Annotated in this window: 42 protein-coding genes; 38 read left to right on the forward strand and 4 right to left on the reverse strand. The window is 50.8% G+C overall.

Going from position 1 to position 40,628, the window contains the following annotated elements; translation table 11 throughout:
• From ACQY8X_RS11080 to ACQY8X_RS11185, 22 genes are all read left to right on the forward strand, one after another.
• The coding region (locus ACQY8X_RS11080; RefSeq protein ID WP_428035203.1) for a flagellar hook-length control protein FliK at nt 1–1,357 on the forward strand (1,357 nt) is incomplete at its 5' end.
• A gap of 137 nt (nt 1,358–1,494) precedes the next feature.
• Nucleotides 1,495–2,025 (forward strand): flagellar basal body-associated FliL family protein, encoded by a 531-nt coding sequence (locus ACQY8X_RS11085; protein ID WP_428035204.1) that lies wholly within the window; start codon nt 1,495–1,497, stop codon nt 2,023–2,025.
• Between the two features lie 13 nt (nt 2,026–2,038).
• Nucleotides 2,039–3,013 carry a flagellar motor switch protein FliM gene (fliM, locus tag ACQY8X_RS11090; RefSeq protein ID WP_428035205.1) on the forward strand — a complete coding sequence of 325 codons (975 nt, stop codon included), beginning with the start codon at nt 2,039–2,041 and terminating at the stop codon, nt 3,011–3,013.
• A gap of 24 nt (nt 3,014–3,037) precedes the next feature.
• On the forward strand, nt 3,038–3,445 hold the full coding sequence (fliN, locus tag ACQY8X_RS11095) for a flagellar motor switch protein FliN (RefSeq protein ID WP_428035206.1): 408 nt from the start codon (nt 3,038–3,040) through the stop codon (nt 3,443–3,445).
• 56 nt (nt 3,446–3,501) lie between these two features.
• Complete coding sequence (fliO, locus tag ACQY8X_RS11100; RefSeq protein WP_428035207.1) at nt 3,502–3,921, forward strand: flagellar biosynthetic protein FliO; 420 nt, start codon at nt 3,502–3,504, stop codon at nt 3,919–3,921.
• Complete coding sequence (gene fliP, locus ACQY8X_RS11105) at nt 3,918–4,661, forward strand: flagellar type III secretion system pore protein FliP (RefSeq protein WP_428035208.1); 744 nt, start codon at nt 3,918–3,920, stop codon at nt 4,659–4,661. Before fliO ends, fliP begins: the two co-directional genes overlap by 4 nt.
• Before the next feature lie 72 nt (nt 4,662–4,733).
• Nucleotides 4,734–5,003: a flagellar biosynthesis protein FliQ gene (gene fliQ, locus ACQY8X_RS11110; protein ID WP_428035209.1), complete on the forward strand. Its 270-nt coding sequence runs from the start codon at nt 4,734–4,736 to the stop codon at nt 5,001–5,003.
• A 3-nt stretch (nt 5,004–5,006) separates the two neighbouring features.
• Nucleotides 5,007–5,792 carry a flagellar biosynthetic protein FliR gene (gene fliR, locus ACQY8X_RS11115; protein ID WP_428035210.1) on the forward strand — a complete coding sequence of 262 codons (786 nt, stop codon included), beginning with the start codon at nt 5,007–5,009 and terminating at the stop codon, nt 5,790–5,792.
• A 2-nt stretch (nt 5,793–5,794) separates the two neighbouring features.
• Entirely contained in the window at nt 5,795–6,931 is a 1,137-nt protein-coding gene (gene flhB / locus ACQY8X_RS11120) for a flagellar biosynthesis protein FlhB (protein ID WP_428035211.1), read from the forward strand.
• 196 nt (nt 6,932–7,127) lie between these two features.
• Nucleotides 7,128–9,242 carry a flagellar biosynthesis protein FlhA gene (flhA, locus tag ACQY8X_RS11125; protein WP_428035212.1) on the forward strand — a complete coding sequence of 705 codons (2,115 nt, stop codon included), beginning with the start codon at nt 7,128–7,130 and terminating at the stop codon, nt 9,240–9,242.
• A gap of 23 nt (nt 9,243–9,265) precedes the next feature.
• Complete coding sequence (gene flhF / locus ACQY8X_RS11130; protein WP_428035213.1) at nt 9,266–10,786, forward strand: flagellar biosynthesis protein FlhF; 1,521 nt, start codon at nt 9,266–9,268, stop codon at nt 10,784–10,786.
• Nucleotides 10,787–10,812: 26 nt separating this feature from the next.
• A complete protein-coding gene (locus ACQY8X_RS11135) occupies nt 10,813–11,628 on the forward strand; it encodes a MinD/ParA family protein (protein WP_428035214.1) in 816 nt (271 codons plus the stop codon).
• 29 nt (nt 11,629–11,657) lie between these two features.
• Nucleotides 11,658–12,368 carry an RNA polymerase sigma factor FliA gene (locus ACQY8X_RS11140; protein WP_428035215.1) on the forward strand — a complete coding sequence of 237 codons (711 nt, stop codon included), beginning with the start codon at nt 11,658–11,660 and terminating at the stop codon, nt 12,366–12,368.
• Between the two features lie 75 nt (nt 12,369–12,443).
• Nucleotides 12,444–12,818, forward strand: coding sequence for a chemotaxis response regulator CheY (locus ACQY8X_RS11145; protein WP_428035243.1), 375 nt, complete (start codon nt 12,444–12,446; stop codon nt 12,816–12,818).
• Between the two features lie 9 nt (nt 12,819–12,827).
• The gene (locus ACQY8X_RS11150; RefSeq protein WP_428035216.1) at nt 12,828–13,646 is read left to right on the forward strand and encodes a protein phosphatase CheZ; all 819 of its coding nucleotides are present in this window, start codon (nt 12,828–12,830) and stop codon (nt 13,644–13,646) included.
• A gap of 11 nt (nt 13,647–13,657) precedes the next feature.
• Nucleotides 13,658–15,820, forward strand: a complete 2,163-nt coding sequence (locus ACQY8X_RS11155) for a chemotaxis protein CheW (protein ID WP_428035217.1) — start codon at nt 13,658–13,660, stop codon at nt 15,818–15,820.
• Nucleotides 15,821–15,859: 39 nt separating this feature from the next.
• Nucleotides 15,860–17,005 carry a protein-glutamate methylesterase/protein-glutamine glutaminase gene (locus ACQY8X_RS11160; RefSeq protein ID WP_428035218.1) on the forward strand — a complete coding sequence of 382 codons (1,146 nt, stop codon included), beginning with the start codon at nt 15,860–15,862 and terminating at the stop codon, nt 17,003–17,005.
• Nucleotides 17,005–17,754, forward strand: coding sequence for a flagellar motor protein (locus ACQY8X_RS11165; RefSeq protein WP_428035219.1), 750 nt, complete (start codon nt 17,005–17,007; stop codon nt 17,752–17,754). Before ACQY8X_RS11160 ends, ACQY8X_RS11165 begins: the two co-directional genes overlap by 1 nt.
• Nucleotide 17,755: 1 nt before the next feature.
• A complete protein-coding gene (locus ACQY8X_RS11170; protein ID WP_428035220.1) occupies nt 17,756–18,736 on the forward strand; it encodes a flagellar motor protein MotB in 981 nt (326 codons plus the stop codon).
• The gene (locus tag ACQY8X_RS11175; RefSeq protein WP_428035221.1) at nt 18,736–19,512 is read left to right on the forward strand and encodes a ParA family protein; all 777 of its coding nucleotides are present in this window, start codon (nt 18,736–18,738) and stop codon (nt 19,510–19,512) included. The genes ACQY8X_RS11170 and ACQY8X_RS11175 overlap by 1 nt, the downstream gene beginning before the upstream one ends.
• Nucleotides 19,509–20,744 carry a chemotaxis protein CheW gene (locus ACQY8X_RS11180; RefSeq protein ID WP_428035222.1) on the forward strand — a complete coding sequence of 412 codons (1,236 nt, stop codon included), beginning with the start codon at nt 19,509–19,511 and terminating at the stop codon, nt 20,742–20,744. The genes ACQY8X_RS11175 and ACQY8X_RS11180 overlap by 4 nt, the downstream gene beginning before the upstream one ends.
• Before the next feature lie 12 nt (nt 20,745–20,756).
• Entirely contained in the window at nt 20,757–21,149 is a 393-nt protein-coding gene (locus tag ACQY8X_RS11185) for a DUF2802 domain-containing protein (RefSeq protein ID WP_428035223.1), read from the forward strand.
• Between the two features lie 53 nt (nt 21,150–21,202).
• On the opposite strand, the gene ACQY8X_RS11190 is transcribed toward ACQY8X_RS11185, so the two are convergent.
• On the reverse strand, nt 21,203–21,466 hold the full coding sequence (locus ACQY8X_RS11190; protein WP_428035224.1) for an EscU/YscU/HrcU family type III secretion system export apparatus switch protein: 264 nt from the start codon (nt 21,464–21,466) through the stop codon (nt 21,203–21,205).
• Nucleotides 21,467–21,486: 20 nt separating this feature from the next.
• Nucleotides 21,487–23,061 (reverse strand): flagellar hook-length control protein FliK, encoded by a 1,575-nt coding sequence (locus ACQY8X_RS11195; protein WP_428035225.1) that lies wholly within the window; start codon nt 23,059–23,061, stop codon nt 21,487–21,489.
• Nucleotides 23,062–23,215: 154 nt separating this feature from the next.
• On the opposite strand from ACQY8X_RS11195, the gene ccmA reads away from it, so the two are divergent.
• The 14 genes from ccmA to ACQY8X_RS11265 all read left to right on the forward strand — a co-directional run bounded on the left by ccmA (nt 23,216) and on the right by ACQY8X_RS11265 (nt 35,615).
• Nucleotides 23,216–23,854 (forward strand): cytochrome c biogenesis heme-transporting ATPase CcmA, encoded by a 639-nt coding sequence (gene ccmA / locus ACQY8X_RS11200; RefSeq protein ID WP_428035226.1) that lies wholly within the window; start codon nt 23,216–23,218, stop codon nt 23,852–23,854.
• Nucleotides 23,851–24,579 carry a heme exporter protein CcmB gene (gene ccmB, locus ACQY8X_RS11205; RefSeq protein WP_428035227.1) on the forward strand — a complete coding sequence of 243 codons (729 nt, stop codon included), beginning with the start codon at nt 23,851–23,853 and terminating at the stop codon, nt 24,577–24,579. Before ccmA ends, ccmB begins: the two co-directional genes overlap by 4 nt.
• A 20-nt stretch (nt 24,580–24,599) precedes the next feature.
• Nucleotides 24,600–25,352 (forward strand): heme ABC transporter permease, encoded by a 753-nt coding sequence (locus tag ACQY8X_RS11210; protein ID WP_428035228.1) that lies wholly within the window; start codon nt 24,600–24,602, stop codon nt 25,350–25,352.
• A gap of 10 nt (nt 25,353–25,362) precedes the next feature.
• The gene (ccmD, locus tag ACQY8X_RS11215; protein WP_428035229.1) at nt 25,363–25,539 is read left to right on the forward strand and encodes a heme exporter protein CcmD; all 177 of its coding nucleotides are present in this window, start codon (nt 25,363–25,365) and stop codon (nt 25,537–25,539) included.
• Entirely contained in the window at nt 25,539–26,006 is a 468-nt protein-coding gene (gene ccmE / locus ACQY8X_RS11220; protein ID WP_428035230.1) for a cytochrome c maturation protein CcmE, read from the forward strand. Before ccmD ends, ccmE begins: the two co-directional genes overlap by 1 nt.
• Nucleotides 26,003–27,964 (forward strand): heme lyase CcmF/NrfE family subunit, encoded by a 1,962-nt coding sequence (locus tag ACQY8X_RS11225; protein ID WP_428035231.1) that lies wholly within the window; start codon nt 26,003–26,005, stop codon nt 27,962–27,964. The genes ccmE and ACQY8X_RS11225 overlap by 4 nt, the downstream gene beginning before the upstream one ends.
• 24 nt (nt 27,965–27,988) lie before the next feature.
• Nucleotides 27,989–28,519, forward strand: coding sequence for a DsbE family thiol:disulfide interchange protein (locus ACQY8X_RS11230; protein WP_428035232.1), 531 nt, complete (start codon nt 27,989–27,991; stop codon nt 28,517–28,519).
• Nucleotides 28,519–28,992 (forward strand): cytochrome c-type biogenesis protein, encoded by a 474-nt coding sequence (locus ACQY8X_RS11235; protein WP_428035233.1) that lies wholly within the window; start codon nt 28,519–28,521, stop codon nt 28,990–28,992. The genes ACQY8X_RS11230 and ACQY8X_RS11235 overlap by 1 nt, the downstream gene beginning before the upstream one ends.
• Nucleotides 28,989–30,242: a c-type cytochrome biogenesis protein CcmI gene (gene ccmI / locus ACQY8X_RS11240; protein ID WP_428035234.1), complete on the forward strand. Its 1,254-nt coding sequence runs from the start codon at nt 28,989–28,991 to the stop codon at nt 30,240–30,242. The genes ACQY8X_RS11235 and ccmI overlap by 4 nt, the downstream gene beginning before the upstream one ends.
• Nucleotides 30,243–30,311: 69 nt before the next feature.
• Entirely contained in the window at nt 30,312–32,057 is a 1,746-nt protein-coding gene (gene zipA, locus ACQY8X_RS11245) for a cell division protein ZipA (RefSeq protein ID WP_428035235.1), read from the forward strand.
• A 19-nt stretch (nt 32,058–32,076) separates the two neighbouring features.
• Nucleotides 32,077–34,107 (forward strand): NAD-dependent DNA ligase LigA, encoded by a 2,031-nt coding sequence (gene ligA / locus ACQY8X_RS11250; RefSeq protein WP_428035236.1) that lies wholly within the window; start codon nt 32,077–32,079, stop codon nt 34,105–34,107.
• Between the two features lie 46 nt (nt 34,108–34,153).
• Nucleotides 34,154–34,708: a hypothetical protein gene (locus ACQY8X_RS11255; protein ID WP_428035237.1), complete on the forward strand. Its 555-nt coding sequence runs from the start codon at nt 34,154–34,156 to the stop codon at nt 34,706–34,708.
• 2 nt (nt 34,709–34,710) lie between these two features.
• A complete protein-coding gene (locus ACQY8X_RS11260; protein WP_428035238.1) occupies nt 34,711–34,923 on the forward strand; it encodes a YheU family protein in 213 nt (70 codons plus the stop codon).
• 17 nt (nt 34,924–34,940) lie between these two features.
• Nucleotides 34,941–35,615 carry a DUF4126 domain-containing protein gene (locus ACQY8X_RS11265; protein WP_428035239.1) on the forward strand — a complete coding sequence of 225 codons (675 nt, stop codon included), beginning with the start codon at nt 34,941–34,943 and terminating at the stop codon, nt 35,613–35,615.
• Nucleotides 35,616–35,667: 52 nt separating this feature from the next.
• On the opposite strand, the gene ACQY8X_RS11270 is transcribed toward ACQY8X_RS11265, so the two are convergent.
• Together ACQY8X_RS11270 and mnmC are read right to left on the reverse strand one after the other, a co-directional pair.
• A complete protein-coding gene (locus ACQY8X_RS11270; protein ID WP_428035240.1) occupies nt 35,668–36,333 on the reverse strand; it encodes a CBS domain-containing protein in 666 nt (221 codons plus the stop codon).
• A 35-nt stretch (nt 36,334–36,368) separates the two neighbouring features.
• Nucleotides 36,369–38,357 (reverse strand): bifunctional tRNA (5-methylaminomethyl-2-thiouridine)(34)-methyltransferase MnmD/FAD-dependent 5-carboxymethylaminomethyl-2-thiouridine(34) oxidoreductase MnmC, encoded by a 1,989-nt coding sequence (mnmC, locus tag ACQY8X_RS11275; RefSeq protein WP_428035241.1) that lies wholly within the window; start codon nt 38,355–38,357, stop codon nt 36,369–36,371.
• 402 nt (nt 38,358–38,759) lie between these two features.
• Between mnmC and ACQY8X_RS11280 the strand changes: the two genes are divergently transcribed.
• Together ACQY8X_RS11280 and ACQY8X_RS11285 are read left to right on the forward strand one after the other, a co-directional pair.
• A complete protein-coding gene (locus tag ACQY8X_RS11280) occupies nt 38,760–38,882 on the forward strand; it encodes a DapH/DapD/GlmU-related protein (protein WP_428035244.1) in 123 nt (40 codons plus the stop codon).
• Nucleotides 38,883–39,983: 1,101 nt separating this feature from the next.
• Nucleotides 39,984–40,628: hypothetical protein (locus ACQY8X_RS11285; RefSeq protein WP_428035242.1), on the forward strand; the 645-nt coding region annotated here is incomplete at its 3' end.

A 40,628-nucleotide genomic window follows, 5' to 3' on the forward strand; every position in this document is an offset into this window, starting at 1 on the left:
GGCCGAGCAGAATTTTACAGTTCCCCAGAATGAGATGGTTCTAGGCTCGGTGATAGCCACCCAGTCACCGTCACCTCAGGCCGAGCAGAACTTTACAGTTCCCCTGAATGAGATGACCCCGGGTTCAGTGATAGCTGGTCAGTCACCGTCTCCTCAGGCCGAGCAGAATTTCGTGCCTCCCCAGAATAAGATGATCCCGGGTGCAGCGATAGCTGATCAGTTGCAGCCGTCTCAGACAGATAGCAATGCTGCAGCGAGGCGGGATAAAAAGGTCTCTGATGCGGCCGCTGATGGTGTTGTGGCAATGGTTGCTGAGTCTGTCGGGGCTGAAACGCTGGCGGATGATTTCGCAGTGTATGCGCCTGGCTTTATTGCCGGTCAATCCGGTAATGCCGGCTCGACGGTCAGTCAGTCACCGGTCAATCCGAACCCGGCTACCATCCCGGCAGATGCGGGCCAGGTGGTGGCGAATAATGTAGAGAACGCCTCTGACGAAGTGATAGCCTGGCAAGGTAATCCTGTTTCGCCGCCTCTGAATCAGGTTACCGCCGAGGTTGTCGCTCCGGTAGCGCCGATAACCCAGCCCACACCGAAGATCATGAATCGGGATGGTGACTCCGAAAAATCGGGACGTGCGGATAAAGCGCGGAGTGCTGCAGGTGAAGGCATGCTTCAGCCTCCTCTGCAGGGGGTGAATAATCCACCGCCGGTGCGGTCGCAACATGATGCGCTACTTACCCAGGCTTTACCTCAGTCTCAGCTGGATGGGCAGCTGGGTGCCGACAGTATTCGTGAGGCGTTGAAAGGAGCTGTTGATCTGGATAAATCGTCCACGACTGTTGATTCAGCGTCACGCTCAGAAAGCCTGCTGACCAGTTTTGCTGACTCTCTGGCGGCTGCCAGAAGTGTTCGAGCTGAGAAGGAGGTGCCACAGCTAGTGATGCCTCATGGTTTGCGTCCAGGTGAGCCCGCCTGGGGTCAGGCCGTTAATGATCGGGTGATGATGATGGCGTCAAAAAATGGTCAGTTTGCCGAGATTCAGCTTGATCCGCCGGAACTGGGGTCGCTTCAGGTGCGGTTGCATCTGAAGAATGACCAGGTCAGTGTGGTCTTTAACACCCCTCATGGTAGTGTGCGGGAGGCTCTGGAGCAGAATATGCCAAGGCTGAGGGAGATGTTTGCGGATCAGGGGTTGAATCTGTCTGATTCAACGGTGGAAGATCATAGCCGTAGGCAGCAACGGGATGAGTCGGGGTCGGGCTCTTCATGGACGGGTTATCAGGACGATGTTGTGGATGATAACCGGGTCGAGGTTGTTCGTGGAGAGAGTCTCTCACTGGTGGATTATTACGCCTGATACATTTCTGATAAGAGAACTTGCCAGTAAAGTACGGTCGGTTGCTTCCGCCACTGAATCAGTATGTTATATTACGCTCTGGGTTATGATTTAATGCGTCTGCCGGTTTCTCCGGTGGGCTGACTTTGGGGCAAATGATGGCTGAAGAAACGACTGAAACTGGCGCAGTTGAAGGTGAAGGTGCTAAGAAGTCAGGAAAGTTAAAGCTCATCCTGATCATTGTTGCCGGGGTGGTTCTGGCCGCTCTGATTGGTGGGGGTGTCGCGATGTTTCTGATGGGCGGTTCTGACACCGAGGTTGCTACAGAGAGTGTGGTGCCCGCTAAGCCTGCTCAGGCTGTTTATACCAAGATTCGCACCCTTGAAGGAAGTCCTTACTTTACGGTTGTTGTCCCTAGTAGTGATGGCCGTACCCACTATATGCAGCTTTATGTTGAAGCGAAAAGTCGTGATGATGCGGTTGATGCGGCGCTGGTTAAGCATATGCCGAAGATTGTTTCCAACCTGAATCAGCTGTTTTCCCGTCAGTCGTTTGATACGTTGCGTACCCCTTCAGGAAAGGTGATGCTGCAGCAGGAGGCTCTGGCGGCTATTCAATCAGTTCTGCAGGAAAAAATTGGCAAGCCTGGGGTCGAAAAAGTGCTGTTTACCGGATTTATAATGCAGTGATGGATATGCTTATATGACAGTCAAAGACCTGCTTTCTCAGGATGAAATCGACGCGCTGCTGCATGGTGTTGACGATGGTGATATTGAGACTGAAGAGGGTGTTGTCGCCGAAGAGGGTGCAGTAAAGGCCTATGATCTTGCCAGCCATGAGCGGATTGTTCGTGGACGGATGCCTACCCTTGAGATGATTAACGAGCGTTTTGCCCGTCATACCCGTATCTCCCTGTTTAGCCTGTTGCGCAACAATGCGGATGTCTCCGTGGGTGGCGTGCAGATTATGAAATACTCCGACTATATTCATACACTCTATGTGCCTACCAGTATTAACCTGTTGCGGGTCTCTCCGCTGCGCGGTACGGCGTTGCTGGTGATGGACGCAAAACTGGTTTTTAGGCTGGTGGATAGTTTCTTCGGTGGTGATGGCCGGCATGCCAAAATAGAGGGGCGGGAGTTTACTCCAACAGAGATTCGCCTGATTAATAAGGTGATTGCGCAGTTTTTCGTTGACCTGGAAGGCTCCTGGGAGCCGGTAATGCCGCTGAAATTTGAAGTGCTTGGGCATGAAGTCAATCCGGCGATGGCAAATGTCATCAATCCCTCAGAAGTAGTTGTCGTGAGCCGTTTTGAGGTGGATATGGAAGGGGGCACGGGTGAGTTTCATGTGACGATGCCTTACTCTATGCTTGAACCCATCCGCGATATACTTATCTCTGGCTACAAGCCTGTTGAAGAGGCGCTGGATGAGCAGTGGCTAACCTCGCTGAAGCATGACATGTTGGGTGCGCCAGTTAATCTGGATCTCATTATTGCCGAACGTAAGATGAAGTTGCGGGATGTTATGCAGCTGGAGGCCGGGGATATTATTCCTATCGATATTTCTGATACGCTGCAGTTAAAAGCTGCCAGGGTGCCTATTTTTAATTGTAAGCTGGGTACATCCCGGGGGAATCTGGCGGTAAAAATTATCAGCCGGACTAAAAATGACTAAACCGTTGGACAGAGCAGATTACTCATGAGTAATGACGATATTGAAAATCAGGATCAGGACGATGGCCTGGATGACTGGGGTGCCGCGATGGCTGAGCAGGCTCAGTCAGAAGCTGCTCAGGGGCAGGCGATTGATCTGGATGAGCTGAGAGATGAGAGTTCAGTATTAAGCAATCCCAGCCTGGATGTCATTCTCGATATCCCGGTTAAGTTGTCGATGGAGGTTGGCCGGTCTGATATTTCGATCCGTAACCTGCTGCAGCTGAATCAGGGATCTGTTGTGGAGCTGGACAGGGTGGCGGGTGAACCGTTGGATGTGCTGGTTAACGGTACGCTGGTTGCGCATGGCGAAGTTGTGGTGGTGAATGATCGCTATGGTATCCGACTGACCGACGTGATTAGTCCGCAGGAACGTATAGATAAACTACGATGATCTGGCTGCGCCCCCACTCAGATGGAACCCCTCTTGTTGCCATCTCCCGGTGTCTCATGGCAGCGCTATTTACCGGCGTCAGTCGTGTAGCTATGGCTGCAGAGGCTGATACTAAAGGTGGGGTTGTTGTGCCCAGGACGGTAGTTGATCCGATCAATGCTGGCTCTGTTATGCAGTTGCTGGCGGGGTTGATTCTGGTTGTTGCACTGATTTTGCTGCTGGGTTGGCTGGTCAAACGTTATTCCGGTTTGCCAGGACAGAATAGGGCGCTACGGGTTGTTGCTTCGTTGCCTTTAACAACCCGGGAAAAGCTCGTGTTGGTGCAGGCGGGCGAGCGGCAGTTATTGCTGGGGGTCGCGCCGGGACGGGTGAGTTTGTTGTGCAGCTATGATGAGCCTTTAATTGAGCCGGGTGCTGCGATGGGGGAGTTTGCTTCCAGGCTGCAACAGGCGATAAGTCGGAAGGAGTCTGAGTGAAAAGAGTCTTCATTCTGTTCCTGACACTCATCCTGCTCCCGGCTGTGGCGCAGGCCGCTGATCCTGGAATTCCGGCGGTCACGCTGACGACCAATCCTGATGGCAGTGCTGATTATAGCGTTACGCTCCAGATTCTGGGGTTGATGACGCTGCTGACTTTCCTGCCAGCTATTCTGATGATGATGACCTCCTTCGCCCGGATCATTATTGTTTTTGCTATTCTGCGGCAGGCTCTTGGATTACAGCAGACTCCGTCAAATCAGATTCTGGTAGGTTTGTCACTGTTTCTGACCCTGTTTATTATGTCTCCGGTACTGGATAAAGTGAATGAACAGGCGGTGCAGCCCTATCTGAACGAAGAGATCACATCGATAGAAGCGCTCACGGCTGCCAGTAAGCCGTTTCGTGGCTTTATGCTGGCTCAGACCCGCGAAACCGATCTCAATCTGTTTATGAATATCTCCAGAACCCCAGCGGTTGAAACGCCTGAAGATATTCCGTTTACCGTGCTGGTGCCGTCATTTGTCACCAGTGAGCTGAAAACCGCATTCCAGATCGGCTTTATGCTGTTTATACCCTTTCTGGTTATCGACCTGGTGGTCGCCAGTGTACTGATGGCTATGGGGATGATGATGCTCTCGCCGGTAATCATCTCGCTACCCTTCAAGATAATGTTGTTTGTACTGGTGGATGGCTGGGCTATGGTTATAGGGACGTTGGCGGGTAGCTTTGTGGTGTAATGGTTGAGTGTAACGGTTCTTTTTAGCGGTACTTTTTAACCGTTCTTTGTGGCTTAGTGTGGAGGACAGGGTATGACGCCGGAAATGGTTCTGGATCTGTTTGGTGAGGCGCTGTTTCTGGTGGTTGTTCTGGTGGCCGTGATTGTGGTGCCTTCGCTGATGGTGGGGCTGTTGGTGTCCACTTTTCAGGCGGCAACCCAGATTAATGAGCAAACACTTAGCTTTTTACCACGTTTGCTGATTACTCTGCTGACTATTATGTGGGCGGGTCCCTGGCTTCTCGGGCAACTGATGGATGAGTTTAATAACATCTTTACCAATATTCCGCTGTTTCTGGGATAGGCCGTGCTGCAGCTGACCTCGCTTCAGTTAGAGCAGTGGGTTGCTCAGTTCCTGCTGCCTTTCTTTCGTATCGCCTCTTTCTTTATGGTAGTGCCGATGATCGGTACGCAACTGGTGCCTGCCCGTATCCGTCTTGGTCTGGCATTAGCAATGACCGTGGTGTTGTTGCCAGCTCTGCCGGAGATGCCGATATTACGTGGCATGTCACTGCAAACCTATATTCTGGTGGCGCAACAGATCATCATCGGCACCGCTATGGCGTTTGTTATTCAGGTCTTATTTCAGATCTTTGCGCTGGGTGGACAGCTGATATCTTCACAGATGGGACTTGGTTTTGCCTCTGTCAGTGACCCCGCAAACGGGGTGTCTGTTGTGGTGTTGTCGCAGATGTATCTGATGATGGTGATGCTGCTGTTTCTGGCTTTTAATGGTCATCTGGTGATGTTTGAGGCCCTGGCGCGCAGCTTTTTTGTGTTGCCTGTATCGCAGGGAGCAATGCCTGTTTCCGGCTATCTGGCGCTGGCTAAATCGGGTAGCTGGATGATCGCCAGTGCACTGTTGATGGCGTTACCAGCGGTAACCGCGCTGCTGGTGATTAACTTTGCGTTCGGCGTGATGGCAAAGGCAGCGCCTCAATTGAATATCTTCGCAATCGGTTTTCCCTTTACCATGATGGTTGGTTTGGTGATTGCGTGGGTCAGTCTGGATGGGTTTCTGGGGCAGTATCAGCGCTTTGCCGCAGTGGCGTTTAATTACCTTGATCAGGTTGTCGGTGTAGGAGTGCTATAGCGATGGCTGAAGACAGTGGCCAGGAAAAAACCGAACAGCCCACATCGAAGCGTCTGCGGGACGCTAAAGAGAAGGGCGATATTGCCCGTTCTAAGGAGTTGGCCACCACTATCCTGCTGCTGGCTGCAGCGGTTGCCGCGATGATGTTTGGTGCTCAGGTAGCTGACAAAATGGCTGGAATGATGAAGTTTAATTTCAGTCTGGACCGGGAAGCCGTTATGGATCCGGCGCTGATGTTTACCCATTTGGGGTATTCCCTGTATGAGGCTTTGCGCTCGTTGTTTGGCTTCTTTCTGGTGTTGCTGGTGGCTGCTGTTGTCGGGCCTATCGCACTGGGTGGCTGGAATGTCAGTATGAAAGCGATGGCACCTAAGCTGAGTCGTATCGATCCGTTGGCGGGCATCAAGCGGATGTTTTCGCTTAAAGCACTGCTTGAACTGTTTAAGGCGCTGGCTAAGTTTCTGGTAGTCGGATCGCTCTCCTTTCTGGTGCTGTACTCCTCCCGACAGGCGTTGTTTTCCCTTGGCACTCAGGATGTGTTTCCGGCAATGTCTCATGCAACGGAGCTGGTTATCTGGGCATTTCTGGTGATGAGTTCCACGATGATTCTGATCTCCCTGATCGATGTGCCGTTTCAGATCTATGACTACACGGAAAAGCTCAAAATGACCCTCCAGGAGGTCAAGGATGAGATGAAAAACAGTGAGGGTAAGCCTGAAGTTAAAGGGCGGATCCGGCAGCTGCAGCGGGAGATATCGCAGCGACGAATGATGTCAGCGGTGCCTGAAGCGGATGTTGTGATAACCAACCCGACCCATTATGCGGTGGCGTTGAAGTATGATCAGTCCGGGGGTGGAGCTCCCTATCTGGTGGCTAAAGGGGGGGATTTTGTTGCGCTGAAAATACGTGAGATTGCCGAGAAACATGATATCCCTATTCTGTCGGCACCGCCGCTGGCGCGCGCAATCTATCACTCAACGGAAGTGGATGAGGAGATCCCGGCAGGTCTGTTTAAAGCAGTTGCTGAAGTGCTGGCCTATGTGTTCCAGTTGCAGCGGCATAAACAGCGTCAGGGGCCCGCACCCAAGGCGGTCTCGGATGAGCTGGATATTCCTGATGAGCTGCGTCGGGATGAATGATTGCCTGGTATGCTGGACATGATTGTACAATAATCTGGCTGGAATCTTGCAAGTCTATCGCTCAGGTGAGTAAAGCGTCAAAAAATTGGTGTTTTTAGCCTCTCTTTAATGTTATTTTTCATTCTGAAAATAATTATATTTCAAGTGATGTTTTTTTGACGCTTTGTCGGGCGGCGAGATCTCAACTGGGGCGTAAGTGGATAGAGCAGAGATCTACAATAATGTTCGTGGAATAGGGAAAGGGAATCTGGGTATCCCTTTTCTGCTGCTGCTCGTGCTCGGTATGGTTACCCTGCCGATGCCCCCGTTTCTGCTCGACACCCTGTTTACCTTCAATATTGCCCTCTCTATTGTAGTGCTGCTGGTCTGTGTCTATGCGATGCGGCCATTAGACTTTGCGGTCTTTCCTACCATTCTTCTGATTACCACACTGATGCGACTGGCGCTCAATGTGGCTTCTACCCGCGTTGTGCTTCTGTATGGTCATGAGGGGGGGGATGCTGCCGGAAAGGTGATTGAAGCCTTTGGTGAAGTGGTGATCGGCGGCAACTATGTGGTCGGTCTGGTGGTGTTTATGATTCTGGTTATTATCAACTTTGTGGTGGTAACCAAAGGTGCGGGACGGATATCCGAAGTCAGTGCCCGTTTTACCCTGGATGCGATGCCGGGTAAGCAGATGGCTATCGATGCCGACCTGAATGCGGGACTGATCAGTCAGGATGATGCTAAAAAACGGCGTCAGGAAGTAACCCAGGAAGCGGATTTTTACGGGTCGATGGATGGTGCCAGTAAGTTTGTCCGGGGGGATGCGGTTGCTGGTATCCTGATTCTGGTGATCAATATTCTTGGCGGTCTGGGTATCGGCATGCTGCAGCATGGTCTGACATTTGAAATGGCAGCCCGTAACTACTCCCTGCTGACCATTGGTGATGGTCTGGTTGCCCAGATTCCTTCGCTGCTGCTGTCAACGGCTGCCGCAATTATGGTCACCCGGGTAAACTCTTCGCAGGATATGGGTAAGCAGGTGCTGGGGCAGCTGTTCGGCTCTCCTAAAGCGCTGGCAGTGGCTGCAGGAATACTGTTTATTATGGGGTCTATTCCTGGTATGCCGCATGTGGCGTTTTTATCGCTGGCCATTGTTGCAGGTGTTGGCGCATATTTTATTCAACAGCGCAATCTTGCACTGACGGTTCAGGCTGAAGCCGAGGCAGAAACTCAGGTTAAAGTGCCGGTGCCTGAGCAGGATATCAAAGATCTCGATTGGGATGATGTAATGCCCGTGGATATGATCGGTCTGGAGGTTGGCTATCGTCTGATCCCTATGGTGGATAAGTTGCAGGGTGGGCAGCTGCTGAGTCGGATTAAAGGGGTGCGAAAGAAGCTTTCGCAGGATCTGGGTTTTCTCGTTCCCTCTGTGCATATTCGGGATAATCTGGATCTGATGCCTGGGGCATATCGAATTACCCTGATGGGCGTTTCCGTGGGTGAGTCAGAAGTTTATCCTGACCGGGAGCTGGCTATTAATCCGGGGCAGGTGTTTGGCACTCTGAAAGGGATCGATGTGAAAGACCCCGCGTTCGGGCTGGATGCTGTGTGGATTGAACAGAGTCAGAAAGAGCAGGCGCAAACTCTGGGGTATACGGTGGTGGATGCAGGGACTGTTGTGGCAACCCACCTGAATCAGATTCTTCAGGCGCACTCTCATGAGTTGATGGGACATGATGAAGTGCAGAAATTGTTGGATCTGTTGGCAAAAACGTCCCCAAAACTGGTAGAAGAGTTAGTACCTGGCAAGCTTTCTGTGAGTACACTGCTAAAAGTGCTGCAAAACTTGTTAATGGAGCAGGTGCCGGTCAAAGATTTCCGCACTATCACCGAAGCACTCGCAGAGGCTGTTGCGCGGACTCAGGATCCACAGGGGTTGACTGCTGCGGTGCGCATATCTTTGTCGCGGATGATTGTGCAGAATATTGTGGGTAATGATGCGGATCTGCCGGTGATCACCCTTGATCCACAATTGGAGCAACTGCTGCTCGGATCGGTACAGCGGGGTGATGGCGGTGACGGGCTGGTGATAGAGCCAATGATGGCGGAGCGGTTGCAGAACTCTCTCGCCGAGGTTGCGCAGCAGCAGGAGATTGCCGGGCGGGCTTCGATTCTGCTGGTGGCGGCGCCGATCAGGCCGTTGTTAGCGAAGTTTGTGCGTTATGGTGAGCATTCGATCAGTGTGCTCTCATATCAGGAGATTCCTGAGAATAAACGGGTGACGATTATTGCAACAGTGGGTGGCCAGAGTCAGGCCGGTGGCTGACCAGGTAATGAATAGAGACGGTTATGAAAGTTAAGCGCTTTTTTGCTCCGGATATGCGGCAGGCCATGCAGCGGGTCAGGGATGAGATCGGCCCGGACGCAGTGATTGTCTCTAATCACCGTGTGGCAGGTGGCGTGGAAGTTGTGGCTGCCCATGAACATGAGTATGAAGCTGCGCAGCAAGCGTTTAAACGTAAACGTGCGGTTGAAAACAGCCGTCATGAAAGCCTGCAGAAGCAGCCGCTGAAAAGTAATCTGGCGGAGGAGCTGCGCAAAGCTCAGGTACGGATTGCAACGGCCCAGGAGGGGATGTCAGAGCCCCGGCAAAAAAATCGTCAACTGGATGGTGATGACGATGAACTGAGTGAAATTTTGGATGCACTGAAGCGGCGCCAGCGTGGGCGCGTGCATCAGCCACCTAACATTCAGGAAACCGCCACCCGGATAGAACAGCCCCGGCTTGATCCGGGTCGTCTGGAGCATGAATTCAGGCCGGCAGTTGATGAGATCAGCCTTGGTGCAGAGGATGAGCGCAAGATGATTGACTCGCTGCAGGAAGAGATCGAGTCATTAAAAAGCCTTCTGAGTCGTCCCCGGGAACCGGAAGATGATGGTTTGCTGGATTACTCGGCACCTGCGCCTAAGCGTGTGCCGCCGGCCCCAGTCCCCAAGCGGCAGGAGCGTCCGCGCCATGAGCAGGCTGATTCTGCTATTGTGAAAGTGGAACGTCGTCTGGAGCGTATCGGTCTGGGACCACAGATAAGTCGACAGTTGTCGGCGACGGTCGCCGATGATGATGAACTTGACGATGCCTGGCGTTCAGCGCTGACCCGCTTCAGTGACCGGATTCCGGTTATGGGGGAAGATTTTGTCGAACGGGGCGGCATGATCGCTTTTGTCGGGCCTACCGGGGTGGGTAAAACCACGACGATAGGTAAGCTGGCTGCTCGCTATGTGCTCAAGCATGGTAGTTCCAGTGTGGCGCTGGTAACCACTGACTCTTACCGAATAGCGGCTCATGAGCAGCTGTTAACGTTTGGTCGCATACTGGATGTACCGGTGCGGGTCGTGGATGAAAATAACTCGCTGGATGAGGTGCTGCTTTCGCTTCGCAGTAAACGTCTGGTGTTGATTGATACGGCGGGGATGAATGCCCATGAGCCGCATACTCAGGCGCAGCTGAATATGCTTGAAGATGTTTCTGTGCGGTTGAAAAAACTTCTGGTGCTATCCTGTTCGAGCCAGCGCCACGTGATTGAAAGCGCCTATGAAACCTATGCTCCATTGGGGTTGAGTGGCTGTGTCCTGAGTAAGCTGGATGAGTCTGGTAATCTGGGGGAGGCGCTGGATCTGATTATGGAAAACGGTTTATCGGTAAGTTATGTGACAGATGGTCAGCGGGTGCCGGACGATATTGATGTTGCCCAGAAGAAAGATCTGGTCAGTCGGGCTGTTATTACGGCGCAGAAAGCCACCCGTAGCCGTCGGGTGTTTAATGAGCACCAGCGGGAAAGGCTGGCCAGAGACGAGCATTGGGAGAGCTGATGTGTTAACAGATGCAGGAAACCGCAATGGGTAATCCGCGGCCGGTTAAGGTGATCGCAGTTACCGGTGGTAAAGGTGGCGTAGGTAAAACCAACGTCTCAGTTAACATGAGTCTTGCGCTTGGTGAAATGGGGCATCGGGTGGTGCTGATGGATGCCGATCTGGGGCTTGCGAATGTTGATGTATTGCTGGGGGTTAAGGCGAAACGCAACATTGCTGATGTATTATCCGGCGAGTGTGGCCTGAAAGATCTGTTGATTGATGTCGATACCAATGTGCGTATTGTCCCGGCAGCATCCGGGACGCAGTCGATGACCTCGCTTAGTGTTCATGAGCACTCTGAACTGATCCATGCTTTCAGTGAAATTGCCGATGATCTTGATATTCTGGTGATCGATACTGCTGCCGGTATCTCTGAGGCGGTGGTCAGTTTTGTTAAAGCAGCGCAGGATGTTGTGGTTGTGGTGTGTGATGAACCTACCTCGATCACTGATGCCTATGCTTTAATGAAACTGCTTAACCGGGATCACAAAATGACCCGTTTCCGCGTGTTGGCTAACATGGTTCGCTCAGAACAGGAAGGGCGGAATATGTATAACAAGCTGCTGACAGTCACGGACCGGTTTCTTGATGTAACCCTTCAATACCTGGGGGCAATCCCTTATGATGAGGCGGTGAGAAAGGGGGTGAAGCAGCAACGTGCTGTTTTAAAAGCCTTTCCTCAGAGTAAAGCTGCATTGGCATATAAGCAGCTAGCGACCAAGGTTGATGCGTGGCCGGTGTCATCGAGTCCTCGTGGACATCTAGAGTTTTTTGTTGAGCGTCTGGTTACCGGCGCCTGAACGAGTTAGCAGAGTAGCGAATCGTCTCTATGTATAATCAGCTTCAGTTTCAGTCAAGTCAGGAGATTATCGAACAGCATAGTACGCTGGTTAAGCGTATTGCTCATCACCTGTTGGCACGGCTGCCGAGTAATGTAGTGCTTGAAGATCTGATACAGGCGGGGATGGTCGGCTTGCTGGAGGCTGCCAGGAAATATGATGCGAGCAAAGGCGCCAGTTTTGAAACCTATGCGGGTATCCGTATTCGCGGTTCAATTATTGATGAGGTTCGCCGGGGCGACTGGACACCCCGTTCGGTACATCGGAATGGTCGTCGGGTATCCGAGGCAATTCAGATAATTGAGTCCCGTACCGGTAGAGATGCCCAAGATGGGGAGGTTGCTGCGGAACTTAATATCAGTGTGAGCGAATATCATGCATTATTAAAAGACTCAGCCGAAAGTCGCTTGTTTAGCTTTGATAAGCTGACGGGACCTCAGGATGAGGGGCCGGGAGAGGCGATTGCCAGTAATGAACCCGACCCTTCAGAAGCATATGAACAGAAAGATTTTATTAAGGCGATTGCCCGTGAAATACAGGGGCTGCCCGAACGAGAAAAGCTGGTGTTGTCACTGTATTACGATGAAGAGCTGAATCTTAAAGAGATTGGTAAGGTTCTTGGTGTCAGTGAGTCACGGGTGAGTCAGATACATAGTCAGGCGGCATTACGGTTACGTAGTCGTTTAAAAGAGTGGCGCTGAGCATTGGCTGGAAATAGCTGAAGCCATTGCTGATCGTCAGAAAGAGAGTTAGGAGGGATTGTCTTGAATAAAGACATGAAAATTCTGGTAGTAGATGATTTCTCAACAATGCGCCGGATTATTAAGAATCTGATGCGGGATCTGGGGTTTACCAATATTGTTGAAGCGGATGATGGTGCTACGGCGTTACCTATCTTGAAATCCGGCGGTATCGATTTTCTGGTAACCGACTGGAATATGCCGAAGATGACCGGTATCGATCTTTTGAAGCATGTACGTAACGACCCCGAGCTGCGTCATATTCCGATTCTGATGGTCACCGCTGAAGCAAAGCGGGAGCAGATTATTGCGGCGGCACAGGCGGGTGTGAATGGCTATATTATTAAGCCTTTTACGGCGGCCGTGCTGAAAGAAAAAATCGACAAGATTTTTGAACGCCTTCAGGGCTAGGAGGCGTTGATGTCCGATTTAGAGATTTACCAGGATCAGCATCGATTCGAGGCAGAACTGCACTTGCGTGCCGAGCAGTTGGTTGAACTCTTGAATCAGGGGCAAATGGCGCAAGCGATGGAACTGGTTCAGCAGCTTAACGAGATGCGCCATCAGGCACTGTATCATGAGGTCGGTACACTGACGCGCGCCGTTCATAATGCCATTGTTGGTTTTACCGATGATGTCACTTCAACTGAACTATTGCAGGACTCCAAACAGCATATAGCCTCAATCGCGGATGCAAGTGATCGCTTGTCTTACGTTATTGAGCTGACCGAAAGTAATGCCCATAAAACCATCGATGAGGTGGATGAGGCACTGCATCAGGTGAGTATTATTGAACAGGGTTTTTTACGTCGTAAGGAGCTGATCGATGATCTTTGCGCGTTAAAAGATAGTCACCCTCAGCTTGAAGCCCTGTATGAAAAAGCCTGCCGTTACGCGGATGATCACTCAGCATCGCTGGCTGATCTCAAGCAACGTCTGACCGGCATACTATTAGCCCAGGAGTATCAGGATATTACCGGGCAGTTGATCAAACGGGTTATCCAGCTGGTTGCTGATATAGAGGATAAACTGGTTGGTTTAATGGCAGTTGCCGCAAGGGTTAATAACCTGGGTGCGCTTTCAGCAGCACAGAATGATGAATCAGAGTCTGATGCTAATCAGGCGAAGCGCACAGCAGATGTGCAGGCAGAGGGCCCTCAAATGAAGGGCCGTAATCAGGGGGAGGTCGCATCCACGCAGGATGATGTTGATGATCTCCTTTCCAGCCTCGGCTTTTGAAGGGTAAAACGATGTCCTTGAATGTTGATCAGGAAATACTGGAAGATTTTTTAATTGAAGCTGGAGAGATTCTCGAACTGCTGTCCGAGCAGTTGGTCGATCTTGAACAGCATCCGGAAGATCGGGAGTTGCTGAATGCGATCTTCCGCGGTTTTCATACCGTCAAAGGGGGGGCTGGATTTCTACAGCTGGACCCGATGGTCGATTGTTGCCACAGTGCAGAGAATCTGTTTGACCAGCTGCGTAATGATGCCCTTCAGGTTTCACAGGAGCTGATGGATCTGGTGCTTCAGGCGCTGGATGCGATCAATTCCATGTTTGATTCGGTGAAGCAGGGAGAATATCCAGAGCCGGTTGATCCCCAGTTATTGGCAGGTCTGAATGCCATGGCGTCGGGCCAGTCTGCACCCGCTGCTGTGACCACAAGCAGCCCGGCTCCGGTGCAGGCAAAAGCTGTGGCAGGGCAGACTGACGCCTCTGTCAGTGCCGAGTTTGACATGCTGGTCGCAGACCTGGGCGTTGCCGAGGCAGTACCGCAGGCGAGTGCATCATCGGATGATCTGATTACCGAAGAGGAATTTGATGATCTGCTGGATCAGCTCCATGGTCCTCATGGTGCGCCGGGTCATGCCGCAGCGCCAGTGTCTGACCTGATTAGCGAGGATGAGTTTGATAGCTTGCTGGATGCACTGCATGGGCCTAATGGTGCTCCGGGGCTGGGACAGTCTGGCGATGCCAACAACAGTGCTGATGCGGAGTTTGATCAGTTGTTGGGTGGGCCGGTTGCGTCAGTTGACAAAGCGCCTGCCGCGAAAGCTTCGCCGACCCCTGCCAGTGACCTGATTACGGATGATGAGTTTGAAGATCTTCTGGATGAATTGCAGTCCAAAGGCGAAGGCGCCTTCTCTGCAATGGCTGCTGTAGCTCCGCCACCGCCAGAGCAGGCATCAGCTTCGAGCCAACCCGCAGCCGCTGCGACAGCGGCTAAAGCCCAAGCGAATAAACCCGCTGCAGAAAGCAATGTCCGGGTGGATACCCGTCTGCTGGACCAGATCATGAATATGGTTGGTGAGCTGGTGTTGGTGCGCAATCGGTTGGTCAGACTGGGTGCTGAGTTTGATGATGGCGACATGGCGAAAGCCCTTGGATCACTGGATATGGTGACCGCTGATCTGCAGATGTCGGTGATGAAAACCCGAATGCAACCGGTTAAAAAGGTGTTTGGGCGCTTCCCCCGTCTGGTGCGAGATCTGTCTCGGCAGCTGAACAAAGAGGTTAATCTTGAGCTGCGCGGTGAAGATACCGATCTGGATAAAAACCTGGTCGAAGCACTGGCTGATCCACTGATTCACCTGGTAAGAAATGCGATCGATCATGGCATAGAAGAGCCGGATGTGCGTGAGCGCAATGATAAACCCCGGGAGGGACACGTGTTGTTGTCCGCTGAGCAGGAAGGGGATCATATTCTCCTGATCATCGAAGATGATGGCGCGGGGATGGATCCTGATAAGCTCAGGGCTCTTGCTGTAAAGCGCGGGATGCTTGATGCAGAAGCGGCTTCCCGTCTGAGTGATCATGAGTGCTATAACCTGATTTTTGCTGCTGGTTTCTCTACCAAAGAGCAGATCTCCGATGTGTCTGGTCGGGGAGTGGGCATGGATGTGGTGAAAACAAAAATCTCTCAGCTCAATGGTAAGCTGGATGTGAGTTCTAACCTCGGTATGGGGTCAAGAATAGAGATTCAGGTGCCGCTGACGCTGGCGATTATGCCGACGCTGATGGTGCTGCTGGAAAGTCAGGCGTTTGCGTTGCCGTTGGTGAATGTGAATGAGATTTTCAACCTCGATCTGACCCAGATTAATATGGTTGATGGTCAGCAGGTGATTATTGTTCGTGATAAAGCGATGCCGCTGTTTCATCTGAAACGCTGGCTGATGAAGGGGTTCGAGAGAGATCCTCTGCCGCAAAATGGACATGTGGTTATTACCAATGTTGGCACCATGCAGGTGGCTTTTGTTGTTGATCAGCTGGTCGGTCAGGAGGAGGTCGTTATTAAGCCTCTGGGCTCGGTTTTACATGGTACACCGGGGCTGTCCGGGGCAACGATAACGGGTGATGGCAGGATCGCTCTGATCGTCGATATTCCGAGTCTGCTGAAGGCTTATGCCAGCTGAGCATAGGGGCCAGACGGCAGGCCTATACTGGATAACTGTATGACAGTTCGAGTTTTAGTGGTTGATGATTCGGTTTTTTTTCGCAACCGGATTAAGCAGATATTAGACAATCATCCTGACATTCAGGTTGTTGATACCGCCAAGAACGGCAAGGACGCGGTTGCCAAAGTGAAACTGCTGCACCCGGATGTGGTAACTATGGATGTAGAGATGCCGGAGATGGACGGTATCACTGCACTGAAACAGATCATGGCAGAGTGCCCATGTCAGGTGGTTATGCTTTCCTCGCTGACCCGGCGCAGTGCTGCGGTTACGCTGGAAGCGCTGTCACTGGGCGCTGCTGATTATATGGAGAAAGATGCCCGCCAATGGCTTGCCGGCTCAGGAGCATCTGATTCCGGTAATGTGGAAAAACAGCTGGCAGAAAAAATTCTGGCTCTGGGGGGGCGTAAACCCCGTCCCGCTATTTACAGCCGCAAAGAGCCGGTCGCAGAGCCGAGAGCTGTCTCACGGACGTCAACTTCACCGGCAACACGGCTCAAAGAGGCTGCGTCTCAGCCAGCAGAAGCCAAATCAGCCGCGCGAGCCGGACGGGTTGATACCCGGGTCAGGATTCCCGATTGTGGTATTGTCACCATTGGCTCATCTACTGGGGGGCCAGCGGCGTTACAGTTTATTCTGACACAGATACCGGCGGGTTTTCCGGTGCCAATACTGATTACGCAACATATGCCTAAGGCGTTTACCTCCGTGTTTGCCAAACGCCTTGATGACCTATGTGCTGTCAGGGTTAAGGAAGCTGAAGATGGTGATAAGCTGCTGGCCGGGCATGTTTATCTTGCCCCGGGTGGACAGCAGATGATTCTTGATCCGTCCAATGCGAGTAAGCTTATTATCCGTGAAAGCGATGAGCGGATGACCTATAAACCCAGTGTTGATCTTACCTTTGCTTCAGTCGCAAAGGGGTATGGTCGCCGGGCGGTTGCACTGGTGTTGACCGGCATGGGTGCGGATGGCTGCGATGGTGCACGGCTATTGAAAAATGTCGGTGCCACGGTCTGGGCGCAGGATAAGGAGAGCTGTACTATCTTTGGTATGCCTAAGGCTGTAATTGAAGCTGAACTGGCGGATGCGGTTCTTAATCTTGAAGGTATCCGTCAGTTATTTAGTCATTGGGGACATTGATGAATCTGGTAAGTATCAGCGGAATACTACTGGCAATCATAGCAATCGTTGGGGGTAACTACCTTGCCGGAGGCGCAGTAGATGAGCTGCTGAACATCCCTGCGTTGCTGATCGTGGTAGGAGGAACCTTCGCCGCTGTCTTTATTCAATCGTCTCAGTCAGAGCTTTCCCGGGCAATGAAACTTTCAGGTATGGTCTTTGGTAATAATGACTTTAACTACCGTGAAGGGATAAACAGTGTGGTCAGCTGGTGTGTGCTTGCGCGACGCAAAGGCCTGCTTGCACTGGAAGATGAGATCAGCTCTCAGAGCGATAGTTTTGTGCGTAACGGTTTGCAGATGCTGGTGGATGGCCGGCCGGCAGAGATCATTCGTTCAACCCTTGAAACTGAATTAATCAGCCGTGAAAACCGGGATCTTCAAGCCGCTAAAGTACTTGAAAGCATGGGCGGCTATGCGCCAACCATGGGGATTATCGGTGCTGTCTTGGGATTGATTCACGTTATGTCTAATCTGGCTGATCCGGCCAACCTGGGAGCGGGAATCGCGACTGCATTTGTTGCGACCATCTACGGTGTGGCCATTGCCAATCTGCTGTTTTTACCTCTGGCCAGTAAGATACGTTCGATGGTGCTGAGACGGTTTTATTTTCAGGAGATGATGCTGGAGGGTTTGCTGTCCATCGCTGAAGGGCAGAACCCCCGGATTATCCAGTTGCGGTTGCAGGGATATCTGGAGCAAGGGGCGTAACGTGTCCAGGCGCAGAGTGGAAGAGCAGGATCTGCATTCGCAGCGTTGGGTGATCTCCTATGCTGATTTTATTACCCTGTTGTTTGCTTTCTTTGTGGTGCTGTATGCGATCTCTTCTGTTAATGAAGAAAAATATCGCCAGGTAACTGAATCGTTTGCGGGTATCTTTTCTGGTCAGGATGGCGCTTTGCATCCACCCATTGGCGGTAAATCTGATAGCGATCCGGCAGGTATAGGTATTTTTCAGGGGGGGGAATCCACTAAAGAGAAGCCCACTGAAAAAATTGTTCCGCCGAAACCGGAAAACAGCGCGGTGCTCAAAGCGATTGGTGAGCAGATGCAGATGCAGTTTAAAAAGCTGATCAGCAGCGGCAATGTTGCGGTACAGAGCAATAATCTCTGGGTAGCCCTGGAGCTGGGCGCCAATCTTGTATATCCGGAGGGCGGCGCATTACCGGCGATCACTACTGATCCGGTGTTTGAACGGGTCGCTAAAATTCTTAAACAGTACGATAATCCGATTCATGTTGAAGGCTATACCGATAATCGGTTTATCTCTTCAGATCAGTATCCCTCAAACTGGGAGCTATCGGCGGCGCGAGCTGCCGGGGTTGTGCGTATTCTGGAGATGAATGGTATACCGCCGCAGCGTATGGCCGCGGTAGGTTTTGGTGAGTATCAGCCGCTGGCCGATAATGACACCGAGAATGGTCGCCAGTTAAACCGCCGAATTGTGATTGTGGTTACCCGGGACCGTAAAACGCAGCGGGTGGTCTCTGCATTTGGCAGTGAACAGGTGAGCGAGGATGCTGTTAGCAGTATCCTGACTGAAAGTGGTCTGCCAGAGTCGGCTATTGAAACGGTTAAAGATGAACAGGGGCGGGTGACTTTTCGACGCAAAGAAGCATCCCCACCGTTAGATACAGAAACATTAACGTCACCGGAGAGTATCTCTCCGCAGACACGGGAGACACCGCAGTAATGCAGGTATGGGCGGTAGCGAATCAGAAAGGTGGCGTGGGAAAAACCACGACCGCCGTTACATTGGCCGGTTTGTTGGCTGATGCGGGTCAGCGCGTGTTGCTGGTTGACCTGGACCCTCATGGTTCAATGACCAGCTATTTCAAGTATGATCCGGATGAACTGGAGAATAGCGTTTATGATCTGTTTCAGCCTGGCAGCGAAGTGGATATGAGACTGCTTGAGCCGTTGCTGATGCCGACGTCCAATAACGGGATCGACCTGATTCCAGCCACCACTGCGCTGGCCACGTTGGAACGCAAGTCGGTTGGCCAGGAAGGCATGGGGTTGCAGGTTGCGAAGGCACTCCGGTTGGTAAAAGATCGTTATGATTATGTGGTGATCGATAGCCCACCGGTCCTGGGGGTGCTGATGATTAATGCGCTGGCTGCCTGTGGGCATCTGTTAGTGCCGGTGCAAACTGAGTTTCTGGCACTGAAAGGGCTGGAAAGAATGTTACGTACGATCACGATGATTAACCGGGCGAGAAAACGCCAGTTAACCTACACCCTGATTCCGACGTTTTATGATCGCACCGTTCCAGCGTCGGTGAGTTGTCTGCGCGAATTACATCAGCGCTTTGCAGAAAATATTGCTGCCGCCGTTGTGCCGGTTGATAGTAAGTTTATTACCGCCAGCGCTAAAGGTATAACGCCATCGGAACTGGATTTAACCATGCCAGGTGTACAGGCGTATATCCGTGTTTTACGTGGTCTGGCGGAGCGGAGCAGAGGATGAGTGACGAACAGTTAAATCGACAGCAACAGCTGGTTAAAGAGTATCTTGATGCGCTGCTGAAGGATGATCAAAACCCCTTCAGCATTGAGGCAGAATTAGATCTGACGGAGGCGCTGCCCGCCGATACTGTTGAGGCACCACTGGTGGCTTCTGAACTGCCAAAAGCAGGTCCGGAGATGGAAGAGGTTGATCTGGATGACCTGGAAATAACCCTGGATATGCAGCTAGATGAGCCTGAGCACCTGACGCAGTCTGAGGTCGAGTTAGCCCCGGCTGTGGTCTATAACTCAGTACAGCATGACGCTGGCGCAGCCAAACTCCCAGAGGCAGTGGCGCTCAAGACAGTATCAGAGTCTGAGGTTGAGCTGGCGCCGGAAGTTGTTTATGGCCAGGCACTACCGACCGAAGCGGAAGCTGAATTTGTTACGGAGCCTGTATCTGAGTCCGAAACTGAAACCGAGGCTGTTACGGAGCCGGTAGTTGAAACTGAATTAGGCTTAATGCCGGACAGGATGTATGACTCAGTGTCTGAGACTGAGGAGTGCGCTGAACCAGAACCAGAGCCAGAACCAGAGCCAGAACCAGAGCCAGAACCAGAGCCAGAACCAGAACCAGAGCCAGAACCCGAGCCAGAGCCAGAACCAGAACCAGAGCCAGAGCCAGAGCCAGAACCAGAGCCAGAACCAGAGCCAGAGCCAGAGCCAGAGCCAGAGCCAGAGCCAGAGCCAGAGCCAGAGCCAGAGCCAGAGCCAGAACCAGAACCAGAGCCAGAACCCATGCCCGAAGCGTCTTTTGAGGTTGATTCCGAACCACTCCAGTGTCTTTTAGTGAAGATGTATGGGGTGAAGCTGGCCCTGCCGGTAAAATATCTTCAGGGAGCTCATGATCTGAGTGCGATGAATCTTGAGTTGAGTGCTGAAGCTGACTGGATTTTGGGCAACTATGTCGAATCAGGAAAGTTGGTGCGGGTTGTTGATACCGGCATGTGGATTATTCCTGAGCGCTATGAGCCAGATAGAGCCAGCTATACAGAACTGGTTAAGTTCAACGACTCTTGCTGGGCGATAACCATCGATTCCATGGTCGGTTCGCAGGAGATAGAGGAAGAGCTGATTACCTGGAATAAAAATCCGCAAAGCAGACCCTGGTTACTGGGAACCTGCATGAAGCATCAGTGTGCGGTGGTGAATGTGCCGGCACTGTTGCATGGCTTGAACGCTGCGTTGCAGTAGTAAGGAGAAAAGATGGTCTGGTTAGCCCTGACGGCAGTCGCTATTGTCGCGTTGGTGTCGATTGGATATTCAATCCACGCCCGACGAACGTTACAGCAGCATCAGCGTCAATATGAAGCACTGATCAATGTGTTGCGTAATGAGATTCAGGCGCTGACCAGCAGCTCCATCGGTATGGGGCATCGGCTTATGGATGTCGAAAATCAGCTGAATATCACCGCGGAAAAACAGCAGGAGCTGGCTAACCGTGATCCGGGTGTACTGGCGTACAATCAGGCTGCCCGGTTGATGGAGATGGGCGCGGATGTTGATGATCTGGTGAAAAACTGCGGCATTGGCCGGCCGGAAGCTGAGTTGATGGCGCTGCTGCACAAAGAGATCGCCGCACCCGATAACCGGAACTGAGCACACAGCTCCATTGAGTGTTTAGCTGTGGCTTGCGCAGTTATCCACTTTCTTTATCCGTTTTTGAGTTTATAGGTAAAGGCGATAATCTCTGCAATTGCACGATAGAGGCTTTCCGGAATTTCGTCGCCCAGCTCCAGACGCAATAAAACCTCAACCAGCTCCGGGCTTTCGTGGATATGTACATCGTGTTCCCGGGCCAGTCGAATAATCTGTTCAGCAATCAGTCCCTGCCCTTTAGCGGTGACTGTTGGCGCCCCCTGATGATCGTAATTCAGGGCGATCGCTTTCTGAAGTTCAGCCGATTTTTTCTTCACATTATCCCCGCCTGGTTATTTCAGGTTGTTACGTCAATCAGTTGTTCTACCTGATTAACAGGCTTTGGTGCGGCACCCTCGCTGCAATGGGTTGAGTTGATGCTGTAGCCTTGCAGGTGCATCTGGCGATTGAAGTCGGGCAGCTTGCTGTTCAGCTCCTCAGCGGTTGCCGGGTGGCTGCACCAGAAATGCGCCGTGATCTGATGTTCCTGCTCCAGAATCAGTTCTGCATCCACGGTTCCCTGCTCCTGTAGGTTAAAGTGCAGTCTGACGCGCCACAGTCGTTGCCACTCCTCTTCAGACTGTTGTCGTCGGTGCTCGGAAATTTTAAGTTCAACATTATCCAGCTGTTCACCGTTTTTAACCGGCAGATCGAGAGCAAAATAGCGTTCCAGAGCACCGTCGCTGTTAATCCGGGTATTCTGGATGCTTTCTAACTGGTTGCCTGTGACCCGGTTCAGCAGACCTTTTACCAGTTCATGCAACTGTTGGCGCGCTTGTTCGGGCAGTTTGTCGGCTTGTTGTAATAACTGGCTTAACTGATGCTTCATCTCACCGTTAGGGATCTGGCTGCGTGGATCAGCCAGGTTGCGTTCGGTGAATAGCCCGCCATTTAACAGATTTTGCTGAATACTGCTCTGTCCCTCAGCGGCAGAGCCGGTTTTGACCCCAAACAGATTGATCAGCGAGTTGAGAATACTGTTTATCGGACTTTTTTCTCCGCCGGCATTGCTGTTCAGCTGCTGGAGTTTTACCAGACTATCAGCCAGCGGTTGCTGCGCCGGTAAGACGTAACGCAGCGCATCATTGATGTTGCGATTAAGGTTTTGATTCTGCAGTGGTGACGTGAGCGCGTGTATCTGCACCTGGTCGCTGGCGGTTCGGATCAGCAGCACTTTGCCATCGTATGGGGGCGGCTGTGGCAACGTCAGTGGCAGTGTCCGGCCATTGATGTTGGCGACAAAGTTTGCGTCCCCGGCTGCCGCTCTGATAGCCATGGTCAGAGTGGCCAGAACTGGTCGATTCAGCGGCAGTAGTTGGTTCAGTCCGGCTAATGACCGGGCGGGCACAGTCGCCATTGCCGGTTGCGCTGACGGCGCTGAGGAGGTGCCCGGTTGCTGCTGGCTACGCTGCTCTGCCGGGCCCTGCTGCGAGCTCCCTTTGATTTGCACGACTGGGGGCTGATCAGGGGCGATAGTCTGGTGGTTGCCTGACAACATTGCCGCAGCACTTTGCTGAATGGGTCGTGACTGTGTCGTCGCTGGCTGGTTCAGCGTCTGTAGTTGTGCGCCGGTGGCGGCAGCAGGCAAGGGTGCGGGCAGGGGAGTAGTACTCAGGAGTAGCTGTCCTGCGGCGGTCCGGGTCAGGGTGGCAGTACTGCCGGACGGCAGTGGCTGATTGCTTTTCAACTGATAAAGCTGGCTGCCCAGTTGTACCTGCAAGGTAAACTGGTTTGGCCGGACGGCATCAGGGAGGGTCTGACGGATAGTAATCTGGGTTGGGGTGTTGAGTGGCAGGGTGCGAACGAGTTCTGCCGCCAGAAGGGATTTCCCGGAGCTGTTTTGCAGATTTTGTATGCTCAGTGGATGAAGCACTTGCGATTTTCCTGCACAGTTGGAAAGCAGTTATAGTTCTTTTGGCCGAGATATGCACTACGGCAGTTTATTTTGTATATAATGCCTTGCTTTCGGCGGATATTGCTAATTATAAAGGCTGCATCGCCTGTTTTGCTTTATTGAGGTTGTACTGTTGTCCACACCAAGACTGAAAATCGATAATCTGTTCTGCGAACGGGATGAGCGTGTGCTGTTTGACGGGCTCAGCTTTGAAGTCAATGCTGGCGAGGTGATTCAGATCGAGGGGCAGAATGGCAGCGGCAAAACCACGTTGTTGCGGATTCTCAGTGGCTTATCGCGCCATTTTGAAGGTGATATCTACTGGCAAGGTGAACATCTCGATCACTGCGCCCATGAGTATCGGGAGTCATTGCTTTATTTTGGTCATCAACCCGGGGTTAAAGCGGTACTGACCCCAAGGGAAAATCTGCAATGGTATGCTTCACTGCACCCAGAGATGGATCTGGGTAAGCTGGACAATGCACTGATTAAAGTGGGGTTGCAGGGCTATGAAGATGTTCCCTGTCATACACTCTCTGCAGGTCAGAATCGCCGGGTGAGTCTGGCGCGGCTCTATCTGAGTAGTGCGCCATTGTGGATTCTCGATGAACCTTTTACTGCGATTGATAAACGCGGGGTGGCAGAGAAGGAAGCGTTGATTACAGCCCATGCAGATCAGGGCGGAACGGTTATTCTGACAACACACCATGAGCTGGCGATGGGTGACAAGATTCGCAGACTTAATCTTGATCAATTAGCGGGAACTTTATGAGCGACAGTGTGCCTAAGCAATCGTTAGCAGACAGCCCTGCCCGTGTGTATAAAGTGGATGGGCCGTTTTGGGGCGCGTTAAAACGGGATCTGTTGCTGTCGTACCGACGTAAAAGCGATCTGGTTAATCCGCTGATATTTTTTCTGATGGTTGCAACGCTGTTTCCATTGGGTGTTAGTCCGGATCCGACATTCCTCGCTGATGTGGCGCCCGGGGTGGTGTGGGTTGCTGCTTTGCTGGCAACACTGCTGTCGATGGACAGTCTGTTTCGCTCCGATTTTGAAGATGGCACGCTGGAGCAGATTTTACTCAGCCCACAACCACTCTATATGGTGGTGCTGGCTAAAGTGCTGGCGCACTGGATGCTAACGGGTTTGCCTTTAACTATTCTGGCTCCGGTACTGGGAGTCATGCTGTTTTTGCCCGCAGATGGTATGTGGGGGTTGGTGCTCAGTCTGTTGCTGGGAACGCCAACGCTGAGCCTGGTGGGGGCTATCGGCGCAGCGCTAACTGTAGGATTACGTAAGGGTGGGGTGTTAATCTCACTGTTAGTATTACCGTTGTATATTCCGCTGCTGATCTTTGGCAGCGCAGCGGTGCAGGCGGCGGTGACGGGGTTACCCTTGGGGGGGTATCTGGCTATTCTGGGAGCAATGCTCTCGCTTGGATTGGTGATGGCTCCACTCGCGATTGGTGCCGCACTAAGAATTAGTGTAAGTGGGTAAAACCCCGATAAGGTTGAAATATGGCTGAAAAGAAGTGGTTGCCACGTTGGTTTTATCAGTTGGCTTCTCCCCGCTGGTGTTATGATTTTACGGGTAAGCTGTTACCCATTTTTGCGATAGCTGCAGTGTTGCTGTTAGGCATCGGTACGGTCTGGGCGCTGGCGTTTGCCCCGGCGGACTATCAACAGGGTAATAGCTTCAGGATTATTTACATCCACGTGCCGTCCTCTATATTGGCTCAGTCCTGCTATATGTTGATGGCGGTTGCCGGTGCTATTGGTTTGATCTGGAAAATGAAGGTCGCCGATATGGTGGCCAAGTGCTGCGCACCGATTGGAGCCTCTATCGCGGTACTCTCTCTGGCAACCGGCGCGATCTGGGGTAAGCCGACCTGGGGTTCCTGGTGGGTCTGGGATGCCCGACTGACCTCAATGCTGATTCTGTTTTTTCTCTATCTGGGGATTATTGCCCTTAACTCCGCCATCGAGAGTGAGCGCACTGCGGCGCAGTCAACCGCTGTACTGGCACTGGTAGGGCTGGTAAACATCCCGATTATCAAATACTCAGTAGACTGGTGGAACACACTGCACCAGCCCGCCACCTTTAAACTGACCGAACGTCCGGCGATGCCAGCAGAGATGTGGGTGCCATTACTGGTTATGGTGATCGGTTTTTACTGTTTTTTTGCCGTCGTAATGATGCTACGGCTGCGTAACGAAATTATCCAGCGCGAGCGCCGCAGCAGCTGGGTGCGCGATCTGATTACTGGTTGAGGGTATTAGCTTGAGTTTTGAATCGTTTGCCGCATTTATCGACATGGGTGGTCATGGCCTCTATGTCTGGCTGAGTTATGCGATCGCACTGGTTGTGATTGTAATAAATATTGTTAACCCGCTGATGCAAAAACGTCAGATTTTTAGCGAACAGGCTCGCCGCCTTCGCAGGGAGAAACAGAGCTAATGAATCCGAAACGTAAACAACGACTGATTATCGTTCTTTTTATTGTATTTGGTGCAGCGATTGCTGTTGGGCTGGTGATGTATGCCCTGAATCAGAACATTAATCTGTTTTATTCTCCGACTGATATCGTTGAGCATAAAGCCCCTGAAGGGACCCGTATCCGCGCTGGAGGTATGGTGGTCGAAGGTAGCGTAAAACGCGATCCTCAAAGTCTGATGGTGAGCTTTGAAGTGACAGACTTTGTACATAAGGTGCCGGTAACCTTCACCGGCATCCTGCCGGATCTGTTTCGTGAAGGACAGGGGATTGTTGCGCAGGGCGAGATGAACAGTGAAGGGGTGTTTGAAGCCGTGGAAGTACTGGCCAAGCATGATGAAAACTATATGCCTCCGGAAGTCGCTGATGCGCTTAAAAAGGCGGGCAAAATGCCTGATCAGATGCGCGCTGCGGGAGCCGAATCATTATGATTGCTGAACTGGGTCAATATGCGCTGATCATGGCGCTGTGCATGTCTTTATTACTTGCGGTTGTGCCGATGGTGGGCGCTTCTGTCGGTAATACCTTGTTGATGAATTATGCCCGTCCGTTGTCGATAGGGATGTTTTTCTTTCTCGTGATCAGTATCACCTGCCTGGGTTACTCCTTTGTTACAGATGACTTCTCTGTCGCGTATGTAGCCACTAACTCGAATACCCTATTGCCCTGGTATTTTAAAATCAGCGCGATCTGGGGGGGGCATGAGGGGTCGTTGCTGCTCTGGGTCTTTATACTGAGTGGCTGGACGGTGGCGGTAGCGTTTAAGAGTCAGAACCTGCCGGTGGAGATCACCTCCCGTGTATTAGCGGTGATGGGTATTGTAGCAGTGGGCTTTATTATGTTTACCCTGCTGACCTCCAGCCCGTTTCTGCGTCATCTGCCGCAATTCCCGACCGAGGGTGGCGATCTTAACCCATTGCTACAAGATATTGGTCTGATTATTCATCCACCGATGCTCTATATGGGTTATGTGGGTTTCTCGGTTGCCTTTGCTTTTGCCATAGCGGCATTGTTGACCGGTCGTCTGGATTCCGCCTGGGCGCGCTGGTCACGTCCATGGACCAATATCGCCTGGGCGTTTCTGACACTGGGTATCTCTTTAGGTAGTTGGTGGGCGTATTACGAGCTTGGCTGGGGCGGCTGGTGGTTCTGGGATCCGGTTGAAAACGCCTCATTTATGCCCTGGCTGGTAGGGACCGCGCTGGTGCACTCTCTGGCGGTTACGGAAAAACGTGGTGTGTTTAAAAGCTGGACCGTGTTGCTGGCGATCTTCGCATTCTCGCTGAGTCTGTTGGGAACCTTCCTGGTTCGTTCCGGTGTACTGACGTCGGTGCATGCGTTCGCCTCTGACCCAGATCGTGGTTATTTTATTCTGGCGCTGCTGGCGATCACCATCGGTGGTTCTCTGATTCTCTACGCGGTGAAAGCGGGGAATGTGAAAAGTGAGTCCAGTTTTGCCTTGTTATCCCGGGAATCGCTTCTGCTGCTAAACAATATTCTGTTGGTTGTTTCTGCGATGATGGTGTTGCTGGGGACTATCTATCCGCTTATCGTTGATGCGATGGGCTGGGGAAAAATCTCCGTCGGCCCTCCCTATTTTAACTCACTGTTTATCCCATTAATGCTGTTAATTATGGGGGCTTTGGGGCTGGGGGTGGCGTCTCGCTGGCGCGATACGTCCGTGGCGTTTCTGTTGCAGCAGCTGTGGTTGCCTGCTGTTCTCAGCATTATTGCCGGTCTGTTGGTACAACACTTTTATGCCGAGGAGTTTAATCTGACGGTGGCGGGTGTGATGTCACTGGTATTCTGGGTAGTCTTCAGCAGCATCCGCGATTTCTGGAAGAAAGTCGCCGGCCGAAGCAGCATTAAAACAGCCCTTTCCGGTTTGTCCCGTAGCTATTTCGGCATGATTCTGGCCCACACCGGGATTGCGGTTGCTGTGGTTGGCGCACTGATGGTGAGTATCTATAACGAAGAGCGTGATTTGCGGATGGCGCCGGGTGATGTGCTTAGCTTCAATGAATATCAGTTTGAGTTTCTTGGGGCACAGAAGAAGCAGGGGCCAAACTACAGTTCAGATATGGGTGTGATTCGGGTGTCATATCAGGGCGAACTCTATGGTGAGCTGCACCCGGAAAAGCGCTTTTATCCTGCCCGGGGCAATGTGATGACCGAAGCGGATATCGATCCGGGTTTGTTCCGTGATCTTTATGTTGCGTTGGGGGAACCGTTGGAAAATGGCGCCTGGGCTGTCCGAGTGCAGCACAAGCCCTTTGTGCGCTGGCTCTGGCTTGGCGGATTACTGATGACCGCCGGTGGTTTGTTGGCGGCTACTGACCCCCGCTACCGTAAACAGGCCCGGCGCGATGCTGCCAGGGCCGTAGCCTGATTTAGTGTTTCGAAAGGTGTAATGATGCGTCGATTAATTGTTCTGCTGCCACTGGCTCTGTTTGTTGCCCTAGGGTTGTTTCTCTGGAATGGCATCGGTAAAGATACCCAGGTGATCCCGTCACCGCTGATCGATAAGCCGGTGCCGGAGTTTGCCTTATCCGCACTTCTGGATGAACAGAAAACTATTACTGCTGCCGACCTGAAGGGGCGCCCTGCGCTGCTAAATGTCTGGGCAACCTGGTGTCCGACCTGTAAGCAGGAACACGCGCAGCTGAACCGCATGGCCCGGGATGAGGGCATTACTATCTACGGCGTGAATTATAAAGATGATCGGGCCAAAGCCAGAATCTGGCTGGATAAGTATATGAACCCTTATGCCCTGAATATCTATGATCCTGACGGTACACTGGGGCTCAACCTGGGCGTCTATGGAGCGCCGGAAACCTTCCTGCTGGATGCTCAGGGAGTTATTCGTTACAAGCATGTTGGGGCGATTGATCAACGGGTCTGGAGTGAGTTGCGACAGAAAATGAAGCAGCTGGAGGTGAACTGATGGTCCGGCATATCTTCTTAGTGGTGCTGCTTAGCTTTAGCAGTTTAGCGAGCGCTGCGATCGATACTTATCAGTTTAAGGATGATGCAACCCGGGAGCGGTTTCAGTCTTTGTCGAGCGAATTGCGCTGTCCTAAATGCCAGAATCAGAACATTGCCGATTCTAATTCGCCGATTGCCAAAGATCTGCGGGATCAACTGTACAAGATGCTTGAAAATGGCGCTGATGATGAGCAAGTAGTCGATTTTATGGTGACCCGTTATGGCGAGTTTGTACTCTATCGCCCGCGGGTGTCAGAGCAGACCTATCTGCTTTGGTATGGCCCTGCGGCGCTGCTGTTAATCGGTATAGTCGTGGTTTTGCTGGTGAGTGGTAAGCGCAAAAAAGCCGAGCCGGGTAAACCGAATAGCAGTTTAAGTGATGCTGAGAAAGAGCGGCTCGATCAGTTACTGAAACAGGAACAGAATAAATGACGGCGTTATGGTTAGGAATCGCACTGCTCTCACTTCTGGCAGTGGTATTTGTTTTAGTGCCGGTTTATCGGGGACGTCAGATTGAAAATGATATTCAGCCGGATGTAGACCGTCGGCAGCTGAATATCACTATCTATGAGGAGCGGCTGGCCGAGCTCGGTGCGGAGCGGGCTGCAGGTACGCTTGATCAGGAAAACTATGATTCACTGAAACTGGAGCTGGAGCGCAACCTGCTTCAGGATGTCGACGATACTGCAGTGCCTTCGGGTAAGTCTGTGCATGTTACCCGTCAGTCAATTATCACCGCATTTCTGCTGGCGGCTCTGGTGCCCGCAATGGGGTTGGCAATCTATGCTAAGTACGGCCGTTCAGGTGATCTGGCGGTGGCTATGAGCCGTCCTGCCGACCCGTTCAATGGGCGTAAACCCACCGTTGAAGAAGCGATTACTGCGCTGCAGGAACGCTTAAAGCAGGAACCGGAAAATCCTGAAGGCTGGTATCTGTTGGCGAATACCTTTATGAGTATGCAGAATTTTGCTGCAGCGGCCGACGGCTATGGTAAAGCGCTGAAGTACCTGCCTGCCGATGCTCCGCAATATGCGGGTGTAAATGGGCAATACGCGCAGGCACTGTTTTTTGCTAACAGCGGCAAGATGAATCCGCAGATCCGTGCTGAGGTTGATAAAACCCTGGGGGTTGATCCTTTTGATGTGACTGCGCTGGGTCTGTTGGGGATCGAATCTTATGAGTCGGGTGACTATCGGGCGGCGATGGAGTTCTGGCGCAAAGGTCTGACTAACGCCAGTGCAGAGCAGGCTGACTCCCTGAAATCGGGTATCATTTCGGCACGGGATAAGTTGATTGCAGCGGGTGAAACTGTGGCAGACATCCCTGAGCTTGCAGAGGTTAAAATCCAACTGGCGGTCAGCCTGAGCCCTGAACTACAAAGCCGTGTCACACCCGATATGACTGTATTTATCTTTGCCCGCCCGGTGGGTGGCAGAATGCCGCTGGCCGCAAAGCGGGTGACGGTTGCAGACCTGCCGCTGAGTATCGTATTGGATGACAGCATGGCGATGAGCCCACAAGCGAAGCTGTCCGGTGCTGAAACGGTTGAAGTAACCGCGCGGATTTCCGCGTCGGGACAGCCCACCCCACAGCCGGGTGACCTGAGCGGAACCATTTCTCCTGTTGCTGTTCATGACCAAGTTGATATATTAGAGCTGTCTATTGATCATATAGTTGAATGATTGCACAAATCCGGCACAATAGAGAAACGGTACAACGCACATAAATTAAAATAAGGGTAAAATCTGGCAATGGAATTAGGATTACGCGAATGGCTGATTATCGGTGGCGCGATAGTTGTTCTCCTGATTGTATTGGATGGCTGGCGCCGTATGCGGGGCGGCGGCAATCGGCTGAAGATGAAGATTGATAAGTCTTTCAGCGATCTACCGGAGCTTCCCGAAGAGTCATCCTACAACCCTGAACTGCCCGGCGGTGGTGCCAGGGTTGTAAGCCGGCAGGATGCTCCAAAAACCCATAGTCCAGCTGTCAACACCCGACAGGAGCCAGTGTTTGGGAATGAAGAGCTGGATCTTTCACCGCCCAGAGCGGTTGTGGCTTCACAACAGCCGGACTCTCATCAGCCAGTCGTTTTGCAGCAATCGCTCAGTTCGTCGTCAGCGAGCCGGACTAAACAGTCTGCAGCAAAGTCCCCTGTACCTATAACTCCGACCTTTACTGCGGATGATCATGATCCGTTGTTTGCGCCGTCTGATAGTTTTCCGCCACATCATGATGGCCCCTCCTTTGATGAGCTGGATCTGGATGAAGGGCTTTCCGCGCCGCGGGTGGTGCGTGCGCCAACCCCACCGCCTGCGGAAGTCATTGCTGAAGAGACGCTGGACGACGATACCGCAGATGAGGAGATGATCCCCGTTGTTGAGCATATCGTCCTGCAGTCAGCGCCAGAGATCGCGTCTGATCCAGAATCTGAACCTGAACCAGAACCAGAACTTGTCGCGTCTATCGGTGACGAACAGAAAACCCCAGAACTGTTTGCTGTTGAAGATGAGCCCGAAACTGAGTTTGAGCCTGAGCCTGAGCCTGAGCCTGAGCCTGAGAGCGTTCAGCTTGCCTCTGCATATTCTGTCGATGATGATGATCTGATCGATTCTTTGCCGGAAGGTTTTCGTGTTGACCAGGCTATTGAGACTGATGAGGAGGATGATGAGCATGAGTTCGACTATACCCGTCCCGTCAGTGAGCTGATGCGTCCGGTGCGCGAAGATCATAATCTGTTACAGCAAACCTCAATGGATCTGCCTGAACGTCAGGACTCCATGTTTTCACTGTTTGATGAGCCAGAGCTTAAGCAGAAGCCCCCGTTTGAGAAATCCTCTTATGAGCAGGCAAAAGTTGCCAGCACACCCACACCAAACGCTGAGTCTGAACGATTTTCTGCTGTTGATGATGAACCCGATGAGATAACCGAAGGCTTTTTTGTTGATCGGCCAGCGGCTGAATCCACAGGTAAAACTGCTGAAAAACCTGTTACAAAAGCCGATAATGCAGATAGTAGTATTGGTATTAAAGGCCAGCCTCTGCAGAAGATCCCTGAGGCAGATAAGGTGCTGGTTATCTCCGTAGCCGCTGAAGATGGGCAGAGCTTCTCTGGACGAAGCCTGCTGCAAATCCTGCTAGCCTGCGGTATGCGCTACGGAGATATGAAAATCTTCCACCGCTATGAAGATGGTATCAATCAGGGCGCAATTCAGTTCAGTATGACCAATGCGTTGGAGCCGGGTTACTTTGATATCGATACGATGGATAGTATAGAAACCCGCGGTGTAACCTTCTTTATGTCAATGGAAGAACCGCGTGATGTGATGAATGCCTATGAGTGCATGCTGGCCACTGCGGTTGCCGTTGCCAAAAATCTGCACGGCGTTCTGCTGGATGAAAACCGCTCCACCATGCGTGATCAGACCAAAGAACACTACCGCGAGCGTATCCGTAAATTTGAGATGCGTAAGCTGAAAAAAACCACAACTGCCTGATAGTCCCAGATAAAAGCCGATGAAACCTGACACCTCCACTACGCAGTTGCTTGAGCAACTGCGCGATCAATTGCGCCACTACAACTATCAATACTATGTGCTTGATGATCCGCAGGTGCCCGACGCTGAATATGACCGGTTGTTTCAGCAGCTGAAAAAACTGGAGGATGAAAACCCGGAGCTGATCACGCCAGAGTCGCCTACTCAGCGAGTCGGTGCCCAACCCCTGGCCGCTTTTACCCAGGTGCGTCATGAGATGCCGATGCTATCACTGGATAACGCGTTTTCAGCGGATGATATGCAGGCGTTTGAAAAACGGCTGCGTGACCGGCTAAAACTTAGCGAAGAGATTCCCCTTGAGTTTGCCTGCGAGCCCAAGCTTGATGGTATTGCCGTCAGTCTTCTGTATGAAAATGGTCTGTTAATCCGGGGCGCCACCCGGGGGGATGGCAGTACCGGTGAGGATATCACCCTGAATGTTCGCACCATCCCCTCAATCCCGCTGCGATTGATGGGAGATGATTACCCTGAAAGGCTTGAAGTGCGTGGTGAGATCTATATGCCTCGCAGGGGCTTCGAACGGCTTAATGACCAGGCTTTAAAACGAGGGGATAAGCCATTTGTTAACCCCCGTAATGCCGCGGCCGGTAGTTTGCGGCAGCTGGATCCTAAAATAACTGCTCAACGCTCGCTGGAGATGTGCTGTTATTCGGTGGGTGTCGTTAGTGGCGCTGAACTTCCGGATACTCATGAGGCAATACTGCGTAAATTGGCGACCTGGGGCTTAAGAATTAATGCTGAGATGGCCATTGTTGAGGGCGCCGAGGGCTGTCTTGATTACTTTGACAGGCTGTCAGCGAAGCGTAATCAGCTTGCCTATGAGATCGACGGGATTGTATTCAAGGTCAACGCGATTGAGCTGCAACAGCAGTTAGGCTTCGTTTCCAGAGCACCACGCTGGGCAATAGCACACAAGTTTCCGGCCCAGGAAGAGATTACTGTCGTCAACGCTATTGAGTTTCAGGTGGGACGCACCGGAGCGATCACCCCAGTGGCCCGGCTGGAACCGGTGTTTGTGGGGGGCGTGACGGTGAGTAATGCAACGTTGCATAACATGGATGAGGTTGAGCGTCTGGGTGTTCGGGCTGGGGACAGTGTTATTATCCGCCGCGCCGGTGATGTGATTCCTCAGGTGGTGTCGGTGGTGCTGGAACGCCGCCCGGCAACGACTGTATCCGTCCAGTTGCCCGAACGCTGCCCGGTCTGCGATGCAGAGATTGTGCGGGTAGAAAGCGAGGCGGTAGCTCGCTGTTCCGGTGGTCTTAGCTGTGCGGCACAGCGTAAGGAAGCGCTGAAGCATTATGTCTCCCGTAAGGCGATGGATATTGATGGCCTGGGCGAGAAGCTGATCGATGCACTGGTGGAAAAAGAGCTGGTGCATAGTCCGGCCGATCTCTATCGGTTACACCATCGACAGTTAGCCAGTATGGAGCGGATGGGTGATAAGTCGGCCACTAAGTTGTTACAGAGTATTGAAAACAGTAAGTCGACAGAGCTGGCGAACTTTATTTATGCGTTGGGTATTCGGGAAGTGGGTGAGGCCACTGCACGCACTCTGGCGGTTCATTTTGGTTCCATAGAGGCGGTGATGGCGGCCAGCGACGAACAACTACAAGCCGCACCGGATGTTGGCCCAGTGGTGGCAAAATATATCGTCAGTTTCTTTCATCAGGTACATAACCGCGAGGTCATTGAGGCGCTGCGCAGTGCCGGGGTTCACTGGCAGGATGTTGAGGTGGATGTAAAGTCCCTGCCGCTGGCGGGCCAGACCTGGGTGCTGACGGGTACACTGGAACAGATGCCCCGTACGGAAGCGAAAAAGCAGTTGCTGGCACTGGGTGCCAAAGTTGCAGGCAGTGTTTCTAAGAATACTGATTGTGTTGTGGCGGGACCTGGTGCAGGCTCTAAGTTACAGAAAGCGGAAGAGTTAGATATTCCGGTACTGGATGAAACGCAATTTCTGGCGCGGTTGGCAGAGTATAACGGATAAGTGAGGCTGGCAGATGTTGGGATCGAGGTTTTACAGGTCAATACCGGTGTGTTTCCTGGGTGCCCTGATGCTGCAGGGGTGTAGTGATATTGCTCAGGTGGTACCCGCACGTTTTGTAAAACCGGATAACCCCTTTTGTCTGGGGCTTTATCAGAATAATGATTGGCTGGATGCCGCTGTTTTAACCGAAAATCGCTGGGGGCTGCCACTGCATATTGCTCTGGCTGAGCTGAATATGCCGGTGGGTACCGAGGCCAGTGAGTATATCAAACCAGTGCCTTCTGATTGGGAAGAGTATCGACTGGCGAGTGAAAATTGGTCGGGCAGCGTTGCGGATATTGGTACTGCGCTGGATTTTCTTGGCTGGCACGCGCAACTTGCCAGTCAGCGTAACGACCTGAATATGAATCAGGCGGGCAAACTGTATATCGCTTCGCGTATCGGTCATGGTGGTTTGTATCGCCTGGAGTATCACCCGGACCCGGTTCTGATGCGTCAGGCTGAGAGCGTGGATCAGCGGGCGCAACAGTATCGGGAGGACCTGAAAACCTGTCCTCGCATTCGTGAACGTGCCGACAGCTTTTTTCGCTGGCCCTGGTAACGATGATTATTCCCTGGGAACAACTGCAACCAGAGACCCTGACAAGTCTTATAGAAGAGTTTGTCACCCGTGATGGCACGGACTATGGTTTTAATGAGACAACCACTCAGACGCGCATAGAGCAGGTCAGAGCACGACTCAGACAGGGTGAGGCGGTGGTTTTGTTCAGCCAGAGTACAGGCCAGTGCAATATAGTTGCCCGTAACAGTTTATAGTTAGCGGAGGTGTCCTTATGGATCAGTTGGAACAGGTTACAGCACTGATTGCGCTGACCATGGGGGTTGGCTGGGCCAGCGGCATCAATCTCTATGCGACGATCCTGATGCTGGGACTGATGGCTAATATGGGCAATCTGCAACTGCCAGCCGGACTGGAAATTGTCGCTGATCCTATGGTGCTGATGGCTGCCGCGTTTATGTATTGCGTCGAGTTTTTTGCAGACAAAATTCCCGGTGTAGATACCGGCTGGGATACCCTGCATACTTTTATCCGTATCCCCGCAGGCGCCGCTCTGGCTGCCGGGGCTGTCGGTGATATGAATGAGGCGGTTATTCTTGCGGCCGCGCTGGTGGGAGGCTCTCTCTCTGCTACCAGCCATGCAATGAAAGCAGGCGGACGGGTGATGATCAATACCTCTCCTGAGCCGGTAACCAACTGGACTGCCTCAGTCGTAGAGGATCTGGCGGTGTTTGGTGGTTTATGGACGGCGTTGAACTACCCCCTTGCTTTTCTGATTGGGTTGGTGCTGTTTATTGCGCTGGTGGTCTGGTTGCTACCTAAGATCTGGCGTGGTGTGAAAAAGGTCTTTGCATTTCTGGCCGGTTTGTTTGGCGCACGGGATAACGATATTCAACTCGATACAGGAAACAACGCCTTGCCTAATCAGAGCAACAGGTACAAGCGCTGATAGTCAGTTCATATTATCAGCGCTTACTCAAACAACGTTATAACTCTCAGATTTAACGGCTATCCAGCCACTCATTATTGATAAGGGACTGCAACAGATCTGTTCGGGTGATGATGCCGGCGAGATTGCCGTTGTCCTGAACGATAGGGATACAGCTCAGCTGATGTTCAACACAGCTGACAGCCAGTTGGCGAATATTGGTATCCGGCGTGGCAGTAATCACCTGTGTTGAATAGCACTGCTCAATGGTGTCTTCAATGCTATGCGATTGGGCCCCCTGATAACTGAGGTATTGCAGCAATAGTTTCTCCGTCACAACCCCCATCAACCGTCCGGCACCTGAGAGCACCAGCAGATGGCTGATATCATGCTGCTTCATCTTATACAGGGCGGATTGGATTTTACTGCCTTGTAGTACCGCCTGAACCGGATGAGTCATAATCAGAGATGCAGGGATGTAAGAGCGGGGATGCTCAAGTGTGGTGGAGCTACCGCTGGTTTGGCTGTAGACCGATGCCGCTTTGCGCGCATTGCCTTTTGTTTGGCTGCCAGACTCATGATGCATTATCTGATCAACATGATCCTTTTCATGGTCTCTGTCCACGCCAGCTTCTGCCGTGCGCGCAGACGCAGCTAACTGCTCGACCCCCCGAGGGGCAAACATCGACTTAACCGGTGTCTGGATACGATATCCCTGATCGTAGATAACCAATGCCATAACTGTCTATCACTATAATGTCAGAACTGTTTCTACTATATCGCCCGTCTGATCAGATTCTTGATGATAAATCGTGCCGGATTGAGCTTATCAATCAACTCTTTTTCCAGAGGTAATGGCTCATTCTCAAGCATAGTGGCGATAATCTCTCCACTGATTGGACCGGTGATCAGTCCTTTTGATCCATGCGCCAGGTTGGCAAATAGTCCTGAATAATGCATCGCAGGAATATCAATCACTGTTTTTGCATCATGCCTCAAGGGGGCATAGTCTTCGATAAAAGCGTCATATACCGGCACAGGGCCAATTATTGGAAGCTTGTCAGGCGATGCGCAGCGGAATCCAACCCTGCCTTTCAGGCCTTTGTTATTATGGTATTGTTTTAACTGTTTTCCTAACTCCGGCGCCATATCGGTGACTTTTTCCAGGTTGTGTTGGTGTCCGGATTCGCGGATATCGGTTGCTTCATCCTTCAGATCAAAGGTTGCACCGAAACAGAAACGACCTTCTTTGGCCGGAGAGATATAGCCTTCGCTACAGAGTACAGTGTTGAGTGCTGGAGGATAGTCATCGGATGTCGATTCAGTCAGAGAAACCTGTCCGCGAATATTTTGTAACGGCAGATGCTTTAACTGTTCAAATTTGCTGCTGTCTGCAGCGGAGGCAACTACGATGACGGCTGCCGTGAGTATTTGATTATCCTCGGTAAAACCGTTCCAACGGCTATCTACTTGTTCCAGGCGGGTGATCTCGGTATTCGTTAATACTGTGATACCAGGATGGTCAGCTAACCACTGGCAAAGTAATGGCGGCGTCACCCAGCCTGCATCTGGAAAGAATAAACCACTTCTACTGACCGTGGTGCCTGCCAGCGCTGAGGCCTCAGTGTCGTTTGTAAAATGAACCAGTGCTTCAGGATAGTTACCTGACTCAGCCAGGTTGCGCTGCCTCGCCAGTTCTTTGTCACTGGCAGCCAGTTGTAGCAGGCCACAAGGTGACCAGATATCAGAGCGATCTGCCAGATTCTGTTTAAGAAAGTTACTGCTATAGAGAAAGCCAGAAAGGTGAAAGCGGCTGGCGGGTATCGGTTCCACCGGGAGCTTGGCATAGAGTGCGCCTTGACGATTACCGGAACCTTCAGCGGCAATCTGCGGGTTTTTATCCACGAGAGTCACTTTCCAGCCTCGCTGAGCCAGCGAACGGGCAGTCGAACATCCCGCAACACCAGCACCGATAATCAACGCAGATTTTTCGCTGGTATGCTTTTGCGGTAATTGAAACCATGATGGGGACAACGTTGCTTTTGACACTTCCAGTGATGCTGTAGCACTAAAAGAACCGACTAACATATCCCATTTTGGGCCAAAACCATCGGTTCTCTTGACCTGAAACCCAACTTCCCGCAGCCCACGCTTTACAATACCGGCAGAGGTGAAAGTTGAGAACGTCGTGCCCGGTTTGCTGAGTCGTGCAACCTGTTGAAAAAGTTCGCTGCTCCACATGTCTGGATTTTTAGCAGGAGAAAATCCATCCAGAAACCAGGCATCGACTTCTGCATCCAACTGGCTGTAACATTCAACAGCATCGCCCAGCATTAGTGTTAGCGTAACGCGACCATCATTGAAACTAAGGCGGTGAAAGCCTGACACGCTGATAGGGTATTGAGCAATGAGTTGTTCTGAGAACGTGTTAAGCTCAGGCCATAACGCCAGTGCTCTGGTCAGATCATCCGGTGTAATTGGGTATTTTTCGACACTGATGAAATGTAACTTTGCTGCAGTCGGTGAGTGTTTAAGAAACAGACGCCAGGCCGCGAGAAAGTTAAGCCCGGTACCGAAGCCTGTTTCAGCGATGGTGAGTGAGTCTGCTGTTTGGAATCGGTCCGTTAGCTGGTTGTTATCGAGAAATACATAAGTGGTTTCCTCAAGACCGTTGTCGGTGGAGAAGTAAATGTCGTCGAACCTTGTTGATAAAGGCGCTTCAGAAGACCAGTCTAAATTGGCGATTGAGTTTGGTGTTTTCATGGCTCTTTGAGTAATAACCCTCGACAGTAGTACCGCGCTTAAGTGAATAATTGTATAGAATTTGTTAAATCTGTGCTTAAGTTTTTGAATCGTCTTTCTCAAAAGTTTTTTTTGATATTTTCACAAGGAAATAATAAGGTTTTTAGCTCTGATGTGAGTAGTCAGATTCTTGCTGGAATAAGGATAGAGATTCAAGATGGGGTATCAATTTATTCAGAGAGCTCTGTGGGTTCTTATACGTATATAGGAAAAATGCTCAGTAACAAAGGCTTCGATTAGAAGCTATTGTTTAATTGGAAATAATGTATCAATTGAACAAGGGGAACACTTATTAAATAAGATTAGTACAAATAGTGTTTTTTATGATGCGCCATATGATGTACTGACTAGTAAGGGGGCCGCATAGGTAATGATGTGTGGATAGGAGTAGATACTATTGTTTTACGGGGTGTTACCGTTGGTACTGGAGTGGTTATAGGAGCGAATTCTGTAGTTACTAGTGATGCGCCCCATTTGCTATCGTAGTAGATTTTCTTAGATATAGGTTCGATAAAGAAAAAGAACAAGCAATTCTGGAAAGTGAATGATGGAATGAGGAGCCTGAGAGAGCTAAGGTTATTTTTGAAGAGATAAATGATGAAAACTTCTTTGGTTATAGATTATCATATTCATAATGCGGTTTTTAATCTTGAATATAAAGAAGTTAACAGAGGTAGCTGTGCTTATAGTATTTAGTATTTCGCTTTTGAAAGAGAAGTTCAGGATTTTAGGATACGATTTTTCTGTATGCGATATTAATTATTCGGATGAATTAGGATAGTCTTTTTGTTGGCTAAAAGGTAATTGTGTTGAAAAATAAATTATCTTGTCTTTTTTATTTGAAAGTGAATTTGTAAATCCAGGTTTTTTGGTTCAAGAAGTATTGTTTATTTAAGAAGAATATTTGAATGGATTGATGGTCTTGTGAATAATAAAAGTATTTTAAAATTAATTGTGCTCATAAGTCTCAAAAAGATAGGTTGAATTTTTTGAGAATTTTAAAGATTTTGATGAGAAGAAAAGTGTATGCATTGGTATCATATAGCAAAATCATTAAATACGAGTTTTAACTTAATTCTGAGGGTGTAAAAAGTTATTGGATTGAAGGGAATTCAAAGTAAAGATATTTCGGTTTTTGAAGTTCTGGTTTAAATAATCCAGATACTTGGGGTAGATATTTTGATTATACTGTTAAGAAAGTTAATTTTTAAAGTCATTTTTATATAGCTTTAGCTTATATAAAGGTGGTGTTAAATCAAGAAGTATCACTTTATTACAGTATGGATTTGCTATTTGTTACGAAAGCGAAAATGGTGAAAGGTTATATAACACAAAAAGTATTTGATCGTTTGTTTGCTAGATGAGTACCATATGCTGAGAGGTTGCGAATATGAAAATATATATCTTTTGATTGCTTGTCGACCGTAGAGATTATCGTTTACATGAAGAGAATTATGAGTACTTGATAAGTATAACTAAAGATCAATACTGCGATTTTTAGGGAAATATAGGGAAACTTATTTTCTGTGATGGCGGTGGTTTTTAAGTCTGTAAAATTTACGTAAGTGATAGTGAGAAATGTTTTAAATGAAAGAAAGTAGTCGTGATTTTTTGATTATTTCTATTGGTAAAGCGACGCACGTACTGTTGATGCTGGCTAGCCTTAAGTTGGTAACTTATTATTTGGCTCCTTCAGTTATGGGACAAATATACCTGTTTACAACAGTATATACTTTTTTTGTATACTTTCTGGTTAGCCCTGTTGGTCAATATTTTAATCGCTATACTCACAAGTGGGAAAGTCAAAGTGTTTTATATCATCGTTTTTTGCTATATTTATTTTATATGATATTTGTGAGTATATTGTCTTCATTAGGGGCTGTACTTGTTTACTTAGTTGATGACGCGCTTGATGTTTCGCTACTGTTTTTTTCCCTATTAACAGGAGGGTTTGTTTTGATTGTTAGTGCAAATCAAATAATTGTTCATCTGTTTAATATGTTAAATTATAGATTGTTTTTTTCAATGTTGACTTTTATGACTAGCTTCTTAGCGCTATGTTTTAGTTTAGGTTTTATTTTTGTTGTTGATAGAACCGCCACTAGTTGGCTTCAGGGTATATTGATTGGTAATGCAGTTGTCCTGGTTGTTGCTTTTTTTATAATGAGAAGGATTTTACTTGCTAATGAGAAAAGATTTAATATTCTGCTTGATTTTGGTTTTTTAAATAGA

It is taken from the genome of Amphritea sp., assembly GCF_050300915.1.
Taxonomy (GTDB): domain Bacteria; phylum Pseudomonadota; class Gammaproteobacteria; order Pseudomonadales; family Balneatricaceae; genus Amphritea.

Bases quoted from the DNA above. Each gene is read 5' to 3' on its own strand.
- ACQY8X_RS11085 (WP_428035204.1), top strand. From the start codon at position 1,495: ATGGCTGAAGAAACGACTGAAACTGGCGCAGTTGAAGGTGAAGGTGCT.
- fliM (WP_428035205.1), top strand. From the start codon at position 2,039: ATGACAGTCAAAGACCTGCTTTCTCAGGATGAAATCGACGCGCTGCTG.
- fliN (WP_428035206.1), top strand. From the start codon at position 3,038: ATGAGTAATGACGATATTGAAAATCAGGATCAGGACGATGGCCTGGAT.
- fliO (WP_428035207.1), top strand. From the start codon at position 3,502: ATGGCAGCGCTATTTACCGGCGTCAGTCGTGTAGCTATGGCTGCAGAG.
- fliQ (WP_428035209.1), top strand. From the start codon at position 4,734: ATGACGCCGGAAATGGTTCTGGATCTGTTTGGTGAGGCGCTGTTTCTG.
- flhB (WP_428035211.1), top strand. From the start codon at position 5,795: ATGGCTGAAGACAGTGGCCAGGAAAAAACCGAACAGCCCACATCGAAG.
- flhF (WP_428035213.1), top strand. From the start codon at position 9,266: ATGAAAGTTAAGCGCTTTTTTGCTCCGGATATGCGGCAGGCCATGCAG.
- ACQY8X_RS11135 (WP_428035214.1), top strand. From the start codon at position 10,813: ATGGGTAATCCGCGGCCGGTTAAGGTGATCGCAGTTACCGGTGGTAAA.
- ACQY8X_RS11140 (WP_428035215.1), top strand. From the start codon at position 11,658: ATGTATAATCAGCTTCAGTTTCAGTCAAGTCAGGAGATTATCGAACAG.
- ACQY8X_RS11145 (WP_428035243.1), top strand. From the start codon at position 12,444: ATGAAAATTCTGGTAGTAGATGATTTCTCAACAATGCGCCGGATTATT.
- ACQY8X_RS11150 (WP_428035216.1), top strand. From the start codon at position 12,828: ATGTCCGATTTAGAGATTTACCAGGATCAGCATCGATTCGAGGCAGAA.
- ACQY8X_RS11155 (WP_428035217.1), top strand. From the start codon at position 13,658: ATGTCCTTGAATGTTGATCAGGAAATACTGGAAGATTTTTTAATTGAA.
- ACQY8X_RS11160 (WP_428035218.1), top strand. From the start codon at position 15,860: ATGACAGTTCGAGTTTTAGTGGTTGATGATTCGGTTTTTTTTCGCAAC.
- ACQY8X_RS11165 (WP_428035219.1), top strand. From the start codon at position 17,005: ATGAATCTGGTAAGTATCAGCGGAATACTACTGGCAATCATAGCAATC.
- ACQY8X_RS11175 (WP_428035221.1), top strand. From the start codon at position 18,736: ATGCAGGTATGGGCGGTAGCGAATCAGAAAGGTGGCGTGGGAAAAACC.
- ACQY8X_RS11180 (WP_428035222.1), top strand. From the start codon at position 19,509: ATGAGTGACGAACAGTTAAATCGACAGCAACAGCTGGTTAAAGAGTAT.
- ACQY8X_RS11185 (WP_428035223.1), top strand. From the start codon at position 20,757: ATGGTCTGGTTAGCCCTGACGGCAGTCGCTATTGTCGCGTTGGTGTCG.
- ccmB (WP_428035227.1), top strand. From the start codon at position 23,851: ATGAGCGACAGTGTGCCTAAGCAATCGTTAGCAGACAGCCCTGCCCGT.
- ACQY8X_RS11210 (WP_428035228.1), top strand. From the start codon at position 24,600: ATGGCTGAAAAGAAGTGGTTGCCACGTTGGTTTTATCAGTTGGCTTCT.
- ccmE (WP_428035230.1), top strand. From the start codon at position 25,539: ATGAATCCGAAACGTAAACAACGACTGATTATCGTTCTTTTTATTGTA.
- ACQY8X_RS11225 (WP_428035231.1), top strand. From the start codon at position 26,003: ATGATTGCTGAACTGGGTCAATATGCGCTGATCATGGCGCTGTGCATG.
- ACQY8X_RS11230 (WP_428035232.1), top strand. From the start codon at position 27,989: ATGCGTCGATTAATTGTTCTGCTGCCACTGGCTCTGTTTGTTGCCCTA.
- ACQY8X_RS11235 (WP_428035233.1), top strand. From the start codon at position 28,519: ATGGTCCGGCATATCTTCTTAGTGGTGCTGCTTAGCTTTAGCAGTTTA.
- ccmI (WP_428035234.1), top strand. From the start codon at position 28,989: ATGACGGCGTTATGGTTAGGAATCGCACTGCTCTCACTTCTGGCAGTG.
- zipA (WP_428035235.1), top strand. From the start codon at position 30,312: ATGGAATTAGGATTACGCGAATGGCTGATTATCGGTGGCGCGATAGTT.
- ligA (WP_428035236.1), top strand. From the start codon at position 32,077: ATGAAACCTGACACCTCCACTACGCAGTTGCTTGAGCAACTGCGCGAT.
- ACQY8X_RS11260 (WP_428035238.1), top strand. From the start codon at position 34,711: ATGATTATTCCCTGGGAACAACTGCAACCAGAGACCCTGACAAGTCTT.
- ACQY8X_RS11265 (WP_428035239.1), top strand. From the start codon at position 34,941: ATGGATCAGTTGGAACAGGTTACAGCACTGATTGCGCTGACCATGGGG.
- ACQY8X_RS11270 (WP_428035240.1), bottom strand. From the start codon at position 36,333: ATGGCATTGGTTATCTACGATCAGGGATATCGTATCCAGACACCGGTT.
- mnmC (WP_428035241.1), bottom strand. From the start codon at position 38,357: ATGAAAACACCAAACTCAATCGCCAATTTAGACTGGTCTTCTGAAGCG.